Source organism: Mesorhizobium sp. M0772, assembly GCF_040320135.1.
Taxonomy (GTDB): Bacteria; Pseudomonadota; Alphaproteobacteria; order Rhizobiales; family Rhizobiaceae; genus Mesorhizobium.
The window spans coordinates 1-57,003 of the sequence record NZ_JAMYPB010000043.1 but is presented as its reverse complement, the minus strand read 5'-3'; the positions used below and the strand labels follow the sequence as shown (position 1 = coordinate 57,003).

Below are 57,003 nucleotides of genomic sequence, written 5' to 3'. Positions count from 1 at the left end.
AGCCCGCCCCGAGATGTGGCAAGAATGAGACTCTTAAAGGCAAAAAGATGGCTAAAGGATTAGGTTTCGTGCAGCATAGGTAAAACTTTATAAATGCCCGGATATGTTCGCGTGAGCAAAGCCGGAGAAAGTCTTAACGACAGCCTCCGCAGCCGATTTCCCTTCATAATCAATTAACTGGTTGGAGCCGGCTCAGAACGGCAATTTCATTCCGGGCGGGATCGGCAAGCCTGCCGTCAGCGCCTTGGTCTTCTCCTGCATAATCTGCTCGACCTTATTTTTGGCGTCATTGTGAGCGGCCAGCAGCAGGTCTTCGAGAATCTCGACCTCGTCCTCCTTGAACAGCGACGGATCGATCTTCAGCGACTTCATTTCGAACTTGCCGGTCAGCGTGACATTGACCAGCCCGCCGCCCGCCTGCCCGCTTGCTTCAATCGTGGCGATCTCGTCCTGCATGGCCTGGAACTTGGCCTGCATTTCCTTCGCCTTGCCCATCAGGCCGAGAAGATCTTTCATGGTCGGGTCCTTTGCGGATTCGTGGCTATGGTCAGGTTTCGTCGTCGTCGGATGGCGGCTCGACCGGCGCTTCGGCCTTGTCGGTGTCGACTTCCGGCGCGTCGGGAATGCGCACGTCGATAATCTTGGCGCCGGGAAAGCGCGCCAGGATGGCGGCCACAGCCGGATCGCTTTTCGCGTCGGAGAAAGCAGTCTCGCGCCTGGTCGATTCCATCTCGGCCAGCGTTTGGCCGCCCTCTTCCTTCGACAATGACACCAGCCAGTTGCGGCCGGTCCAGGCGCGCAGCTTCGTCGTCAAGTCGTTGAGCAGCATCTTGGGCGCATCGGCGGTCAGGCCGACGTCGATACGGCCGGGCTCGATGCGCACCAGGCGAATACAGCTCTTGACCAGCACCTTGAAGGCGATGTCACGCTGCGCGTCGGCAAGAGCGACAATATCGGCCAGCGATTTCAGCGGCGGCGATTGCGGCTCGACGACCGGCTGCGGAGGCGCGACAAAGGCGACCGGGGGCGCGTCGACCAATCGCATGGTTTGCGCACCGGCTGGCCCGGACGGCATCCGGGTCTGCGCTACCGCGCTGGCGCCATTGCCGGCATTTACCGGCGCACCATTCGGGCGTGACGCACCACCGGACGCCGGAGCGCCGCTCTCCAGAGATTTCAGCGCCTCGTCCAGCGTCGGCAGGTCGGCGGCATGCGCCAGCCGGATCAGCACCATCTCGCCGGCGCTGACCGGTCGGTTGGACGACTGCACCTCGGGAATGCCTTTCAAGAGCATCTGCCAGGTTCGCGACAGAACCTTGACCGACAGCGTGCTGGCGAAGTCGGCGCCGCGGCGGCGCTCATCCTCGGACAGGGAAGCGTCGTCGGCAGCCGTCGGCACGAAGCGCAGCCGGGTGACGAGGTGGTTGAATTCGGCCAGATCGGTCAGCACGGCAGCCGGATCGGCGCCGGTGTCGTACTGGTTGCGGAATTCGGCAAGGGCGGCCGCCACATCGCCTTTCATGACATGTTCGAACAGGTCGACGATGCGGGCGCGGTCGGCGAGACCCAGCATGGCGCGCACCGCTTCGGCGCTGACGGCGCCGCCGCCATGGGCGATTGCCTGGTCGAGGATGGAGAGCGAATCGCGGGCCGAGCCTTCGGCGGCGCGCGCGATCATCGCCAGCGCGTCGTCGTCGACCGATATGCCTTCCTTGCCGGCAATCGAGGCGAGATGCGCGACCAGCGCGCCGGCATCGATGCGTCTCAGGTCGAAACGCTGGCAGCGCGACAGCACGGTGATCGGCACCTTGCGGATTTCGGTGGTGGCAAAGATGAATTTGACGTGCGGCGGCGGCTCTTCCAGCGTCTTCAGCAGGCCGTTGAAGGCCTGGGTGGAGAGCATGTGCACTTCGTCGATGATGTAGACTTTGTAGCGCGCCGACACCGGGGCGTAGCGCACGCGCTCGATAATGTCCCTGATGTCGTCGATGCCGGTATGCGACGCGGCGTCCATCTCGATGACGTCGACATGGCGGCCTTCCATGATCGCCTGGCAGTGCTCGCCCAGGAGGGCGAGGTCGACCGAGGGATGGTCGACCGTCGGCGTCTTGTAGTTGAGCGCCCGCGCCAGGATGCGCGCCGTCGTGGTCTTACCGACGCCGCGCACGCCGGTCAGCATCCAGGCCTGGGCGATGCGGCCTGTGGAGAAAGCGTTGGTCAAAGTGCGGACCATCGGCTCCTGGCCGATCAGTTCGGAGAAATTCGACGGACGATATTTGCGCGCCAGCACGCGATAGGCGACGGCCTTTTGCTTCTCCAGGGTTTCGGGGTCCGAATTTCCGGCTTCGCTCATTCGCCCGTAAAGCTCCAAAAGGCCGCGTCTCAGCGTAGCCGATTCCTGCTAGATCGTTTCACCGTTTTCTGAAACGGCAAACCGCTCTACCCTTTGCTTTAACGCAATTCCGGACGGGAAACCGCTCACACTTTCCCTGGAATTGCTCCAATAGTCTCGCCCGCGCTGCAATGCGTCGTCAATGTCGCGAGAGGGGCCGATGAGGTGGGAGGCTGGAACAATGACCCGTTCCGGGCTCGTTAGGGCTGCTTCCTTCCGGACCTGACCCGGTTGGCGAGTGGATCGTCCACCACCAACCTCCCGCGTTCCATATCGGCAATTCAGCGATCAAATGCAAGGGTGCATTGAGAATCGGATGCCCGTGAACTCCGCCGCTCAATGAATCGCTTGCAGCCCCCGTGCAGCCGCTCTAGCGTCATGAGTTTGGGAATAATGCGAGAAGCGCAAGGGAAACGCCAATGCTACCGGGCCTCAAGGCCGGATTCACGCTCGACTCCAGGCTGGAGGCGGATAGCGAGCAGCTGATGTGGCTCGGCCTGTGCGAGCTCAGGGTGATGAACGATAGCCGCTGGCCATGGCTGGTCCTGGTGCCGCAGCGGCCGGGGGCCGAAGAAATCCACGACATGACGCCGCTCGACCAGGCGATGTTGACCTTCGAAACCAACATGGTGGCGCAGGCGCTGAAAAGAACCACGGGCTGCACCAAGATCAACACCGGCGCGCTCGGCAACATCGTTCGGCAATTGCATGTCCACGTCATCGCCCGCTCGGAAGGCGATCCGGGCTGGCCGGGGCCGGTGTGGGGGCACGGCATGCGCGAGCCCTATGAGCGTTCAGGCATCCGCCAATTTGCGCAACAGATCAAGGCGGCGCTATAAGCCGCCTGTGTCCATCCCTAGACGTTCGAGCTTCCATGACCTTTCGCCTTTTTGACGCGCCCTTGCGCGAACCGAGCCAGTTCGTCGGCTTCGCCGGAAACACGATTGATCGGCAATCCGAGAACCGCGCCGACGATTCCGTCGAAAGGGCGTTGGCCGATCCCTCGGCACGTCTTCTGCCGATGCATGGCGGACGGCTGTATCTGAAATTGCACGATGGCAGCTTCGACCCTTGGTTCGATCTGGCTGAGAGCCAGAAGCTGCAGCCATCACTCGCACAAGGCGTGCTGCTTGGCTTTGCCGAGAGCGGCCCGGTCCTTGCCGTGCCGGTCGGCCTCGATCCCGAACAGCTACCGGAGACCATGAAGGCGATCGATTATCGCTCGGTCTATATGCAGGGGCTGATCGACGAGGCGGCAGCGGGCGCGCTGGCGCAAGGCGCCGCCCTGCTTGCCTGGCATGCCACCCATCGCTTCTGCAGCAAATGCGGCCATGAATCGCAAATGCGGGCCGGCGGCTACAAGCGCCATTGCCCAAATTGCGGCACCGAGCACTTTCCACGCACCGATCCGGTGGCGATTATGCTGACGGCGACGCGGGAAAAATGCCTGCTCGGCCGCGGCCGGCATTTCGGGCCCGGCATGTACTCGGCGCTTGCCGGCTTCATCGAGCCGGGCGAGACGATCGAGGCGGCGGTGCGCCGCGAAACGCTGGAGGAAGCCGGCATCCGGCTCGGCCGCGTCGTCTACCATGCCAGCCAACCCTGGCCGTTCCCCTATTCGCTGATGATCGGCTGTTTCGGCGAACCGCTCAATGACGACATCCAGGCCGATCTCAACGAGTTGGAAGATTGCCGCTGGTTTTTTCGCGACGAGGTGCGTTCCATGCTGGAGAGGACGCACAAGGACAATCTGGTCACGCCGCCGAAAGGCGCGATCGCGCATCATCTGATCCGCGCCTGGGTCGACAGCGAATAAGACTTGTTATTTTACGCAATTCCGGACGGAAAACCGCTTCACACTTTTCCTGGAATTGCTTAACGGGAGCAAAAAATGATCCGTCACACCGTGGTTTTCACCCTGAAGCACCCGCAGTACTCGCTGGAGGAAAAGCGGTTCCTCTCCGATGCCAAGCGCATTCTCAGCGCAATCAAGGGCGTCACCCATTTCGAGCCGCTGCGGCAAGTCAGCCCGAAGAACGACTATCACTTCGGCTTCTCGATGGAGTTCGTCGATCAGGCCGCCTACACCAGATATAACGAGCATCCCGACCACGTTGCCTTCGTGCGCGACCGCTGGATCCCGGAAGTCGAAACCTTCATGGAAATCGACTATGTGCCGCTGACCCTGCTGGTTTAGGGGAACCTTAGTCCGCGACCTTCCACTGCTCGCGCGACTCGCTGGCGGGATAGACACCCAGAATGCGCACTTCGCGCGAGAAGAAGCGCAGTTCGTCCAGCGCCAGCTTGACCAGTGGGTCGTCGGGATGGCCCTCGATATCGGCGTAGAACAGCGTCGCGGTGAAGGCGCCCAACTGATAGCTCTCCAGCTTCGTCATGTTGACGCCGTTGGTGGCGAAACCGCCCATTGCCTTGTAGAGCGCAGCCGGCACGTTGCGGACACGGAACATGAAGGTCGTCATCATCTTGGTGTCGGCCGAGGGCCGTTCGGCCAATCGCTTGTCCTTGGTCAGCACGACAAAGCGGGTGACATTCGAATCCGTGTCCTCGACGTTCTTCTCGATGATGTCGAGGCCGTAGAGTTCTGCGGCTAGCGCCGGGGCGAGCGAGGCCATAGTGCGGTCCTTGAGCTCCGAGACCAGCTTCGCAGAGCCCGCCGTGTCGCCGGCGATCACCGGCTTCCAACCGTTCTTGCGGATGTATTTGCGGCACTGTCCCAGCGCATGGATATGGCTGTGCACGGTCTTGATCTCTTCGCGTTTGACGCCTGGCAGCACCATCAGCTGGAAGTGGATCGGCAGGAAATATTCGCCGACGATGTGGAGTTTCGATTCCGGCAAGAGATGATGGATGTCGGCGACGCGGCCGGCGATGGTGTTTTCAATCGGGATCATGGCGAGGTCGGCCTTGTTGGTCTCGACCGCGTTGAAGGCATCCTCGAAGGTGGGGCACGGCAACGGCTCCATCGAAGGGAACATGTTGCGGCTGGCGGTGTCGGAATTGGCGCCCGGTTCGCCCTGGAAGGCTATTCTGTTGGTCTTGTCAGGCATGCCGATATCTCAGGTTTGAAAGGATCTGCGGTGTCAGGAAAGGATTTGTCTTCTCAGCAAAGAATTTGTCTGGCGCGTTCGAGGTCTTCCGGCGTGTCGACGCCGAGCGGCAGCGATTGCACGATCTCGGCATCGATGCGCATACCGGCCTCCACCGCCCGCAACTGCTCCAGCCGCTCGCGCCGTTCGAGCGGCGACGGTTTTAGCGCGACGAAGCGTTCGAGGGCTGAGCGCCGATAGGCGTAGAGGCCGACATGGTGATAGAGCGGCCCCTCGCCCCAGGGCGCGGTGGCGCGGGTGAAATAGAGCGCCTTCAGCCGCGTCGCCGACAACGGCGAACCGACGATCTTGACGACGTTGGGGTTGGCCTTTTCCTCGTCGCGGACGATCTCGACGCCGAGCGTGGCGATGTCGACCGCAGCGTCCTCGAACGGTTTCAGCGCCGCACCGATGATCTTGGGATCGATGGTCGGCAGGTCGCCCTGCACATTGACGATGGTTTCGACCTTGCGATCGGGGTCGAGGGCGGTCAGCGCCTCGAAGATACGGTCGGAACCGGATTCGTGGTCGGTGCGCGTCATCACCGCCTCGAAACCGTGCGCGCGCACCGCTTCGGCCACGTTGCGCGTGTCGGTTGCCACCACCACCCGGCCAAGCCCAGCCTCAGCGGCGCGGCGGGCGACATGGACGATCATCGGCGCGCCGGCTATGTCGGCCAGCGGCTTGCCCGGCAGGCGCGTCGAGGCCATGCGGGCCGGGATCAGGATGAGCGTGGACATCGAGGTTGCAAGGCGTTCGAAAGAGGATGGGGAAAGTGGCAAAAGGTCTCACTGGAAGCGCCCTTATAGGTGTTGCAACGCCCAAGCAAAAGACCTAGTTTCCGCCCGATTTGACCGGCTCGACGGGGTGGGTCACGATACCGACGGACGGAGTGGACGGAGAGGTCCGCCGGAAAAGGGAGCCCTGGGGCGTATGGATTCCAACGAAGTCAACAAACTGCTCGCCGGGTTGCTTGGAACCTGTTTCGTCGTCTTCTCGGTCGGTTTGGTGTCCGACGCCCTGTTTGCCTCGCCGGCGCCGGAAAAACCCGGCTTTGCCATCGAGGCGACGGAGCCTGCCGAAGGCGGCGCCGCCGGACCCGCGGCAGAGGCCAAGCCGATTGCCGACCTTTTGGCCACCGCCAATGTCGAGCAAGGTGCGGCCGTCTTCAAGAAATGCCAGGCCTGCCATTCCGGCGAGAAAGGCGGCCCCAACAAGGTCGGCCCGGATCTCTGGGACATCGTCGACCGCCCCGTCGCCGAGCATGAGGGCTTTGCCTATTCGGCCGGCATGAAAGAGTTTTCCAAGGGCGGCGCGGAGAAGTGGACCTATGACAACCTCAACCACTTCATCACCTCGCCGAAGAAATTCGTGAAGGGCACTGCGATGGGCTTTGCCGGCCTGCCGAAGGACGAGGACCGCGCCAACGTCATCGCCTATCTGCGCACGCTGTCGGATAGTCCGAAGCCGCTGCCGACGCCAGGTGCCGCCGCTGATGCAACCGCGCCGGGCAAGCCGGCCGAGGGTGCTGCTCCGGCCAAGCCGGCTGAAGGTGCAGCTCCAGCCCCTGCGACGCCGGCACCGGCGCCCGCCAAATAACCGAATTGTCATCTCCATGATCTCAAAAAAGCCGGGTTCAGGCCGGCTTTTTGTTAGGAAAATCGCATATGCGGCGACAAAGCCGCCGCATGGCGGTTTTCACCGGCGTCAAATCATTTAGGATTGCCGGGCATGGCGAAGAGGAGAACGCATGACGGTTGGCCGAACGCTTCTGAGGTCCTTTCTGGTTGTGGGCGCCCTCGCAGGCGGCCTGCAGGCAGCCTTCCCCCAGGAATGGCACACCACCTCTTCGCTGATCGGCCCCTCCAAATATGGCGAGAATTTCCAGCGCTACGATTATGTGAATCCGGATGCACCGAAGGGCGGTACCTACAATTCGGTCGTTTCCGGCACGTTCGACAGCTTCAATCCCTACATCGTGCAGGGCTCGCCGGCGGCCGGCCTGCAGCCATTTGGCGGCGGCCTGCTCTACGACACGCTCATGGATCAAGCGACTGACGAAGGCAGCGTCAGCCACCCGCTCATCGCCGATGCCTACAAGTACCCTACCGACTATTCCTCGGCCACCTACCGGCTCGACCCACGGGCGAAATGGCATGACGGACAGCCTATCACCACTGACGACGTGATCTGGTCGTTCCAGGTGCTGAAGGCCAACAGCCCGATGTACAGCCGCTATTTCGAAAACGTCACCGACGCCGTCGCTGTCTCGGACCGTGAGGTCGAGTTCCACTTCGACCAGAAGGGCAATCGCGAACTGCCCAAGATCCTCGGCGACCTTGTCGTGCTGCCCAAGCATTGGTGGGAAGGCACCGACGCCAATGGCAAGAAGCGCGACATCACCAAGGGGACGCTGGAGCCGCCGCTGGGCTCGGCTGCATACAAGATCGCCAGCTTCAAGGCGGGGTCGGAAATCGTCTGGCAGCGTGTCCCCGACTATTGGGGCGCCAAGCTGGCTGTGAAGATCGGCCGGGAGAATTTCGACACGCAGCACTTCACCTACATTCTTGACGACAACGCCTCCTGGGAGGCGTTCAAGAAAGGTGGCCTCGACGATATCAAGCCGGAAAACAGCTCGAAGCGCTGGGCGACATTTTATGATTTCGCGGCGATCAAGGCCGGCGATGTGATCAAGCAGGAGTTCAAGACCACCTCGCCCGAGCCGATGCAGGCTTTCATGCTCAACCAGAGACACAAGCTGTTTGCCGATCGTCTGGTCAGGGCCGCGCTCACCTATCCCTTCGATTTCGAATCGATGAACCGCACGCTGTTCTTCGGTTTCAACACCCGCACCCACAGTTATTTCCAAGGCACGGAACTGGCCTCGAGCGGCCTGCCGCAAGGCAAGGAGCTGGAGATCCTGGAGAAGTACCGCGACAAGCTGCCGCCGGAGCTGTTCACGCAGGAATTCAAGCTGCCGGTCTACGATTCGCCGCAGGCCGAGCGCAAATATCTGAAGCAGGCGGTCGACCTGTTCGCCCAGGCCGGCTGGGTGATCAAGGGCGGCAAGATGGTCAACGCCAAGACCGGCGAGCCATTCAAGTTTGAAATCCTAGGCTCGCATGAAACCGACCAGGTCATTTCCAGCCCCTGGATCGCCAATCTGCGCAAGATCGGCGTCGATGCGACACTGCGCATCGTCGACCCGAGCCAGTACACCAACCGCGTCAGAAATTTCGATTACGACGTCATCACAGGACAGCTCCAACAGTCGGAATCGCCCGGCAACGAGCAGCGCGATTTCTGGAGCTCCAAGTCCGCCGGCACACCGGCATCGCGCAATTATTCCGGCATCAAGAACCCGGTCGTTGACGCCCTTGTCGACCGCATCATTTTTGCCACGGATCGCGATGACCTCGTCGCCACCACCCATGCGCTCGATCGCGTGCTGCTGTGGAATTACTATGTGGTGCCGCAATACTATCGCGCCGTTGTGTGGCTGGCTTACTGGAACAAGTTCGGCATTCCGGAAAAGCAGCCCGGCTACCGTGGCGCCGATATCGATTCCTGGTGGATCGATGCGGACAAGGAAAAGGCCCTGGCCGCCAAGTACAAGGGCAGCAATTGATGGCGGGGCTCCCTCGCCGCGATTTCCTGGCCCTCAGTGGCGCCGCGGCTGTTGCTGCGCTGCTGCCGGGCAAGGCTTTCGCCGCCAGCCCAACCCGCGTGAAACTGCATGGACTGTCGGCTTTCGGCGACCTCAAATACAAGCCGGACTTCACTCATTTCGACTATGTCAATGTCGATGCGCCGCAAGGTGGCGTCTTCAACTTCCTGCCGCGCAACTGGCTTGCCAACCAGACGCCGCTGACCTTCAACACGCTGAATTCGTTCGTCCCCAAAGGCGATTCGCCCCAGCGCACGGAGATGTGCTTCGATTCACTGATGGTGAGAGCGTACGACGAACCTGACGCCGTTTACGGGCTGATCGCTGACGGCGTGACGATTTCCGACGACCGCAACGACTTCACCTTCTCGCTGCGCCCGCAGGCCCGCTTCCATGACAGCACGCCATTGACCGCAGAGGATGCCGCCTTCACCTTCAAGCTGCTCAAGGACAAGGGGCACCCGTACTATTCCCTGCCGCTAACGCATCTGGATGACGGGATTGCCGTGGATGCCCACACGCTGCAGCTTAGGTTTTCCGGCAAGCAGACAAGCCGCACCATCCTCAACGTCGTCGAGTTCCCGGTCCTGTCGAAGGCGTTCTACACGACCAACCCGTTCGATTCCTCGCAGATGAACCCGCCGTTGGGGTCAGCCGCCTACAAGGTCGGTCGCTGGTCGGCAGGGGCCTGGATCGAATATGAGCGTGTGGCTGATTATTGGGGCAACGACCTGCCGGTCAATCGCGGCCAGAACAATTTTCAGCGGATTCGCGTTGAGTTCTATCAGGACCGTAGCGTTGCCTTCGAAGCGTTCAAGAAGGGAGAAATCCTCTACAGGGAGGAATTCACCTCGCGCGTCTGGGCGACCGGCTACGACTTCCCAGCCTTCACTGCCGGCAAGGTGGTGAAGCACGAATTCCCGGCCGAAACGGTGCCTTCGATGCAGGGCACCGCCGTCAACCAGCGGCGCGAGCAGTTTCGCGACTCGCGCGTGCGGCAGGCGATCGGGCTGTGCTTCGACTTCGAATGGACGCGGCGCAATTTCTTCTACGGTTCCTATGAGCGCTCGCAATCCTGCTTCGAGAAATCCGAATTTCGCGCCGAGGGCAGACCGTCGCCACAAGAATTGGCTCTTCTTGAGCCGCTGCGTGAGCAGATTCCCGCCGAGGCTTTTGGCGAAGCCGTGATCCAGGACGCGTCGAACGGCTCCGGCCGCGACCGGCAGTTGCTTGGCAAGGCGGCCAAGCTTCTGGCCGAGGCCGGCTGGAAACGGTCCGGCAATTTCGTCGTGAACGACAAGGGTGGTCGGTTGTCCGCAGAGTTTCTTGTCGACGACGAAGTCTTCGAACAGGTCTACTCGCCCTGGGTCGAAAACATGAAGGCGGTCGGCATCGATGCCTCGATCCGGCTGGTGGATGCCGCGCAATATCAGCTGCGGCAGAATTCGTTCGACTACGACCTCGTCTCGGTCGCGGCCTCGTTTCCGGCGACGCCAACCCGTGATGACCTCGAAACCATTTTCCATTCGCGAGCAGCTACCGTATCGGGCTCTCGCAATCTGCCGGGAACGTCGAGCCCGGCCATCGACGCCCTGGTTGACGCCGCAGGTGCCGCCGAGGGTCGCGAAAGCCTGACAATTGCCATGCGCGCGCTCGACCGGGTCTTGCGTGCACGGAGGGATTGGATTCCAAGTTGGTTCCTGGCGAATCATCGAAGCGCCTATTGGGACATGTTCGGTTTTCCCGAGCGGAAACCCGATTTCGACTTCCCGGTCGAAGCGCTGTGGTGGGTCGACAAGGGCAAGGCGGCAAAAATTGGCAAAGGGTAGGCTGTTGCGCGGCACTTTACCCTCCCCCTCGTGGGGAGGGTCGGTGAGCACTTCGTGCGCAGCGCGAATGGCGAACCGGGGTGGGGGTGTGACGGCGTACGCCGGATCGAGACTACCCCCACCCCGCTCCGCTTCGCGGATCGACCCTCCCCACAAGGGGGAGGGTGAAAGCTGATGGGCGCCTACATACTGCGCCGTATCCTGCTGATGATACCGACCCTGTTCGGCATCATGGCTGTTGCTTTCGTCGTCACTCAATTCGCACCGGGTGGACCGGTCGAGCAGGTCATCGCCAGCCTGACCAACCAGGGCGGCAGCGACCGCCTCGGCAGCGGCGGCGGCGATGCAGGAGGCGGCGGCAATTTCGATGTGGCCGGCGATGTCGGTTCGAAGTACCGCGGCGCGCAAGGGCTCGATCCTGAATTCATCAAGAAGCTGGAAAAGCAGTTCGGCTTCGACAAACCACCGCTCGAACGCTTCGGCATGATGCTGTGGAACTATGTCCGCTTCGATTTCGGCGACAGCTATTTCCGTGACATCTCGGTGCTCGATCTGATCCTGGAAAAGATGCCGGTGTCGATCTCGCTTGGGCTGTGGATCACGCTGTTGTCCTATCTGATCTCGATTCCCCTTGGCATCCGCAAGGCGGTCAAGGACGGCTCCGCCTTCGACGTCTGGACCAGCGGCGTGATCATCGTCGGCTATGCCATACCGGCCTTCCTGTTCGGCATATTGCTGATGGTGCTGTTCGCGGGCGGCTCCTTCTGGGACTGGTTCCCACTGCGCGGCATCGTCTCCGACAATTGGGACCAATTGTCGTGGCCTGACAAGATCGTCGATTATTTCTGGCACATGACCTTGCCGCTGACGGCGCTGGTGCTGTCGGCCTTCGCGACGACGACGCTGCTGACCAAGAACTCCTTCCTGGAAGAGATACGCAAACAGTATGTGGTGACGGCCCGTGCCAAGGGCCTGTCGGAGCGGCGGGTGCTTTACGGACATGTGTTCCGCAACGCAATGCTGATCGTCATTGCCGGCTTTCCAGCGGCCTTCATCTCGGCCTTTTTCACCGGCTCGCTTTTGATCGAGAACATCTTTTCCCTCGACGGTCTCGGGCTGCTCGGTTTCAGGTCCGTGTTGGCGCGCGACTATCCGGTCGTGTTCGCCAACCTCTATATATTTTCGCTACTTGGCCTGTTCGTGACGCTGTTGTCCGACCTGATCTACACATGGGTCGATCCGCGCATCGATTTCGAGCGGAGAGACGTCTGATGACGCAGGCTGCAGCCGAGATCACACCGACAAGGATCGCCCGCCCCTGGCTGTCGCCGCTCAACAAGCGGCGCTGGCAGAACTTCAAGGCCAACAGGCGCGGCTACTGGTCGTTGTGGATATTCCTCGCTCTGTTCGTGCTGTCGCTGTTTGCCGAACTGATCGCCAACGACAGACCGATCGTCGCCTACTACAAAGGCGAGATCCTGTTCCCGGTGGCGGTCGCCTACCCCGAGGAAAAATTCGGCGGCTTCTACGCCGTCACCGACTATCGCGACCCGGTCATCCGCGACGAGATCAACGCCAATGGCTGGATGATCTGGCCGCCAATCCGCTATTCCTACCGCACCGTCAACAATGCGATCCCCGACGCCGCTCCCGCAAAACCGTCATGGGAATACGGCGCGCAGAGGCGATGCAGCCAATATCCGCAAGGCGCTGCCGATCCTGACTGCATTGTCGGCAACTGGAACTGGCTGGGTACCGACGACCAGGCGCGCGACGTGCTGGCGCGCATCATCTACGGGTTCAGGATTTCCGTGCTGTTCGGGTTGATCCTGACCGCGGGTTCGTCGGTTATCGGCGTCGCCGCCGGCGCGCTGCAAGGGTATTTCGGCGGCTGGACCGACCTTCTCTTTCAACGCTTCATAGAAATCTGGTCGGCGATACCGCTGCTGTATCTGCTGCTGATCGTCGCTGCCATCCTGCCGCCGGGCTTCTTCATCCTGCTCGGGCTGATGCTGCTCTTCTCCTGGACGTCGCTTGTCAGCGTGGTGCGCGCCGAATTCCTGCGCGCGCGCAACTTCGAATATGTCAACGCGGCCCGCGCGCTTGGTGTGTCCAACCGCACCATCATGCTGCGCCATCTTCTGCCCAATGCCATGGTGGCGACGCTGACCTTCATGCCTTTTCTGGTCAGCGCCTCGATCTCGACACTGACCTCGCTCGACTATCTCGGCTTCGGCCTGCCTCCCGGCACCGCGTCGCTCGGCGAACTGCTAAAACAGGCGCAGAGTAACCTCAATGCCCCCTGGCTCGGTATATCGGGCTTCATCGTCATCTCGCTGATGCTGTCGCTGTTGGTGTTCATCGGTGAAGCAACGCGCGATGCTTTCGACCCGCGCAAGGCGTTCCGATGAGCAGCGAACTCCTGCTCTCCGTCCGCGATCTCAGCGTTGCCTTCACCCAAGGCGGCAACGAGTCGACCGCCGTCGACCACATCTCCTTCGATCTCGCCAAGGGCGAGACGGTGGCGCTTGTGGGCGAATCCGGTTCCGGCAAATCGGTCTCGGCGCTGTCGGTGCTGAAGCTTCTGCCCTACCCGACGGCCAGCCATCCCTCGGGCAAGATCCTGTTCCAGGGCGCCGACCTTTTGGCGATGAACGAAAAGCAGTTGCGCAGCGTGCGCGGCAACAAGATCACCATGATCTTCCAGGAGCCGATGACCTCGCTCAATCCGCTGCACACGATCGAGCAGCAGATCGTCGAGATCCTGGCGCTGCATCAGGGCATGGGCGACCGCCAGGCCAAGGCGCGCACGCTGGCGCTGCTCAACGAGGTCGGCATTCGCGAACCGGAAAAGCGGCTCGACGCCTATCCGCACCAGCTGTCCGGCGGCCAACGCCAGCGCGTCATGATCGCCATGGCGCTGGCCAACGAGCCTGAACTGCTGATCGCCGACGAGCCGACGACGGCGCTCGACGTCACTGTCCAGGCGCAGATCCTCGAATTGCTGGCGGGGCTGAAGAGCCGCAAGGGCATGTCAATGCTGTTCATCACCCATGATCTCGGCATTGTCAGAAAGATCGCCGACCGCGTCTGCGTGATGACCAAAGGCAAGATCGTCGAGACCGGGCCGACCAGGGACATCTTCGCCAACCCGCAGCACGCTTATACCAAGCACCTCCTGGCCGCCGAGCCGAAGGGCAAGCCGCCGGCCGCCAACGACGCCGCCAAACCGGTTATGACCGGCAAGGACATCAAGGTTTGGTTCCCGATCAAAAAGGGTTTCTTTCGCACCACCGTCGACAATGTGAAGGCTGTTGACGGAATCGACGTCACCGTACGCGCCGGCCAGACGCTAGGCGTCGTCGGCGAATCCGGCTCCGGCAAGACGACGCTCGGGCTGGCGCTGGCGCGGATGATCTCATCGACCGGCACCATCCAGTTCAATGGCAGCGACATCAACCAGCTTTCCTTCAACGCCATGCGGCCGCTGCGCCGCGAGTTGCAGATCGTTTTCCAGGACCCGTTCGGCTCGCTTAGCCCGCGCATGTCGGTCTCGGAGATCATCGAGGAAGGCTTGAAGATCCACGAGCCGAAGCTGTCGCCCGATCAACGCGACGACAAGGTCGTCGCCGTGCTGAAGGAGGTCGGGCTCGATCCGGCGACCAGGAACCGCTATCCGCATGAATTCTCCGGCGGCCAGCGCCAGCGCGTCGCCATTGCGCGCGCCATGGTGCTCAATCCACGCTTCGTCATGCTGGACGAACCGACCTCGGCGCTCGACATGAGCGTGCAGGCGCAAGTGGTCGACCTCTTACGCAATCTGCAGGCCAGGCACGACCTTGCCTATCTGTTCATCAGCCACGATCTGAAAGTCATTCGCGCCCTTGCCAATGACGTCATCGTCATGCGCAATGGCAAGATCGTCGAAGCCGGCCCTTCCGAACAGATTTTCGAGCGGCCGCAGACCGACTATACGAAGGCGCTGATCTCGGCCGCGTTCAAGATCGAGACGGCGCCGGTCGGTATCGTCAGCGAATAACAGGGAATACAATCCGCAAATGGAACAAGGCAAAATCCTGCTTGCCGTCACCGGCTTTCATCCGCAGCGCTGGCGCGAGCTGCTGTCGGCCGAGCGCGAAGTGGTGCTGGAGCCGGACGGCGCTTCGGATCCGTCGATCACCTATGCGGTGGTGTGGAAGCAGAAGCCGAACCTACTGAAATCGCTGCCCAATCTGCGCGCAATCTTCTCGATCGGCGCCGGCGTCGACCACATCTTCGCCGATCCCGGCCTGCCCGATGTGCCGATCGTCAAAGTGGTCGCCGAGAACCTGACGCAGTACATGACCGAATATGTCGTCTGGCGCGTGCTCGACCATCACCGCCAGGGCATGCTCTATCGTGCGCAGCAGCCGAAGAAGACCTGGCACGAACCGCCGCAGCGGCCGGCCGGTGACATCTCGGTCGGCATTATGGGGCTCGGCAATCTCGGCCGCGCGGCGGCATCGGTGCTGTTGTCGCTCGGCTTTGCCGTCAATGGCTGGTCGCGGAGCGACAAGGCCATGAAAGGCGTTGCGACCTATGCCGGAGAGGCCGGGCTGATCCCCTTCCTCAACGCCACCGACATACTGGTGGTGCTGTTGCCGCTGACGCCGGACACGCACGGCATCATCAATTACGGCGTGCTGAAGGAATTGCGCAAGCGAAACGGCCTCGGCGGCTCGGTGCTGATCAATGCCGGGCGCGGCCGGCTGCAGAAGGACGCCGACATCTTGCGAGCGCTGGACGACGGCACGCTGAAGGAGGCGAGCCTCGACGTGTTCGAGGTCGAGCCGCTGCCGAAGACCAGTCCGCTTTGGAGTCACCCGAAAGTGTTCGTGACGCCGCACGCGGCGGCGACCTCCGACCCTGTCCACCTGGCGCCGAGCATGTTGCGGCAGATGGATGCCTTCGAGCGCGGCGAAAAGCTTGATAACGTGGTCGACCGCAAGGCGGGGTACTGAGGAAGTTCAGGTTCAGCTCGGCAGGGTGAACTTCTTCTGTTTGTTGGGCTTGCCGCAGTCGCGGCGGACGATCGAGCGGTTCATGGCGTCGATCTTGCCACTTGCCAGATCAGTATCGCGCTTGCTTTTGGAGCGCATATCCGGCGTGAACGGGCCGAAGCCCATCGCCGGATTGGAGAAGCTCGGCTTGGCGTCCGTCGACAGATGGTATTGCTGCGCCAGTTCGTTGCGCTGCGCCAGCAACTGGTCGCAAGGCACGTTGTCATATTGCAGCGACGATTGTACGTCCTGGTCCTGCCGCTCCGACATCGAGCTGCTGCAGCCGGCCATCGCCAGGCAGGACGCCAAGACCATCATGTTCCAGCGCATGTGTTCCTCCTCAATGCCTGCCGAGGGCTTTTCTCGGCTTGTATCCTACCTGATGCCGCGCGAGCCGCAAAAATCCTATTCACGTTTTCGAACAAGACGAGACATCAACCCTTGGACGAGGGCACCGCCAGCGCGGCAAGCCCGCCGACCGGCTGGCGGCGATCCCAGCGGATGACGGTCGGCTGCATCGACAGCACCGACAGGCCGTTTGCGGCAAGCACCCGCTCGACATAGGCTTGAGAATGGGCGTAGCGACGAGACGGCTGCAGCGCAAAACCGGCGTCGCCGCCCGCCCCGCCCTTGGCTGGCGTTTCGACGGAAAAGGCAAACAGGCCATTGGTGGCCAGAATGCCGGCGACGGTCTTCACCACGCGATCGAGCGCGCCGACATAGATGAACACGTCGGCCGCCACCACCAGATCGGCTTTCGGCCCGGCATAGGCAAAATGCTGCAGATCGGCCTTGGCGAGCAGGTCGTAGACGCCCTTGGAGCGGGCCTTTTTCAGCATGGCGGCGGAGATATCGTAGCCCTCCAGCCGTTCGGCGACCGGCCGCAGTTTCTCGCCCATCAGACCGGTGCCGCAACCGAGATCGAGCGCCAGCGAAAAGCGGCCCGGTCTTGCCGCGCGAATGGCGCGATCGAGAAACTCCGGCAGCCGGTAGCCGAGCTTGTCGACCAGCGAGTCCTCGAAAGTCTCGGCATAGTGGTCGAACAGCGTCTCGACGAAGGCGCTGGGTGGCGCTGCGGCAGCCGGCGCCTTGCCGATGAGTTGCAGCTTCAGCGCAGCACCCAGGCGATCCGCCGGGTCCAGTTTCAGCGCCGTCGCCCAGGCTTGAGCCGCCACGTCGAGCCGCTCGGCTGTCTCCTGCATCTCGCCAAGACGGAACCAGCCCGCCGCCCATTGCGGCGCCAGTTCCAGCGCGCCGAGCAGCAGCTCCGCCGCTGCCGCGTGCTCGCCCGAGCCGAAAAGCATCTCGGCATAGTCGGCGCGACGGTCGGCGGTCAGGTCGCCGGACGAGATTTTCAGCGGTTGCATGGCGATGGCCCCGCCGGCTGATGCGGCCGGTGGCTGGCTGTAGGCCGAGTCAGCAGTCTCTTGCAACAGGCTTCCCGCGCTGGAATTAGCCACTATCTTGACTGGATGCGCGCCAGCGACCTGCTCCATCCCCGGCCTGAAGGCCTTTATTGCCCATCCGGCGATTTCTTCATCGACCCGGTGCGGCCAGTCGACCGGGCGTTGATCACGCATGGCCATTCCGACCATGCCCGATCCGGCCATCGTTCGGTGCTGGCGACGCAGCAGACGCTCGACATCATGGGGTTGCGTTATGGCGAGGATTTTGCCGGGACAACGCAAGCGGCCGTGCTTGGCGAAGCGATGGCGCTGAACAATGTCAGCGTCACCTTCCATCCGGCCGGCCATGTGCTGGGCTCGGCGCAGATCGCGGTCGAGCACAAGGGCAGGCGCATCGTCGCCTCCGGCGACTACAAGCGCCAGAAGGAAGCGACCTGCGCACCGTTCGAACCGGTCCAATGCGACGTCTTCATCACCGAGGCGACCTTCGGCCTGCCGGTGTTTCACCATCCGCCCGACACGGAGGAGATCGCCCGGCTGCTCAAATCGGCGGCGCAGTTTCCCGAGCGATCGCATCTGGTCGGCGCCTATGCGCTGGGCAAGGCACAGCGGGTGATGCGGCTGCTGCGCGATGCCGGTTATGACAGGCCGATCTATATCCACGGCGCGCTGGCCAAGCTCAGCGAATATTACCAGAGCCAGGGCATCGACCTCGGCACGCTGGAGCCGGCAACCGTCGACAGCGGCGGCAAGCAGGATTTCACTGGGGTCATCGTTGTCGGCCCTCCATCGGCCTTCGCCGACCGCTGGGCGCGGCGCTTTCCCGACCCGATCTCGTGCTTCGCCTCGGGCTGGATGCGCATCCGCCAGCGCGCCAAGCAAGGCGGCGTCGAACTGCCGCTGATCATTTCCGACCACGCCGACTGGGACGAACTGACCGCCACCGTCAAGGAGACGGGCGCCGGCGAAATCTGGGTGACGCATGGCCGCGAGGAAGCGCTGGTGCGCTGGTGCGAGCTGGAAGGCATCGCCGCCAGGCCACTGCACCTTGTGGGCTATGAGGACGAGGGCGATTGATGGTGATCACCAGCGCCGCGACCCGTTGCGCCCCCCTCTGTCCTGCCGGACATCTCCCCGTCAAGGGGGCATATTGGCAGCTCCAATGCCGGCTCATCTCCGCCAATATCGGAGATTGGCCAAGGCCGGCGCGACATCCGATCTTCCTCCTTGAGGGGGAGATGGCCGGCAGGCCAGAGGGGGGTGCCTCGCGCCGGTTTTCACCATTGGCGTGGGGCGACGCATGAACCGTTTCGCCGAACTCCTCGACCGCTTGGTGCTGACGCCGTCGCGCAATGGCAAGCTGACGCTGCTCGTCGACTATTTCCGCAGCGTCGAGGACCCCGACCGCGGGCTGGCGCTGGCGGCGATCACCGGCGACCTCAACATTGCGGCGGTCAAGCCGGCGATGCTGCGCACGCTGGTCACCGAGCGCATGGATCCGGTGCTGTTCGGCTATTCCTACGACTATGTCGGCGACCTCGCTGAAACCGTGTCGCTGGTCTGGCCGCAAACGCCGGGACATATCCCCAACCGGGAGCCGACGCTTGGCGACGTCGTGGCGACGCTGCAGGCGGCGAGCCGCTCCGACGGACCCAAGGTGCTGGCCGGGCTGCTCGACAGCGCCGGCATTTCGGCGCGCTTTGCCATCATCAAGCTGGTCACCGGCGGCTTGCGCATCGGCGTTTCGGCGCGGCTGGCCAAACAGGCGCTGGCCGATTTCGGCAAGGTCGATGTCGCCGAGATCGAGGAGCTGTGGCACGGGCTGACGCCGCCCTATATCTCGCTGTTCGCGTGGCTGGAAGGCAAGGCCGAGAAGCCGAAGCGGACCGCACTTGCCCTGTTCAGTCCGGTGATGCTGTCGAACCCGGTCGGCGACGGCGACCTCGAAAAGCTCGATCCGGCCGACTATGCCGCGGAATGGAAATGGGACGGCATCCGCGTTCAGGCGGTGTGCGAGGGCGGCGTGCGCCGGCTCTATTCGCGCACCGGCGACGATGTGTCCGGCGCATTTCCCGATCTCGCCCAGGCAATGGATTTTTCCGCCGCGCTCGATGGTGAATTGCTGGTCGGCGAGCCGGTGGCGACCGGCACCTTTTCGGACCTGCAACAGCGGCTCAATCGCAAGAGCGTGGCCCCGAAGATACAGCAGCAATACCCGGCGTTCATGCGCTGCTACGATGCGCTGCAGATCAACGGCGAAGATTTGCGCGCGCTACCTTTCCGCGAGCGGCGGGCCCGTCTTGAGGCCTTCATCACAACGCTGGACCCGCACCGTTTCGATCTGTCGCCGTTCGTCGAATTCCCGGATTGGCAAACGCTGGAGGAACTGCGCCGCGCGCCGCCGCACCCGATTATCGAAGGCGTGATGCTGAAGCGCTGGGATTCGCCCTATCTCGCGGGACGGCCGAAAGGCCCGTGGTTCAAGTGGAAGCGCGATCCGCACACGGTCGATGCTGTGCTGATGTATGCGCAGCGCGGCCATGGCAAACGGTCGAGCTTTTATTCCGACTATACGTTCGGCGTCTGGTCGGGGCCGGAAGGCGCGGAGGAACTGGTGCCGGTCGGCAAGGCCTATTTCGGCTTCACCGACGAGGAGCTGAAGCAGATCGACAAATTTGTCCGCGACAACACCGTCGAGCGTTTCGGCCCGGTGCGCTCGGTGCGCGCCGACCGCAGCCAAGGCCTGGTGTTGGAGGTGGCGTTCGAAGGTCTCAACCGTTCGACCCGCCACAAATCCGGCGTTGCGATGCGATTTCCCCGCATCTCACGGCTGCGCTGGGACAAGCCGACCGCCGAAGCCGACCGCATCGAGACGCTGCAGGCGCTGCTGGATCGCTAGGCGGCGCTCACGGTTCGATCGAGACGCGGATCTCGTAGATGTCGACCGCCTTGCCCTGCTTGTCGAAGTCGGAGTTGATGGCGATGCTGCCGGCGGCGCCCGGGGGCTTGTCGGGGAATTTCACGTCGAACAGATATTCGTTACGCTGCTGGCCGACCGCATAGCGCTTGCGACCGCAGTCGCCGAGATCACCGAAATTGCAGTCGACGGAGATCTGCGTGTCCTTGCCGTCCTCGGCGCGGGCGACGATGTCGAACACGGCATGTTTGCCGGCAAGCTTCTCCAGCACGCCCTGCCCGACATCGAAGCTGACGGCCGAGCCGGAAGCGCCGGAGCGGATGCGCAGGAAGGAGCCGGTGTCGTCCTGCACGACATCGGCCTTGGCGTCGGACGGGGTGGCGACATGCGTTGGATCGGTGGGTGTAAACACGTTGATCCAGTCGCGCGTCTGTTCGGCGACACCAGACTGCTGCGGCGCGCCAGGCTGCTGCGGCTCAGTTGTATCGGCGGGCGGCGTGAAGTCGTCATCGTCGACTGTCGGCGGCGCTTCGGGCGGCGCGGTGTCGAGCTGCGCCGGGGTCTTGAACACCCCGGTCTGGACGGCGAAATAGAGGCCGATGCCGGCGGCGGCGAGCAACGTCACGCCGAAGAAGATCGCCGTCAGCGGCAGGCGGCGGCCCCTTATCCGCCTTTCATCGCGATCAGGCGCCACTTCCGCTGCGGCCTCGGCCGGCGCGGAATCGGCCATATCGATCGCCGGGGCGCCGGGCAGCGTGGCGTCAGGCATGATGTCGGGGACGACCGGCAGCACGCGCGAACGCGGCGCGTCGGATGCCTCGGGCTGAACAGGCCCATCAACGACGATCGCCGGCGACGGTCCGGCCGCGACGCCTCTCGGGGCATCGACTGCGGGCGCTTCGGCGGCGCCCTGTATGGCGTCTTGCGCCTGCGCAGCGCGTTGCGTCAGCCCGGTATCTTGTGTCTGCGCAGCGCTCTGCGTCTGCGCGGCGACATCGGGGACCGCGGGCAGGAATTCGGATTCGATCTCGGCGATCTTTTCCTGCACCGCCTTGCGGCGCTTGATGGCGGCTTCCACCGTCACGCCGGGATTGGCCTGGAGCACGCGGTCGAGCGCCGCGAAAGCCGACCGATAGACCCTCTCGCGAAATGCCCGGTCCTCGGCGTTGCCTTTCTCGAAGGCGTTGCGGATCGCTTTTTCGATCGCGTCCAAGCGAATTCCCCTGTCCGTTCGCTTACATTGCCATGATCGTTAGCCGCAGGCGACCAATCAATCAACGGGCGAGCGCCCGCATTCTGCCTTACAGGCCTGTTCAAGGCCCATTTCGATGCGTTTTGGCAATAAAATCAGTCCGTTTGCCGCCTTGCCGGGCGATTTGCGCGCAGTCCGGCGCGACGTCTCCGCGTAATCGAAAAAGCAAACGAGGCGATGGCTTATTCCGCGCCAATGGAAAATGACGGGACGAATTGCCGGATCCAGCCTTGAAATCACGGTTGCCCATCTTGAATTAGCGGCCGGTTGAGTCTATCACCCAGCCGATCCTGGAGGCTTCGCGCTTCCTGGGCCGCTTTAGCTCAGTTGGTAGAGCACATCATTCGTAATGATGGGGTCAGGTGTTCGAGTCACCTAAGCGGCACCAGTTCTCCATCCGACGCAAGCGTGACGGCAGGTGCAAGGCTAATGCACGTCACTCCCTACGCCAACACCGGCACTTCCTGTCTGCCTCGTCGACATGCGCCATATGGCCGCCGCCACAGGATTGCGTCGTCAGACGCTTGACCATCGACTATGCTGCATCGCGCAAGATGGAGAGCCTAGAGAACCCGACAATACAAGCATAATTTATAAGATACAAAACCACTATCTTAGAATGATCTTCGTCAATTTTGACCTATATCAGACACTCCGGATTATAGTTGTGTAATTAAACCGTGCCTTTCTGACATGGTACTACTGCTCATGCAGCATTGCGGACGTGAAAAACCCTCAGCGACGCAACGCACTCGCAAATCATACCCATTTTTAGCACTAACTCACACAAATATTACAGCTCGATAGATATTTTGTGTTGCACTGCACCATTGCCCGGTTGCACCATTTCTTGGGGGATTTGGTACTGGGAAGTGCGCCGTGGAGGATTCCGCCAAGTTGATCAGCTTGAATTTTTCGCTGGCCAGCACCGATTTCGAGGCTGCCCCGCGCACAAGGCGCGGGTTTGATGTTGTCGGCGCACTCTCGACGCTGGCAGGCCTCGACCTGAGGCCCGGAATGCAGGGCCGCTGGCTTCATCGGAGATTTCAGACCGGCGGAAATGGCTGATGGCGGTCGCGCGTGACAATCAGTTGGACGCTCTGCGCGCCATCGCTGTCACGATGGTTCTCTATTCCCATTTCCTTGCACCCAACGGGTCCTCCTTTTGGGGCCACATCGGGGTGCGGCTTTTTTTTGTGCTGAGCGGCTTCCTGATCACACGACTGCTGCTCGAAGCGCGCGCCGCGGCCGAATTCAAAGCCGGCCCTGCATTGAGTTCCTTCTACATCAGGCGCGCGCTGCGCATATTCCCGCCCTATTTCGCCGTGCTTGGGTTCGTCTGGCTGACCGATCTGGAGCAGTCCAGTGGATCGCTCGTCTGGCATGCGCTTTACCTGTCGAATTTTTGGTACGCGCTGCGCAACGAATGGACGCCCTGGCTACTCTGCCATTTCTGGAGCCTGAGCATCGAGGAGCAGTTCTATATCGCCTGGCCGCTGGTCGTGCTTCTCGCACCCCGACGGCGGGTGGAAGCGATCACTATCGGCGTCATCCTGTTGTCGCTGGCCTATCGCTTCTACTGGCCGATCACCGCCACCCCGGCGCTAGCGCGCGACCTGCTGCCGCCAGCATCGATGGACGCGCTGGCGTTTGGTGCTTTGCTTGCCTGCCGGCGGACCAGAGGCGCCGGCCTGCCGCAATGGATGCGGCTAGGCTGGCCAGCCCTTGCGGCTGTCTTCCTGGCGATTGAGTGGCTTATCCCTGCGCCGGCCGATCCTATGCTGGAATGGGCCCGCTGGGCGTTGCTGCAGATCCTGCCCCTGGTGCCGCTGGTGGCCGTTGTCGCCGCCTGTTCAGCCGGCCTTGGCGGCGTCCTCGGCAGGGTTTTCGAACTGCCACCGCTGCTGTCACTGGGCCGCATCAGCTACGGCGTCTATCTTTACCATCCGATCCTTCTGTCGCTCGCCGTCAAGTCACAGCCCTGGATCCCGCTCAATGTCTCGGAGCAGGGGCCAGGGCGTTTCCTGGTCGCGAGCGCCGCCACGATCGCCGTCGCTTCGATCTCGTGGACGGCTTTCGAGAAGCCGCTCAACGGCCTCAAGCGCCGCTTCCCCTATGTAGCGCGCCGCCGCTCCCAGGCACGCTCTGGCGATGCCGGCTGGCTCGGCAGGGCGGCGGACGCCTATCCCGGCGGATCCCCCGATGGCCGCGCCGCACTCGAACTCCGGCGAACGGATGCGCAGAGATGACCACCGCGCCGCTCGTCTCCGTCCTGCTGCCGGTCTACAATGCCGGGCCTTATCTCACCGCTGCGCTGGAGAGCATTCTGCGGCAAGACTACGATCGCCTGGAGGTCATCGCTATCGATGACGGATCGACTGACAACTCGCTCGAGATTCTCGAACGATACCGCCGGGCAGACAATCGCGTTTCTGTCATCTCGCGTGAGAACCGCGGCCTCGTCGCCACCCTCAATGAAGGGCTACGGCTGGCCCAGGGCGAGCTTGTTGCGCGAATGGATGCGGACGATGTCGCCTATCCCCGGCGCCTCTCGCGCCAGGTCGCACTGTTCGAGCGGCGGCCCGATCTCGGCTTCTGCGGCGCCTGCGTCGATACCTTGCTTCACGGCCGTATCGCCAAAGGCAGGCTAGACCCGGCGTTCCGGCTCGGCCGGCTCGACATATTGTCGATGTTCTTTACGATATTCTTACATCCGACGGTGATCTACAACAGGAACGTCATTGGGAACAACGATCTCTATTACGATCCTAAATATAGACATGCCGAGGATTTTGATCTCTTCAGACGGCTTGCCGGCCGTTTCCCGGCGACCATATTGCCCGATAGCCTGCTCGTCTATCGCATCCATGCGGGAAGCGTGACCATGCGGCATGCCAAGGAAATGCGCAGGACGCATTTGCGGATCGTGGCCGAAAATCTCGAGCGTGAGGGGCTTGCGGAAACCACAGCGGATCTGCGCGACATCGGCGAGGCCGTCTCTTTCGACACGGTTGCGCGCGCAGCCGATTTCATCCGTGCGCTCGAAGAGCGGATTTCCGAGCTGCCGACCGACACACGGCCAAGCTTCGAGGCAGGCGCGCTGAACCTGTTCTATTTCCTCTACCAACTCGTCGGCGACGAAGGAGAACCGCCGCTGACGCACGAATTGCTCACGCGGACGGCGAGATGGAATTTCATCCGGCGCCGCGAACAATATGCGCTGCGTCCCGGCGTCTGGGCGCCTTGGCTCAGCCTGCTCTCGATAAGGGCCGGAAAGCGGGCGGACGCGGTGGCCTACTTCTTCAAAACCACGCCGGCCGAAGCGGTGCTTGCGCGTTATCAGCGGGGACTGGTATGACCGACAGGCCCCACCCGCTCCTGCGCGATCACCAGTTTGCGAGTGCGCCGGTCCCGACATCTCCCCGATCGGAGCGGCCGTCGCTCGAGGTCAGTTTCATCGTCTGCACGCGCGACCGCGCCGCTGTGCTGGAGGCTTGCATAGCCTCGATCCAGGCCGCATGCCGGGTGCACGCCACCTTCGCGGCAGAGTTGGTGGTGGTCGATAATGGTTCACGGGACGGCACGTCAAAGCGGCTGGCCGCTATCGCCGAAACTTCCGACATCCCAGTCACAGCCGTCTCGGAGACTCGCCCCGGACTAGCCGCTGCCCGCAATGCCGGATTGGCGCGAGCGCGAGGCCGCGTGCTGGTCTTCGTCGACGACGACTGCAAGCTCGACCGCGACTATCTCCGCGACCTGGAGCGGCACTACCGGAGTGGCGAGAAGTGGCTGATCCGGGGCGGCCGGGTCGAGCTCGGTGATGCCCGGGACCTGCCCTTCACCATAAAGCTCCGCGAGGCAAGCGAGCGGCTGACCCCGGCGGTCCACCCCGGCGGCTTCGTGCTCGGCTGCAACATGACCATGCACCGCGACGTCGCGGCCCGCATCGGGTCGTTCGACGAACGCTTCGGCGCTGGCGGCCCGCTACGCTCGGCTGAAGATACTGATTATCTCGTGCGGGCGATGCTGCTCGGCATGCCGGTCGAGTATGTGCCCGACATGACGGTCTTGCATCATCACGGCCGGCGAGACCGCAAATCGATCGACAGGCTGCACCGCGACTATAGCCTCGGTAATGGTGCGCTGTGCCTGAAACATGTCCGCCACGCCCCTTGGCTGCTTCGCCATGTCTATTGGTCCGCGCGGGCCGCGTTCAGGGAACTGGCGGGCCGTCCTCGCTTTGACCGCGACCTCGATCTGTCGCACTGGCCTATTGTCGTTATGAATCTGGCAGGTGCCGCCAGATTTGCGCTGCTCGTCATGATGGGATGGCCAAAACGGCTGCCGCTGCGCCACGACCGAGAAGCCAGCGAAGCCAATGCGGAGGCCAGAGCGCGATAATGTCACTGATTCCGTCAGCCCTGCCAATGCTGCGCCGCGCGCTTGGTGGCAGGCTGTTGCGGCTCGTTCCCGTCGTGGTGGGGCTCGGGCTTGCGGGCGCCGCGCTGGAAGGCCTCGGCATCGGTCTCATCATTCCGCTGCTCGGCATCATTATGGGACGTGGCGAAACATCAGGCATGGCCGGTTTCTCCGCCCTCCTCCAGCAGGTTGGAGCGGACCTCGGCGAGCGCCAGCGGCTGATCGCCATTTCGGCCGCGATCCTCGGTTCGATCGTACTGAAAAATGTCTTTGCCTTCGCCAACACTCTGCTGACCAGCTACATCTACGGAAAGGCAGGTTATTCGATCCGTAGCGCACTGTCGGAGCAGTTGCTCAGGGTCGGCTACCCCTTTTTCCTGCAGCAAAGCCCCGGGCGGCTGCTCAACATCATCTCCAACGAATCCTGGCGAGCATCCGACGCTATCCAGGCCCTGCTCGGCGCGATCGTCAGTGCCTCGGCCGCCGTCATCCTGCTCGCCTTCCTCCTGCTCCTCTCTTGGCAGATGACGCTGCTGGTGACGCTAGGGCTGGCGCTCGTCCAGCTGGCGCACGGGGTTTTGTCGTCCAATCTGAAGGCGCCGAGCCGCAGCGTCGTCTCGCGCAACAGCGCACTGGCGTCGCAGATGCTGCATCTGGTGCATGCCGGGCGCCTGATTCGCATCTTCGGGCAGGAGAACCGCGAAAAGGCGGTCTTCGCCAAAGCGTCCGACGGGGTGCGGCGGGCGGCTTTCGTGCTTTCAATCCGCCAGGGCGTCTTGCCGCCACTGACCGAGGTGTTGCACGCGATGCTGTTCCTGGCGGTGGTGATCGGAGCCTGGCTGGCGAATGTAAGCTTCCCGCTGACCGTCGCCTTCCTCATCCTGCTCTACCGACTGCAGCCGCATATGCGCGCCTTGCAGATGTCCTGGAGTCAGTTGCAAGGCATGAGCGGCTCGCTGGAGGAGGTACAATGGCTGCTCGATCCTTCCGACAAGCCCGAGGCGCCGCAGGGCAGCCTGCCGTTCGACGGCTTGCGCCAAGGGATCAGCTTCGATGATGTGAGCTTCGCCTATTCCGGTCCCCTGTCAGGCCCCGACGCGCGCGAGGCGGTGCTGCATAAGGCGGTGTTCGACATCCGCAGCGGCCGCTCGACGGCGCTGATCGGCCGCTCGGGCGCCGGCAAGACGACGATCGTCAATCTCCTGTGCCGCTTCGTCAAACCCGACAGCGGCAGGATCCTCGTCGATGGGGCACCGCTCGATGAAGTGGACCCAAGCCAATGGCGGCGGAACATTGCCTTGGCCAGTCAGGAGCTGGAACTGGTCGATGGCACCATTTTTGAAAACATTATCTACGGCTACGACACGGCGTCGGCCAGCGACGCCATGCGCGCCGCAAGGCTGGCCGAGGCACATCAATTCATCGAGCACCTGCCGCAGGGCTACGCGACACTGGTCGGATACCGGGGCATCAACCTGTCAGCCGGACAAAGGCAAAGGATCGCCCTGGCGCGGGCGCTGGTGCGCGATCCCGATATTCTCATCCTCGACGAAGCCACCAGTGCGGTGGATGGGTTGTCAGAAGCCGCTATTGTCGAGACGCTGAAATCGCGGGCCGGCCGCCGCACCACCATTGTCATCAGTCATCATTACAGCACCATATCGTTCTGCGACGACGTGGTGATCTTGAGCCGCGGTCGGGTGAAAAAACAGGCCCCCTTCGCAACCCTGGCAATGCTCAGCATGGACGAGCTTTACCAGCACGGAGCGGGTGAGTGATGGGGCGCACCCCAACCTGCGACGCGGCTTGCGCCCGGCAGCTCGCAGATCGCGATCAATCCTGCCGGCAAACCACCGCCGCGACGCATTTCCGATTGTTCAAAAACAATTCTCGGTGAGAGGTCAGGCGGCCTTCTTCTTCGCCAGCCGCGCCTTGATCGAGGCGACGTCGGCGCGCGGCGTCGCGGCGAACAGCGTCCTGGTGTAGTTGTGCTTGGGGTCGGCGAAGACCTCCTCGCGCGAGCCGTATTCGACGGCTTCGCCGAAATACATCACCATCACATCGTCGGCGATGTAGCGCACGACCGACAGATCGTGGCTGATGAAGACATAGGTCAGCTGGAATTCGTCCTGCAGGTCGGCGAGCAGGTTGAGCACCTGCGCCTGCACCGAAAGATCGAGCGCGGAGACCGGTTCGTCAAGCACCAGCAGGCTCGGGTTCAGCATCAGCGCGCGGGCAATGGCGATGCGCTGGCGCTGGCCGCCCGAGAACATGTGAGGATAGCGATTGTAGTGCTCGGTTCCGAGGCCGACTTTCTTCAGCATCCTCATGGCGAGGTCGCGCCGCTCTTCGGCCGGCTTGTCGGTGTTGATGAGCAGCGGCTCGCCCAGCACATCGCCGATCTTTTGGCGCGGATTGAGCGATCCGTAAGGGTTCTGGAAGACGATCTGCACCTTGCGGCGCATCTCCCTGGTCAGGCCGTTCCTTGCGATGTCGACCTTGTTGCCGTCGATGAACAGTTCGCCCGACGTTGCCGGATCGATCAGCGTGATGATGCGCGCCAGCGTTGACTTGCCGCAGCCCGATTCACCGACGATGGCCAGCGTCTTGCCCTTGTCGACGCTGAACGAGACGCCCTTGACCGCATGCAAGGTGCGCGCGCCGCGAAACAGGCCGCCGCCGACGTGATAGTCGCGCACGATGTCCTTGCCTTCGACGACCTTGATGCTCATCAGACGCCCCCGGCAGCTGGTTCGAACAGCATGTCCGAGACGGTCGGCAGCCGGTCGCCGACGGCATTATCCGGCAGCGCCGACAACAGCGCGCGGGTGTAATTGCTCTTCGGCGATTCAAACAGCGACAGCACGTCGGCCTCTTCCATCTTGCGGCCCTTGTACTGGACGATGACGCGGTCGGCCGTCTCGGCGACCACGCCCATATTGTGGGTGATCATGATCAGGCCCATGCCGTATTTAACCTGCAGCGACACGAGCAGGTCGAGGATCTGCTTCTGGATGGTGACGTCGAGCGCGGTGGTCGGCTCGTCGGCGATCAGAAGCTTCGGATTGCAGGCGATGGCGATGGCGATCATCACGCGCTGGCACTGGCCGCCCGACATCTGGTGCGGAAACGAGTTCAGCCGTTCGGCCGGCTCGGCAATGCCGACCTGCGTCAGCAATTCGATGGCGCGCTCGCGACGCTGGGCCTTGTCCATGCCCATATGGAAGCGCAGCACCTCCTCGATCTGAAAGCCGACGGTGAAGCACGGATTGAGACTGGCCATCGGCTCCTGGAAGATCATCGACATGTCCTTGCCGACGATCTTGCGCCGGTCGGCCGGGCTCATCTTCAGGAGATCGCGGCCGTTGAAGCTCATCTCGTCGGCAGTGACCGTCGCCGTCCACGGCAACAGCCCCATCACAGCCAACATCGACACCGACTTGCCGGAGCCGGATTCGCCGACGATGGCCAGCACTTCACGTTCGTTCACATGGAGCGAGACGCCATCGACCGCGCGGAACGGGCCGGATGCGGTCTGGAACTCGACGACGAGATTGCGGATGTCGAGCAGCGCCATTACGACCTCCTCAGCTTCGGATCGAGCGCATCGCGCAGACCGTCGCCGATCAGGTTGATGGCAAGCACGGTGATGAGGATGGCCAGACCGGGGAAGGTCACCACCCACCAGGCGCGCAGGATGAATTCACGCGCCGAGGCGAGCATGGTTCCCCATTCCGGTGTCGGCGGCTGGGCGCCAAGGCCGAGAAAGCCGAGAGCGGCCGCCTCCAGGATGGCGTTGGAGAAGGACAGCGTGCCCTGGACGATCAGCGGCGCCAAGCAGTTGGGCAGGATGGTGCGCAGCATAAGCCTTATATGGCCGGCGCCGGCGACCTTGGCGGCGACCACATATTCGCGGCTCTTTTCGGCCATGACGGCAGCGCGCACCAGACGGGCAAAGTGGGGTTGCAGGACAAGCGCGATGGCCAGCATGGCGTTGAACAGGCCGGGGCCGAGGATGGTGACCAGAACCAGCGCCAAGAGCAGCGACGGGAAGGACAGGATCAGATCCATGACCCGCATGATCGCCACGTCGACCCAGCCCCGGAAATAGCCGGCCAAAAGGCCCAGCGTGATGCCGCCGACAAGCGCCAGCGTGACCACGACGGCGCCGATGAGCAGCGAGAAACGCGCGCCATAGAGCAGGCGCGAGAGCATGTCGCGGCCGACGGCGTCGGTGCCAAGCAGATATTCCATGCTGCCGCCTGCCTGCCAGGCCGGCGGACGCAGGAAAGCTGTCTTGTCCTGGATGTCGGGCGCATAGGGTGCCAGCAGCGGTGCAAAGAGCGCGGCCAGCACCAAAAGGATGAAGACGAACAGGCCGATGACGGCGCCGCGGTTTACCGAGAAATAGTGCCAGAAGGTCCTGAAGCCGGTCAGACGGTCAGGGTTGCCGGCGGCCATCGGGGCGATTTCGGTCGACTGGCTCATCACGCCGCCCTGATGCGCGGGTTGATGACGGCATAAAGCACGTCGACAATCAGGTTCACCGCCATGACGATAAGGGCGATCAACAGCAAGCCTGACTGCACGACGACATAGTCGCGCTTGGATATGGATTCGACCATCCACTTGCCGATGCCCGGCCAGGCGAAGATGGTTTCTGTGAGAATGGCGCCGGCGAGCAGGGTACTGACCTGCAGGCCGATGGTGGTGACCACCGGGATCAGCGCATTGCGCAGCGCATGCACGCCGATGACGCGGGACGACGACAGGCCCTTGGCGCGGGCGGTCCGCACATAGTCTTCGCCCAGCACTTCGAGCATGGCCGAGCGCGTCTGGCGCGCGATCACCGCCAGCGGGATGGTGCCGAGCACAATTGTCGGCAGCACCAGGTGACTCAATGCCGAGCGGAAAGCATCCCACTTGCCGTAGAGCAGGCTGTCGAGGGTCAAGAAGCCGGTGATCGGCTTGATAAAGAACTGAAGGCCGATGCGGCCTGAAACCGGGGTCCAGCCGAGATAGCCGGAGAAAAAGATGATCAGCAGCAGGCCCCACCAGAAGATCGGCATGGAATAGCCGACGAGGGCGGTGCCCATAAGCCCCTGGTCGAACCAGGAGCCGCGTTTGACCGCAGCAATGATGCCGGCCGGGATGGCCAGCACCATGGCGAAGATCATGGCGAAGACTGAGAGCTCGATGGTTGCCGGGAAGAGCGTCATGAAATCTTCGATGACCGGCCGCTTGGACGAAATCGACACGCCGAAATTACCGGTCGCGGCATCGCGAACATAATGCGCGTATTGCTGCCAGATCGGCAAATTGTAGCCGAACTGTTCCTTCAGTTCCGCGTAACGCTCGGGCGACACGCCATGCTCGCCGGCCATGGCAAGAATGGGATCGCCGGGCAGCAGCCTGACGAAAGCGAAGGCGCAGATGGTGATGCCGATCAGCGTCGGCAGCACCAAGACGATTTTGTTTAGGAGATATCGGAGCATCTTGAAAAGCGGGCGGCGCCTGATTGCGCGCCGCCCGCCTAACAGTTCTATTCGGCCTTGTCGACGCCGTCGAAGCGATGAATGCCGAGCGGGTCCATCATGAAGCCGCTGACATTCTTGCGCACGACTGCGTAGACTTGGCTGTGTGCCATGAGGAAGGCCGGAGCCTGCTTCTGGAAGACAACCTGCGCCTCTTCATAGAGCTTGGTGCGTTCGGCCTGGTCGCTGGTCTTCTTGGCCTTCTGGATCAGATCCTCGAAGTCCTTGTCGCACCAGCTGGAGTAGTTCGACACGCCGATGGCCGAGCAGGCGAACAGCGTGGCGAAGAAATTGTCCGGATCGCCATTGTCACCGGTCCAGCCGATCTGGAAGGCGCCCGGGCGCTCCTTCTTCTTGCCTTCTTCGCGGTACTTCGTCCACTCGTAGCTGACGATCTCCGCCTTGACGCCGACCTTGGCCCAGTCAGCCTGGATCAGTTCCGCGGCGCGCTGGAAGTTCGGGTTGTAGGGACGGACGCGGTCGGAGGCCCAAAGCTGGATCTCCTTCAATCCGGCATCGGCCAGCACCTTCTTGGCTGCTTCCGGATCATAGGCGTCGGACTTCACGTCCTTGTTCCACGACCACATGGTCGGCGGGATCAGGTTTACGGCCGGCGTGGCGCCGGCGTCCTGGAACAGCGACTTGATGAGCGATTCCCGATCGATCGCCTGGTTGAGCGCATGGCGCACTTCAGGCTTGTCGAGCGGCGGGATGGTGGTGTTGTAGCTCATATAGCCGATGTTGAGGCCAGCCTGATCCATCAGGGTCACGTCGGCGTTGGCCTTGATCGTGCCGATGTCGGCAGGATTCGGATAGGGCGCGATATCGCATTCGCCGGCGAGCACCTTCTGGATGCGGGCGGTGGCATCAGGCGTGATCGCGAAGACGAGATCGTCGATCTTTTCCTTGCCCTTGAAGTAGTCCGGGTTGGCCGCATAGCGGATGACCGAATCCAGCTGGTAGTCGACGAACTGGAACGGACCTGTACCGACCGGCTTGGTCGAGAAGTCGGCCATCTTGCCGTCTTTTTCCAGCTGGTCGGCATATTCCTTCGACACGATCGAGGCGAAGTCCATGCCGAGATTGGCCAGCATCGGCGCGTTCGGCTCGGTCAGCGTCAGCTTCACGGTCAGGTCATCGACCTTTTCCCACTTGGCGACGTATTTCGGCATGTCCATGCCGGTGTAGTAGTCCCAGGTCAGGTTCGGCAGGTACTTCTCGCCGTTCCAGGGGTTTTCCTTGTTGAACTGGCGATCGAACGAAAAGACGACGTCGTCGGCATTGAAATCACGCGTCGGCTTGAAGAAATCTGTCGTCTGGAACTTCACGCCCGGATGCAGGTGGAAAGTATAGACCAGGCCGTCGTCCGAAATCTCCCATTTGTCGGCGAGACCGGGCACAACTTCGGTGCCGCCATGCTTGAACTCGACCAGGCGCGAATAGACGGTGCGCGACGAGGCGTCGAAGTCGTTGCCGCCCGTCGTGGTACCCGGGTCGAAGTTGGCCGGCGAGGCCTCCGAGCAATAGACCAGCGTCTTGGCATTGGCCACACCGCCGAGGACGCTTGCAGCCAGCAACGCGGCTGCAAAAGTCAGTTTCTTTTTCATTGAGCACTCCCTGATGTTCTTCCAAGCCCCTCTATAGGCTCGCGAAGCGCGCATATAAGCACCGTTTTTCCGGCTTTGGAACACCCTGTTTGCCTACCCCACCGTAAGCAGAAAATATTTCTCGGTCTTTGGCGAACTGCAGAAACAAATAGCAAAATCTGCTAATCACGGGATTGTTAACGACCGCATTTTTTCATTGATCGCAGCAATCGTAAGCCAAAAATCCACAAGCCTGGGTTTCGCCACCGAGATGACCGGACGGCATTGCCTGAGCTGGCATCGCGGGAAGGATTTCGACGGCAAATCTTTGCCGTCCTGCCGCTGGGGCAAGACTTGCACGGCCGCCGATAGTCGCAATAGATAGATGACACGCTGGATTTTCCGGGAATCCGCGACATCGCTGCAGCGGAGGACGCCTCACCACATCGAGGCGGCGCAGCAGGAGCAGGCAACAGAACGACCGAGGGAGGCTAGAGGTGGCGAAAGCAACAAAGACAACGGCCCCGGCGAAAGCAAAAGCGGCGAAAGCTTCAAAACCGGCCGCCGCTGCCGCCAAGTCGAAAGCGCCACCGGCCAAAGCCACTCCCGCCGTCAAGCCAACGGCAACCTCGACGCCGGCGAAGGCAAGCGCCAACGCGGCAGCGAAACCTGCGGTCAAGCGCGCGGCGAAGACAACACCCGCTGCAAAGCCCGCCCAGCCGCCAGCCGCGAAGACAGCCGCGGCGAAGCCCGCCTCGAAGCCGTCGCCGGGCGCGGCCAAAAAACTGCCGAATACGCTGACGGCGCTTGCCGCGGGCTTGCCGGAAAAGCCATGGCTAAAAAGCTATTCGAAAGTCGTGCCGGCGGAGATCGGCGCCCTGCCCTACAGTTCGATCGGCGACTTCCTCGTCGGCGCCTGCAAGCAGTTTTCCGGCCAGCCGGCATACGTCTGCATGGGCAAGTCGATCTCCTATGCCGAACTCGAGCGGCAATCGGCCGCCTTCGGCGCTTATCTGCAATCGAAGGGCCTGCAGAAAGGCGCACGCGTGGCGCTGATGATGCCGAATGTGCTGCAATATCCGGTGGCGATGATGGCCGTGCTTCGCGCCGGCTATGTCGTGGTGAACATCAATCCGCTCTACACGCCGCGCGAGCTCGAACATCAGCTCAAGGATTCCGGCGCGCAGGCGATCGTCATTCTGGAGAATTTCGCCAGCACCCTGGACGCGGTGATTGCCAGGACGGCGGTCAAGCATGTGGTGGTCGCGGCGATGGGCGACATGCTCGGCGGCCTCAAGGGCACGATCGTCAACCTGGTCGTGCGCCGGGTGAAAAAGATGGTGCCGGCCTGGTCGCTGCCCGGCCATGTCAAGTTCAATGCGGCGGTGAAGGCCGGCGCCGGCATCGCCTTCAAGCCGGCCAAGATGGAAGCCAGCGACGTCGCCTTCCTGCAATATACAGGCGGCACCACGGGGATTTCCAAAGGTGCTGTGCTGCTGCACTCCAATGTGCTGTCCAATGTCGCGCAGAACACGCTGTGGCTGCAGGACGCCTATGCGATCAAGCCGAAACCGGCGCATCTCAATTTCATTTGCGCACTGCCGCTCTACCATATCTTCGCGCTGACGGTGAACGCGCTGATGGGCATGCAGCAGGGCGCCCAGAACGTGCTCGTTCCCAACCCGCGCGACATTCCCGGCTTCGTCAAGGAGCTGCAGAAATACCCGATGCACATTTTCCCCGGCCTCAACACGCTGTTCAACGCGCTGCTCAACAACGAGGATTTCCGCAAGCTCGACTTCAAGCCGCTGATCATGACGCTGGGTGGTGGCATGGCGGTGCAGAAGGGGGTTGCCGAGCGCTGGAAGGCGCTGACCGGCAATTCGATCACCGAGGGCTACGGGCTGTCGGAGACCTCGCCGGTGGCGACCGCCAACAAGTTCAGCGACAGCAATTTCACCGGCACGATCGGCCTGCCGCTGCCGTCGACCGAGATCGTCATCCGCGACGATGACGGCAACAACCTGCCGCTCGGCGAGGTCGGCGAGATCTGCATTCGCGGGCCGCAGGTCATGGCCGGTTACTGGAACCGGCCGGACGAGACCGCCAAGGTGATGACCAAGGACGGGTTTTTCAAATCCGGCGACATGGGCTTCATGGACGAGCGCGGCTACACCAAGATCGTCGACCGCAAGAAGGACATGATCCTGGTCTCCGGCTTCAACGTCTACCCCAACGAACTCGAGGAAGTCGTCGCCCAGCATCCGGGCGTGCTCGAAGTGGCGGCGGTCGGCGTGCCGGACGAGCATTCGGGCGAAGTGCCGAAGCTGTTCATCGTCAAGAAGGATCCGGCGCTGACCGTTGAGGCAATCACTGCGTATTGTCGCGAGAACCTGACCGGCTACAAGCGGCCGAAATACATCGAGTTCAGGACCGAGCTGCCGAAGACGCCGGTGGGCAAGATTTTGCGCCGGGCGCTGCGGGAATAATTTGAACGGCGAGCCTGGCGACGGCGGGATGGCGGACGATAGTCGGCGTCCCGATGCAGTAGTGTTCATCAAGGCGAACCTGCGGCTTGCGCCCGTTCCCGCGCTCCCTGAAATCCAGCTCTATACGGCTCATTCCGGCAGCGGCCTGAGGCGGCTTGTCGAGTGGCGAGCTCATGGACCGGAAGACGGCAGCCAGACCGAGGAGCACGAAGCTGAGCCGCAGCCGCCCTACTGGGCCTATGCCTGGGCCGGCGGCGCCGTGCTGGCGCGCTATATACTCGACCATCCGCAAATCGTGGCCGGTCACCGCGTGCTCGACCTCGGCGCCGGCTCGGGCCTCGTCGGCATCGCCGCCGCCAAGGCCGGCGCCAGCGCGGTGATCGCCGCCGAGAGCGATCGCAACGGCGTCGCCGCGATCGGCCTCAACGCGTTGGCCAACGGCGTCGAGATCACCATTGTCGACCAGGATATCACCACGGGCCCGCCGCCAGCGGTCGATCTCGTGCTTGCCGGCGACGTGTTCTACGGCCGCGAGGTTGCTCTGCGGGTGATCCCGTTCCTCGACCGCTGCCTGGCAGCCGGCATCGAGGTGCTGGTCGGCGATCCCCGCCGCGCCGATCTGCCGCTGTCGCGGCTACGATTGCTCGCCGAATATCAGGTGCCGGATTTCGGCGACGCAAAGGGTGATTTGACCAAGCCGAGCGGTGTGTTTTGGTTCGAGCCGGAAGATTGCTAGCGCGACGCGGCAAAGCCCAGTCGCTCTGAATGGCCGGATTCTACTCATTGTGGACAAACCTCAAGGGGCAGAAAATAGATTGGATTAGCCGTTGATAGGAGAAGTCGAATGGCGTGGATTAAAGTTGTTCAACGTATCGGCTTCATAGTTTGCCCAAAGTGCGAAAATCGCGGCTTCGAGCTTCAGCCTGGCGAAGACATCGATAACGCAAGCGCCAAGATCAGGTGCGGCAGATGCGGGTACGTTTGCTCTGCTGATGAGTAGCCCACTATGTCCGAAAACAAACCAGAAGCTCCATAGTTTCATGGCTGCTTCCCCCAACTCGGCCATTGGCGGGGAAATCCCGAGCCGAATTGAGTTTGCCCCAGGCCCCCGTCAGACCGTCTCCTTGACCCGCGCCGACAGAAAGTCCGGCAAGTCGGCAACCGAATCCAGAACGACATCGGCGATCGACGCCAGCGATTCCCGCGTGCCGGTGCCGGAGAGCACGCCGACCGCCAGGCCGCAGCCGCCGGCACGCGCCATCTCCAGGTCGTGGCGGTTGTCGCCGACCATGGCGATCTCGGACGCCTTCAACCCGGTCAGGTCGCAAAAGGCGACGATCGTGTCCGGCGCCGGTTTCGGATTGGCGACCGCGTCATAGCCATAGGCGGCGGTGAACAGCTGCGCGACGCCGAGCGTGACCATGGTCTTTTCGGCACCGGCAGTCGAATCATTGGTGGCGACGCCGAGCCGGTAGGATCGCTTGTGCAGAGCCGTCAGCGCCGCGACGATGCCGGGCAAGGCCACCGCCATCGATGAGCCTTGCACCGAGGTGATCTCGTTGAAACGGGCGACGGCCAGCATCTGGTCCTCGTCGGACAGGCGCGGGAACCATAGTTCGACGACATCCATGTTGGTGCCCGAGGCGAAGATGGAATCCGGCTTGAAACGCTTGGCGACAAAATCGAAGCCCGCCGCTGAAAGCAGCCTGTCGGCTTTCCAGCGATCGCCCTCGGCAGCATCCATGGCCATGAAATCGGCGATGCCGAGCCAGGTCGCGTTGAAATCGACAAGCGTGCCGTCCTTGTCGAACAATATGCCCTTGATGTCGGCCGGATTTTTCATTGCGCCCCCCGCAGTTGCTGGATGCGCGCCACCAGCCCGGCCGTCGATGCGTCGCGCTTGGCGGCGCTCTCCTTGCCTTCCACGACTGGCAACAGGCCGGTCGCCAGCTCCTTGCCGAGCTCGACGCCCCATTGGTCGAAGGAATTGATGTTGAACAGAGTGCCTTCGACGAAGACGCGGTGCTCGTAAAGCGCGATCAGCCGGCCGAAGGTGCGCGGGTCGAGCTTGCGGTAGAGGATCGTCACCGAGGGGCGGTTGCCGGAGAAGACGCGGTGCGGGGCTATTCTGTCGACATCGGCCGGCTTCATGCCCTTGGCCAGCATCTGCGCGCGAGCCTCGTCCAGCGTGCGGCCCTTCATCAACGCTTCCGATTGGGCCAGGCAATTGGCAAGCAGTAGATCGTGCTGGTGCTTCAGATCCGGCTCATGGCCGACGGCAGCGGCAAGGAACTCGACCGGGATGGAATCGGTGCCCTGGTGCAGCAGCTGGAAGAAGGCGTGCTGGCCATTGGTGCCGGGCTCGCCCCAGACCAGCGGTCCGGTCGGCGTCGTCACCGGCGTGCCGTCGAGGGTGACGCCCTTGCCGTTCGATTCCATGTCGAGCTGCTGCAGATAGGCCGGCAGCCTGGAAAGGCGCTGGTCATAAGGGATGACCGCACGCGCCGGATAACCGCAGATCACGCGATGCCACCAGCCGACCAGCCCCAGCAGCGCCGGCAGGTTCTTCTGCAGGGGTGCGGTGCGGAAGTGCTCGTCCATCTCATGCGCGCCATCGAGGAAGGCGCGGAAGTTGCGCGGGCCGATGGCGATCATCACCGGCAGGCCGATGGCGCCCCACAGCGAATAGCGGCCGCCGACCCAGTCCCAGAAGCCGAACACGCGATCCGCTTCGATGCCGAACTTGGAAACCAGGTCGAGCGCGGTCGAGACGGCGGCGAAATGCTTGCCGACAGCTTCCTTGCCGAGCGCCTTCTGCACCCATTCGCGCGCCGTCTCGGCATTGGTCATCGTCTCGACCGTGGTGAAGGTCTTCGAGGCGATGATGAACAGGGTGGTTTCGGCCGACAGGCCCTTCAGCGTGTCGTGGATATGGGCGCCGTCGATGTTGGAGACGTAGTGCGCGCGCGGGCCGTCGTGATAGGGCGCCAGCGCCAGCGTCGCCATGGCCGGGCCGAGATCGGAGCCGCCAATGCCGATGTTGACAATGTCGGTGATTTTCTTGCCGGTGGCGCCGGCGGCCTTGCCGGAGCGAATGGCGTCGGCGAAAGCGCCCATGGCGTCGAGCACGGACAGCACATCCGCCTTGACCTCCTGGCCATCGACGGTGACGCCCTTGCCCGAGAGGTTGCGCAGCGCCGTGTGCAGCACGGCGCGGTCTTCGGTGATGTTGATCTTCTTGCCGGAAAACATTGCGGCGCGGCGACCTTCGAGATCGGCGGCGGCGGCGAGCTTCTCGAGCAGTTCCATCGTGCCCTGGTCGACCGCGCATTTCGACCAGTCGAGCAAAAGGTCGCCGTCGCTGGCCGAGAACGTCTCGAAGCGCTTGGGGTCGGCGGCAAAAGCCTCGCGCATCGTACCCGATGCCGCCGCGCGCGCAGCACGCAAGGCGACAAGCTGTTTGTCGAAGGAGGAATGATCCACTTTCGGCTCCTGATCGTTTTTCACGACATCTTATCAGACCGGATGTTTCCGGCGCGTGTCGTCGCGCTGATCTTATTGAGCCGAATTCCGCATGTTTCAATGCGTGGGGATGACGCAGTGCAGCATAGTGCGATGTGATGGAGCTATGACGCTGCGCGCCGCGCTGGATGATTTGATGGGAGTAGCGACGACGCTGCGCGTCGCGCTGGGGATAATGAGGCGCGACGACGCTTCGCATCGCGCGGGCGTCCGCGCTGCGGGATGACGCAAGCGTCACCCGGGGATGCGACGACGCTGCGCGTCGCGCATAGATCACTGGCATAAATCCCAGCGATCAGAAAAATTGATTGGCGCAACCCCTTGTGCCACGGTTACCTTCCGCTGGTCCAGCCAAGCAAAAAAGACTGGCCATCGAGGAACACCTTCCATGCCACAGCGTAACGACACGGCCATATGGTCCGGCCTGTTCCGGATTTCGGCGGAATCGGGCCAGACCCTGCAGGCGCAGATCCGTCAGGCGATCGTCGCCGCCATTCTCGACCGGCAGATCGCCGCTTCGATGCCGCTTCCGTCCTGCCGCATCCTGGCTGAAAAACTCGGCGTCGCGCGCGGCACTGTGGTGCTGGCGTTCCAGCAATTGGTCGATCAGGGTTTCCTGGTGGCGCGTGAACGGCGCGGCCATTTCGTCAATCCGGATGTGCTGGCCACCCCCGCCAAGCCGCACCAGAAGGCGCCCGACCAGCAGAACGAGATCGACTGGAAGGCACGCCGGCAGATCGCCGCCAGCGACATGCCGCCACCGGCCAAGCACGACAACTGGATCAAGTCGTCCTACCCCTTCGTCTACGGCCAGTTCGACCCGGCGCTGTTCCCGACAGCCGAATGGCGTGAGTGCAACCGCATGGCGCTGGCCGTGCTCGAAATCCGCAACTGGGCCTCCGACATGGTCGACCGCGACGATCCGCTCTTGATCGAGCAGATCCAGGCGCGGCTGTTGCCGCGGCGCGGCATCTTCGCCAATCCGGACGAGATCATCGTCACGCTCGGCGCCCAGAACGCGCTCTATATGCTGGCGACACTGCTGATGACAAAGGGCTCCAAGGTCGCGATGGAAGACCCGGGGTACCCCGACGCGCGCTCGATCTTCCGCCTGGCCGGCGCCGAGATCCAGCCGGTCCCGGTCGACCAGTCCGGCATCGTCACCTCGTCCATCCCCAACGATTCCGGCTTTGTCTTCGTCACCCCCAGCCACCACTGCCCGACCATGGTGCCGCTGTCGGCGGAACGCCGGCAGGACCTTCTGGCGCGCGCCAACCGGCACAACCAGATCATCATCGAGGACGGCTATGACAGCCAGCTTCTCGACGAGGCGCCGCAGCAGGCGCTGAAGAGCCTCGATCGCTCGGGTCGCGTCGTCTATGTCGGCTCGATGTCGAAGACGCTGGCTCCGGGCCTGCGGCTTGGCTACATCGTCGCTTCGGCTGGACTGATCTCCGAGCTCAGGGCGCTGCGCCGCTTCATGCTCAGGCACCCGCCGGCCAACAACCAGCGCGCGGTCGCGCTGTTCCTGTCGCTCGGCCATCACGAAGCCCTGGTGCGGCGGCTGTCGTCGGCCTTCGACGAGCGGCGCAAGCGTCTGGTCCATGCGATTTCCGCATTCCTGCCGGAATGGCGCTCGACCGATTCGGCCGGCGGCACATCGCTCTGGCTGGAAGGCCCGCGCGGCACCGATTCACGTGGACTGGCCGAGGCCGCGGCCTCGCGCAGCGTCATCATCGAGCCGGGCGACCGCTTCTTCGATCGCACCGAAAAGCCGTCGCGTTTCATGCGCTTGGGCATTTCCTCGATCGCATTGCAGCACATCGAGCCGGGTATTCGCGAGCTCGCGACCGCAGCCGGACGCAGGCCCGCTGCAGCCTGATTTGCCTGTGCCGGGGCTTTGAACAGTCCCGGCGCTTGGCATGATCACCAACATTCTGCATTAGCTCTCTGGCATACTCGGCTGCGTTGACTGGCCCATAGGCTGGGCCAATGGCAGCGGCATAGTCGGCTGACAGAGGGACGAAGCAGGCCGACGGTGCACCAATCATCGCGTCGTGTTTCGCAAGCTAAAGGTGGAGTGCCCCCCATGTCAGTGGCTGTTGAGCAGCAGGATGCGGCTCCTAAAGATGCATCAGCCGACCAGCGTTCGCGCCGATCCGGCGGGCGCGAAGCGCGCCGCGCCATGCGGGCCGCACCGCTTGCCGACGATATCCGGCCGGTGCGCGCCGGCCTCGAAGGCGGCAGCTACGGGCCGCTCAACCAGAACGACCAGGAGCGCATCCATGAAGCGGTGCTGACGCTGCTGGAGACCGTCGGCTTCGCCAATGCCATTCCCTCCTGCATCGAGGCGCTGACCGGGGTCGGCGCCGTCTATGGCGATGACGGCCGCGTCCGTTTCCCACGTGGGCTTGTGATGGACACGATCAGACGAGCCGCGCGGAATTTTACGCTGCACGGCCAGGACCCGAGGCATGACATGCTTATCCAGGGCAAGCGCGTGCATTACGGCACGGCGGGTGCGGCGGTGCATCTGGTCGATGTCGAAAAGCGCGAATACCGCGAGTCGCTGGTGCAGGACATTTATGATGCCGCTCGCCTCGTCGAAGGGCTCGACAACATCCATTTCTTCCAGCGGCCGATGGTGCCGCGCGACATTCCCGATCCGCTCGAAATGGACTTCAACACGCTCTACGCCTGCGTGATGGGCACGTCTAAGCATGTCGGCACCTCGTTCACGGTGCGCGAGAACGTGCAGCCGGCGCTGGACATGCTTTATGCGATCGCCGGCGGCGAGGAGAACTTTCGCGCCCGGCCGTTCGTATCCAATTCCAACTGCTTCGTCGTGCCGCCGATGAAATTCGCTGAGGACGCCTGCGGCGTGCTCGAAGCCTGCGTCGAAGGCGGCATTCCGATCCTGCTTTTATCGGCCGGCCAGGCCGGCGCCACCGCTCCGGCGGCAATTGCCGGCGCTGTGGTGCAAGCGGTGGCCGAAGTGCTGGTCGGCCTCATCTACGTCAACGCCATCAAGCCGGGGCATCCGGCGATCTTCGGCACCTGGCCGTTCGTCTCCGACCTCAGGACCGGCGCCATGTCGGGCGGCTCGGCCGAGCAGGCAGTGTTGACTTCGGCCTGTGCGCAGATGGCGCAGTTCTACGATCTGCCGGGCGGTTCGGCCGCCGGCATGACGGATTCGAAACTGCCCGACATCCAGTCCGGCTATGAAAAGGGCATCACCGATGTGATGGCCGGTCTTGCCGGCCTCAATCTGGTCTATGAATCGGCGGGTATGCATGCCTCGCTGCTCGGCTTTTGCCTGGAGAGCCTGATCATCGACAATGACATGCTGGGCCACTGCCTGCGCTGCGTGCGCGGCATCGAAGTGACCGACGAAGCGCTGTCGATCGACACCATCACCGAAGTCTGCATGAATGGCCCAGGCCACTATCTCGGCAACGAGCAGACGCTGCGGCTGATGCAGACCGAGTATTTTTATCCGGCCGTGGGCGACCGCTTTTCGCCCAAGGAATGGAACGAGAAGGGCCGGCCCGACATCTTGCAGCGGGCGATCATCGAAAAGAAGCGCGTGCTTGCCGAGCGCTTCCCGCGCCATGTGCCGAAGCTGCTCGACGACAAATTGCGCGCCCGCTTCGGCGAGATGATCAAGCTGCCACGCAGCGGCATGGGCGGGTAAGCTTCACCTTACGTAGGTCAGTCCGCACTTAACCCAAAGCGCTCGACCACTTCGGCGCTGATCAGCTTGCCATGCAGCGCCATCAACACGATCTGGGCATCCAGGCTGTCGCCGGTTTCAAGCGCAGCCTCGATGCGGCGCTCAGCGTCCAGCCGCCGCTCCGGCCCATTGGCCTGCTCGAAGGTTTGTGGGCCCGCGATGCAACAGCCAAACAGCTGCGCCACGGACCGGTAGGCGTCCGGCGGCGGCTCGTCCGGCCAATGATCCTTCATCAAATTGACGATGGTGAGCTTTACCCCCTCAGGGACAAGCGCCGGATGCAGATCGGCGCCGCGCAGCGCGGTGTCGAGTTCCCGCAAATCGCCGGAGCGGCCGAACATGCCGAGGAAACCGATTGAAGAGCGCCGTTTAGTCACGTTGATACTTTCCGTCCGATAGCCGACCACTCATATGGGAATGTAGGATCGTTTTTCATCGCCTTTGCGGAGTCTCAGGCAAGCCAGGCGTCGAGCCCGAATTCCCGCTGCAACAGGTCTTCCGCACTTTCCAGCGCGCCCTCGATCCAGCCGTGATTGTTGGACCACGCTTCGCCACAGACATGAATGCCAGGAGCGAGCGTATGGCTCGCCAGTTTTATACCGGAGATATCTATGCCACGGTCCCATACATGCGACGCGCCGCCATAGGCCGGCGCACCCCAATCCTGCGCAAACCCGCCGATGGGTTTCGAGATGGCGCCGTGTTTGCCATGGACTTCGACCATCTGGCCGTGAAAGGCCTCCAGCGCGGAATGTCCCTCGGCCAAAACCGCAAAACCGTGGCGCCGAGCGAGCTCAGGCAGCAGTGAGCGCCAGAATACCATGTGCCTGCCATCGCAATAGGCCATGGCGACGCTCCGCCGAATCGTCGCGTCGCGCGCGTCCGCTTTTGTGAACTGCCATATCTGGCGAGCCGGCAGATCGGTCACGCTGTGGCCGGCCGCGATGCCGTTTCGAGCCCACCATGGGCTGGCATAGCAGGCGGCCAGCGTGAGCATCGGCCAGGGTTCCGGTGCCGGCAGATCGCTGGGCTGCTCGATGCCGGACTTTTCCAGCAGGGTCCGCAGGGGGCGGACCGGTAACGCCAGCACGACCTTGCGCGCCTCGACCGTCCCGCCCTGCCCCTCGACAGACAAGACCATCCCTTGCGCCGAGCGGGCGATGGCGGTCACGGTGTGATCGAGATGGACGGCGCCGCCGCTGACAGCGATCCGCCCGGCCATTCGCTCCGCAACCGGCTGGAACCCACCATCGGGGGAACAATAGGAGCGGCCGCCGCTCAGCTCGCCGAGCGCAAGCCTGAACGTCTCGGCGGCGTTGGGTCCGCGCAGGAGCAACGAATAGCCCACCGCGTCCTCGGCAAAAGCCATTTCCTCCGGGGTCAAGACCGTCGCCAGCACATCCCAAGTCGCCCAATCCGCCAGCTTGCGGCCGCGATAAACGAAGCCTGCGGCGCCGTTCCATTCGGCGCTGCCGAAGGCCTCCGAACCCGGCAGGATCAGTGCTGCCGCCTTTCGCAGCAGGCGGGACGGGCCTTTTTCCTGCAGCCGACGCGTCACGTCATAGGCAAACAGGCGGCGCGGCGCAAAGCGCGATATAGCGGCGTAGGGCAGGCTCCTACCGCGCAGATGGAGCCGGTTGGCGCCGGTGACGACGTCCATACCCGACAGCTTTACATCCAGCGTCGCCATGAGTTTTTTGAGCAGCCGATGTTGCGGCATCAGCATCATCGCGCCGAGATCGATGCCGAAGTTCGGCTCTCCGGGAAATGAGACCGTGGAGGCCCGACCGCCGACGCGACCGGCGGATTCGAAAACAGCGATCCTTGCGGGCTTTTCACTTTGGGACAAGCGCCACGCCAGGAAGAGACCGGCCATGCCCGCGCCGACAATAGCAATGTCGACCGGGGCAATGTCGATTGGGCTAGGCGGCAAGGATACGCCCGTGGCGGAAAACCATCATCATGGACGACGCTCTGGACCCCTCTTGATTTCGTGTCAAAAAACCCGAAACTGACGAGGACTGCAATGTCATACTGACAGGTGGGATCAGTTGGCGTGCGAGCAGTGATCTAAAACGGGCAACGGGTCCTATGAAGAAACAGTATCACACACCAGTCATCCGCAAGGCAGGACGACTCTCCGGCATCACAGCCATCGCCGCTTCGTCCGGCCCGCCTCCACCCTGAGGCCGCCATCCAAACAAGCTTACGCCAAGGCTTTCATGCCGGCCCGATCAGGCCGGCATTTTCATATCAAGCGGGTGCTCAGTGGTTGTCCCTCGGCACGCCGCTGGTGTGCGCGACGTCCTGGTATTTCACCGCCGGCTTCAGCACCATGCCCTCCGAGAGCTGGTCGACCATGGAGCGCTGGATCTCCTGCCATGGCGTCTGATGCTTGGGATAATGATAGCCGCCATCGACCTGCAGTTCGGCACGGCGGCGCGTGATTTCCTCGTCGGTGACGAGGATGTTGGCAGTGCCTTTCCGTAAATCGATGCGCACACGGTCGCCGGTCTTGAGCAGCGCCAGGCCGCCGCCAATGGCGGCTTCGGGCGAAGCGTTGAGGATAGAGGGCGAGCCCGACGTGCCCGACTGGCGGCCATCGCCGATGCAGGCCAACGCGTGAATTCCCTTCTTGATGAGATAGGCTGGCGGTTGCATGTTGACGACCTCGGCGCCGCCGGGATAGCCGATCGGGCCGGCGCCGCGCATGAACAGGATGGTGTGCTCGTCGATGCCTTGCGCCGGATCGTCGATGCGGGCGTGGTAGTCCTCGGGACCATCGAAGACCATGGCATTGCCCTCGAAGGCTTCCGGGTCGTTCGGGTTGGAGAGATAGCGTTCGCGAAATTCCGGCGAGATGCCGCTCATCTTCATGATTGCGGAATCGAACAGATTGCCCGTGAAGTTGATGAAGCCGGCATTGGCCTTCAGCGGCTCGGCGACGGTGCGGATGACGTCGGTGTTCTCGTTGGCGACATCCTTGCAATTGTCTCCGATCGTCTTGCCGTTGACCGTCATGGCTTCGGGATAAGGCAGCAGCTTGGCCTTCATCAGTTCGGCCACCACAGCCGGCACGCCGCCGGCATGGTGATAGTCTTCGCCGAGATATTCGCCCGATGGCTGCAGATTGACGATGAGCGGCACATGGAGGCCGACCGTCTGCCAGTCGTCATTGGTGAGTGGCACGCCGAGATGGCGGGCAATCGCGTTGAGGTGGATCGGCGCGTTGGTCGAGCCGCCTATCGCCGAATTGACGACAATGGCGTTCTCGAAGGCCTTGCGCGTCATGATGTCGGACGGCTTCAGATCCTCATGCACCATCTCGACGATGCGCTTGCCCGTCTCATAGGAGATCTGGCCGCGCTCGCGATAGGGCGCCGGGATGGCAGCCGAGCCCGGCAATTGCATGCCGAGCGCCTCGGCCAGCGAGTTCATCGTGGTGGCGGTGCCCATGGTGTTGCAATAGCCGGTCGACGGCGCCGATGAGGCGACGATGTCCATGAACTCGTCATAGTCGATCTCGCCGGCCGAGAGGCGCTGGCGCGATTCCCAGACGATGGTGCCCGATCCCGTGCGCTTGCCCTTGTGCCAGCCATTGAGCATCGGTCCGACCGAAAGTGCTATGGCCGGAATATTGACGGTGGCCGCCGCCATCAGCAGCGCCGGCGTGGTTTTGTCGCAGCCGATGGTCAGCACGACGCCGTCGAGCGGATAGCCGTAGAGCACTTCGACCAGGCCGAGATAGGCAAGGTTGCGGTCGAGTGCCGCGGTCGGGCGCTTGCCGGTCTCCTGGATCGGATGGCACGGGAATTCGAAGGGGATGCCGCCCATCGAGACGATGCCTTCGCGCACGCGCTTGGCGAGCTCGATATGGTGGCGGTTGCATGGCGACAGATCCGAGCCGGTCTGGGCGATGCCGATCAGCGGCTTGCCCGACATCAGCTCGGCCCGCGTCAGGCCATAGTTCAGGTAGCGCTCGAGGTAGAGCGCGGTCATGCCTGGATTGTCGGGATTGTCGAACCACTCCTGCGAGCGAAATTTCTTCTTTCCGGTGGGGGCGCCTGCCATCATGGTCTCCGTATTTGTAAGACAAATCGATATGGCAACGCGCGGAAGCAGGCAAGAGGGCGCACCGTCGCAACCGGACTTTGGTGCGATAGACACAGACCAGACCGTGCGTTAGGCCTTCGAAGTTTGTCCGGGAGGTGTCGATGGCTTTGGTGATCGAAGGCGAGGAACGCATTGCCGCCCCCCTGCAGAAAGTGTGGGACGCGCTGAACGATCCGAAGGTTTTGCAGGCGACCATTCCCGGCTGCCAGCACCTGGAGATGAAATCGCCGACCGAAATGGCGGCGACGGTGGTGTTGAAGATCGGACCGATCAAGGCGACATTCAACGGCGAGGTGACGTTGAAGAACCTGAAGCCGCCGCACTCCTACACCATCCAGGGCGAGGGCAAGGGCGGTATTGCCGGCTTCGCCAAGGGTGGCGCCGACGTGACGCTGACGGCGGACGGGCCGGATGCGACGGTCCTCAAATACGCGGCCAAAGCCGAAGTCGGCGGCAAGATCGCCCAACTCGGCAGCCGGCTCATCGAATCGACTTCGAAGAAGCTGGCCTTGCAGTTCTTTTCAAGCTTTGGCGAGAAGGTGGGTTCCCCTCCCCCTTGAGGGGAGGGATATCCGAGCTACTCGAACACGATGTTCGGCACCGCCGCTTCGGCCGCGCCGCGTTCTTCGTTGACCCGGTCCCAGACCTTCGAAGCAATGCCGCGATAGATCTTCGCCTCGGCGCTGTCTGGCTTCGACGCCACCACCGGAGCACCTTCATCAGAACTTTCGCGAATGCCCATTTCCAGCGGCACTTCGCCGAGGAAGGTCACGCCGAGGCGCTCGGCCTCGCGCAGCGCCCCGCCATGGCCAAAGATGTCGTAGCGCTTGCCGGTATCGGGGGCGATGAAATAGCTCATGTTCTCCACGATGCCGAGCAGCGGCACGTCGACCTTCTTGAACATATTCAATCCTTTGCGGGCGTCGATCAGCGCCAGGTCCTGCGGCGTCGAGACGATGACCGCGCCGGCCAGCGGCACCTGCTGGGCCATGGTCAGCTGGGCGTCGCCGGTGCCGGGCGGCATGTCGACGACGAGCACGTCGAGGCGGCCCCATTCGACCTCGCGCAGCATCTGCGTCAGCGCCGACATCACCATCGGACCGCGCCAGATCATCGGCGTCTCCTCGTCGACGAGGAAGCCCATCGACATCACCTTAAGGCCGTAATTCTCCATCGGTTTCAGGATCTTGCCGTCGACGGTCTCCGGCCGGCCATGGATGTTGAGCAGCCTGGGCATGGACGGGCCATAAATATCGGCATCGAGCACGCCGACACGCAAACCGTTGGCGGCGAGGCCAAGCGCGATGTTGACAGCGGTGGTCGACTTGCCGACGCCGCCCTTGCCGGACGCCACCGCGATGATCGCCTCGATTCCGGGCACGCCGCGCTTGCCCGAGCTTTGCGAGGCCGAGGCGTGCGGGGCTGGAGTGTGTGGAGCTGGGCGCGGCCCGCCTGGCGCAGCCGGCGGTGCGGGCCTGGGCGCGGGACGCGACGCAACCGGAGCCTCCATGCCGCCGCCCTTCTTCTCCGCCGTCAGCGCGACGACGGCGCCGGCGACACCAGGGATCGCCTTGACGACACGCTCGGCTGCGGCGCGCAGCGGCTCCATCTCCTGTGCGCGGGCGGCGGGAACGGTGATCGAGAAAAACACTTTCGAATCGGCGATGAAAATCTCCGAAACCATGCCGAGGTCGACGATGTTGCCGGTGAAGTCCGGCCCGTTGACCGTCTTCAGACGCTCGGTGACGATTTCCTTGGTGACGGACATGCATTGTTCCCTAGGCGTTTGGCTGCGGCTCAGATAGTGCAGATTGGCAGCGACTCCAAGCACCACCGGTGTCCGCCTCACCCTGCCAGGCCAACCGCTAGGTAGGTGAGCGCCGAAATTGCAGCCGTGGCCGGCAAGGTGACGATCCAGGCGATGACGATGTTGCCGGCAATGCCCCAGCGCACGGCCGAGACGCGACGGGCAGCGCCGACACCGATGATGGCCCCGGTGATCGTATGGGTGGTCGACACGGGGACGCCAAGCCAGGTGGCGGCAAACAGGGTGATGGCGCCGCCGGTCTCGGCGCAGAAGCCCTGCATCGGGTTCAACCGGGTGATCTTCGAGCCCATCGTGTGGACGATGCGCCAGCCGCCGAACAAAGTGCCGAGCGCCAGTGCTGTCTGACAGGTGAGGACGACCCACAGCGGCACGTAGAACGTCCCGCCGAGCATACCTTGCGAATAGAGCAGCACGGCGATGATGCCCATGGTTTTCTGGGCGTCGTTGCCGCCGTGCCCTAGCGAATAAAGCGAGGCCGAAAAGAACTGCATGACGCGGAAAGTGCTGTCGACGGCGAACGGTGTCTGGCGCACGAACAGCCAGGAAACGGCCAGGATGAGGACCAGCGCCAGAACAAACCCTGTCGCCGGCGACACGACGATTGCGGCGACCGTCTTGCCAAGCCCGGTCCAGACGATGGCGCCGGGCCCAGCCTTTGCAACGCCGGCGCCGACAAGCCCGCCGATCAGGGCATGCGAACTGCTGGACGGGATGCCGGCAATCCAGGTGACGATGTTCCAGACGATGGCGCCGACGAGCGCCGAGAAGATCACCGCCGGCGTGACGATGCTGACGTCGACGATACCTTTTCCCACGGTTTCAGCCACGTGAAGGCCGAAGAACATGAAGGCGATGAAATTGAAGAAAGCCGCCCACAGGACCGCATACTGCGGTCTCAGCACGCGGGTGGAGACGATGGTGGCGATGGAGTTCGCTGCATCGTGCAGGCCGTTGAGAAAATCGAAAAACAGCGCGACGGCGACAAGGCCGATCAGCACGGGAAAGGCGATGGTGGCTTCCATTGCCTAAACGTTCTCGATGACGATGCCGCTGATCTCGTTGGCGACGTCCTCAAAGCGGTCGACCACCTTCTCCAGCTGGCCGTAGATCTCCGAGCCGATCAGGTAGGCCATCGGATCGCTGCGGCCATGCCGCTTGAACAGGTCCTTCAATCCCTGCTCATGCAGATCGTCGGCGCGGCTTTCGACGCGCATCACCTCTTCGGCGATGGCGTTGAGGCGTACCGTGTGCGTGCCGACCTTGCTGAGCAGCGGGATCGCTTCGGCAACCAGCCTGGAGGCGGCAACGATGACGCCGCCCATCTCCTGCATCAGCGGGTCGAATTCCTTCTTTTCGAACAGCTTCACCGTCTTGACGGTCTTGTGCATCATGTCGATGGCGTCATCCATCGACTGGATCAGGTCCTTGATGTCGCCGCGATCGAAAGGCGTGATAAAGGAACGCCGCACCGCCAGCAGGACTTCGGCCGTGATACGATCGGCCTCGTCCTCGAGATCGATGATCTTCTGGCACCAGCGATCGATGTCCTTGCCCTGCAGAAGCTGCTCCAGCGCCTCGGCGCCGCCGACCACGGTGCGGGAATGCCGTTCAAAGAGGTCGAAGAAGCGATCTTCGCGCGGCAAAAGCTTGCGGAACCAGCCCAGCATGTCCGATCTCCTCGTATTCCATCCAACCACATAGCGCCGTGTTCGGCCGGGGGAAACAGCCAGCCGGCCCAAAGATGTGGATGCATGGCCAATTGCGGGTAGAGCTTGCGGCGAAAGGCAATTTCCCCGACCTTGCGCGCAACGAACGGACGGATGGTATGATCGACAAGCTCGAATTCTTCATCGCGCTGGCCAAGGAGGAGCATTTCGGCCGGGCGGCGGAAGCGTGCGGCGTCACGCAGCCGACCTTGTCGGCCGGGATCAAGCAGCTGGAGGGCCAGCTCGGCGTCATGCTGGTCAATCGCGGTTCGCGCTTTCAGGGGCTGACGCCGGAAGGCAAGCAGGTGCTGGTGTGGGCGCGTCGCATCGTCGGCGATTCCAGGACCATGCGCGAAGAGATGCGGGCGGCGCGACATGGCCTGTCCGGGCGTATCCGTATTGCCGCCATCCCAACCGCCCTCGCCATGGTGGCGCGGCTTACGACGCCATTTCGCGAGAAGCATCCGGGCGTCACCTTCTCTATCCTGTCGCGCACCTCGATCGAGGTGTTGTCGCTGCTCGGCAATTTCGACGTCGATGCCGGCATCACCTATCTCGACAACGAGCCTCTCGGACGGGTGACCAGCGTGCCGCTCTATGACGAGCGCTACCAGCTGATCACGGCGGTCGGAAATCCCTATTCGGATCGCGACAAAGTGACATGGGCCGAAATCAGCCAGCTGCCGCTCTGCTTGTTGACGCCGGACATGCAGAACCGCCGCATCATCGACCAGCATCTGGCCGAGGCCGGCGTGCAGGTGCGGCCGACACTGGAATCCAACTCGATGATCGTGCTGTTCTCCCACATACGGACAGGCAAATGGTCGTCGATCATGCCGCTCAACCTGGCGGAAACATTCGGTTTTTCCGAGCCGATCCGGGCCATTCCGATCGTCGAACCGGATGCCAGCCACACGGTCGGGCTGGTCGCCGCGCCGCGCGAACCGCACACGCCGCTGGTGCAGGCGCTGCTGGACGAGGCGATGGCGCTGGCAGACGATTTCCGCGCCAATCGCTGAGCTAGTCATAACTGGTCAATCGGCGCGATAGAAATTTTCTATCGTGCAACGAAACCGCTTTATTGATTTCAGAGGTTTTCTCTGATTTCTTAAGCACTTAGCGATTAAGCGGCGTAGGCATGTCGTTGTTCCAAAACCGCTTCATGCCTTTGGACGATTATATGCATCGATCGCTACGATAGGGAGGGCGCTGCGTGACGATGCAGCCTGCAAGTACCGAGATACAGTCGCGCACGGCGGCGATCATCCAGGAGTTGAAGGGCCTCGAAGGCCCCCTGCTGCCGATCCTGCACGAGATCCAGGAAGAATTTGGCCACGTGCCGCAGGACGCCGTGCCCGTCATCGCCGATGGGCTGAACCTGTCGAGGGCCGAAGTGCATGGCGTCGTGACCTTCTATCATGATTTCCGTGCCCGGCCGGCTGGCCGGCATGTGCTCAAGCTCTGCCAGGCGGAAGCCTGCCAGTCGATGGGTTCGGATGCGATCGCCGCAAAGGTCAAGCAGTTGTTGGGCATCGATTTCCATGAGACCACCCGCGACGGATCGGTTACGCTTGAGCCTGTCTATTGCCTCGGGCTGTGCGCCTGTTCACCGTCGGCGATGCTGGATGGTGAGGCGATCGGGCGGCTCGATGACGAGAAGATCGAAGAGATCGTCGGGGAGGTACGCTCATGATCCCGCGCATCTACATTCCAGGTGACTCCGGCGCGCTGGCGCTCGGCGCCGAAAAGGTCGCCAAGGCTGTTCGTGCGGAACTGGCTGAACGGGGCGTCGAGGCCAAGATCGTCCGCAACGGCTCGCGCGGCGCCTATTTCCTCGAACCGATGGTCGAGGTCGCGACCGAAAAGGGCCGCGTCGCTTACGGGCCGGTCAAGCCATCGGACGTCAAGAGCCTGTTCGACAGCGGCTTTCTCACCGGCGGGCATCACAAGCGCTGGCTGGGCGCGCCCGACAAAATCCCGTTCCTGGCCAAGCAGACGCGCCTGACCTTTGCGCGTTGCGGCATCAACGACCCGCTATCGCTCGATGCCTACAAGTCACTGGGCGGGCTCAAGGGCCTGCAGAACGCGGTGGCCATGGCGCCGCTCGACATCGTCAAACAGGTCACGGAATCGGGCTTGCGCGGCCGAGGCGGCGCCGGCTTCCCGACCGGCATCAAGTGGAAGACGGTGCTCGATACGACATCTGACCGCAAATACATCGTCTGCAATGCCGACGAGGGCGACAGCGCCACCTTTGCCGACCGCATGATCATGGAGGGCGACCCCTTCGTGCTCATCGAAGGCATGACGATTGCCGGCATCGCCACCGGCGCGACCAAGGGGTTCGTCTATATCCGCTCGGAATATCCGCATGCGGTGGCTGTCATGAACAAGGCTGTCGAGGTCGCCCGCAAGGCAGGCGTGCTCGGCGTCAGCGTGCTGGGTTCGCCCAACGCCTTCGACATGGAAATCCGCGTCGGCGCCGGCGCCTATGTCTGCGGCGAGGAAACTTCGCTGCTGAACAGCCTTGAAGGCAAGCGCGGCGTGGTGCGAGCCAAGCCACCGCTGCCGGCAATCCAGGGTCTGTTCGGCAAGCCGACGGTGATCAACAACGTCATCAGCCTAGCCTCCGTGCCCATCATCATGGACAAGGGTGCTGCCTTCTACAAGGATTTCGGCATGGGCCGCTCGCGCGGCACGATCCCGATACAGATCGCCGGCAACGTCAAGTTCGGCGGCCTGTTCGAGGCGGCGTTCGGCATGACGCTGGGCGAGATCGTCGACGATATCGGCGGCGGTACGGCCACAGGTCGCCCGGTGAAGGCGGTGCAGGTCGGCGGCCCGCTCGGCGCCTATTTCCCGCGCGGCCTGTTCGACACGCCGTTCGAATACGAAGAGTTCGCGAAGCGCGACGGGCTGATCGGCCATGCCGGCATCACCGTGTTCGACGACACGGCCGACATGCTGAAGCAGGCGCGCTTTGCCATGGAGTTCTGCGCCATCGAAAGCTGCGGCAAGTGCACGCCCTGCCGCATCGGCTCGATACGCGGGGTGGAGACCATCGACCGGCTTGCCGCCGGCATCGAGCCGGAGAAGAACCTGGCACTGGTCACCGATCTCTGCAACACGATGAAGTTCGGATCGCTCTGCGCGCTAGGCGGCTTCACGCCCTATCCGGTGATGAGCTCGATCACCCATTTCCCCGAAGATTTCAAGCCCGCGCCGGCGCGCGTGGCTGCTGAATAGGAGCTGGCAGATGAATATCAAGGCCGACTTCCCGACACTCATCGAAGAACTCGATTACGGAACCCCGGAATCGAAGGCGCAAAAGCAGGTTACGCTGATCGTCGACGGCCGCAGCATCAGCGTGCCGGAGGGTACGTCGATCATGCGCGCGGCGATGGAAGGCGGGGTCGAGATCCCAAAACTCTGCGCCACGGACATGCTGGACTCGTTCGGCTCCTGCCGCGTCTGCCTGGTCGAGATCGACGGGCGCGGCGGCACGCCGGCATCCTGCACGACGCCCGTCGGCGAAGGCATGGTGGTGCGCACGCAATCCGAGCGGCTCGACGCCATCCGCCGAGGTGTCATGGAGCTTTACGTCTCCGACCACCCGACCGGCTGGAACGAGAAGGCCGGTACCGGGGCCAGCGAGTTCGACGTTGTGGCGAAGTCTGTCGGCCTGACCGAGAACCGCTTCGGCATCGAGGGCCGCAACCACGTCAAGCAGGAAAACGGCGTCGCGCCCGGCCATGGCTCGCTGGCGGTCGACTACATCGCCCGCGACGAGTCCAACCCCTATTTCACCTATGATCCGGCGCAATGCATCGTCTGCTCGCGCTGCGTGCGGGCCTGCGAGGAGGTGCAAGGCACCTTCGCGCTGACGATCGAGGGCCGCGGTTTCGAATCGCGCATGGTCGCAGGCATGCACGAGGACTTCATCGCCTCCGAATGCGTATCCTGCGGCGCCTGCGTGCAGGCCTGTCCGACCGATGCGCTGCGTGAAAAGACCGTGCTTGAGAAAGGCATGCCCGAGCGTTCCGCTGTCACCACCTGCGCCTATTGCGGCGTCGGCTGCTCGTTCAAGGCAGAAGTGAAGGACGACGAAGTCATTCGCATGATGCCCTACAAGGACGGCAAGGCGAACCACGGCCACTCCTGCGTGAAGGGCCGTTTCGCCTATGGATATGCCACCCACAAGGACCGCATCCTGTCGCCTATGATCCGGGAAAAGGTCAGCGATCCCTGGCGCGAGGTGAGCTGGGAAGAGGCCATCGCCCATACGGCCAAGGAATTCCGCCGTATCCAGTATCAATACGGCCGCACCTCGATCGGCGGTATCACGTCCTCGCGCTGCACGAATGAAGAGACCTATCTCGTCCAGAAGCTGGTGCGCCAAGGCTTCCGCAACAACAATGTCGACACTTGCGCGCGCGTCTGCCACTCGCCGACCGGCTACGGCCTCGGCCAGACCTATGGCACCTCGGCCGGCACGCAGGATTTCGATTCCGTCGATTTCACCGATGTCGCCGTCATCATCGGCGCCAATCCGGCTTCCGCGCACCCGGTGTTCGCCTCGCGGCTGAAAAAGCGGCTGCGCCAGGGCGCCAAGCTGATCGTGCTCGATCCGCGCCGCACCGAAATGGTCAAGTCGGCGCATATCGAGGCCGACTATCACCTGCCGCTGAAGCCCGGCACCAACGTAGCGGTGCTGACGGCGCTGGCGCATGTCATCGTTACCGAAGGGCTTTTCGACGAAGCCTTCATCCGCGATCGCTGCGACTGGGCGGAGTTCCAGGATTGGGCTTCTTTCGTCGCCTTGCCGGAAAACAGCCCCGAAATCGTGGGCAAGCTGTCCGGCGTCGATCCCGAACTGATCCGAGGTGCTGCACGGCTCTATGCCAAGGGCGGCAATGGCGCGATTTATTACGGCCTCGGCGTGACCGAACACAGCCAGGGTTCGACCACGGTTATGGCTATCGCCAACCTTGCCATGGCGACCGGCAATATCGGCCGCCCGGGCGTCGGGGTGAATCCGCTGCGCGGCCAGAACAACGTGCAGGGTTCCTGCGACATGGGCTCGTTCCCGCATGAACTGCCGGGCTACCGCCACATCTCCGGCGAGGCGGTGCGCGACATCTATGAGACGTTGTGGGGGGTGAAGCTCGACGACGAACCGGGCCTGCGCATCCCCAACATGCTGGATGCCGCCGTCGACGGATCCTTCAAGGGCATCTACATCCAGGGCGAGGACATCCTGCAATCCGACCCTGATACCAAGCATGTCGCGGCCGGCCTGGCGGCGATGGAATGCGTCGTCGTGCACGACCTGTTCCTCAACGAGACAGCGAACTACGCGCATGTCTTCCTGCCGGGCTCGACCTTCCTGGAAAAGGACGGCACCTTCACCAATGCCGAGCGCCGCATCAACATGGTGCGCAAGGTGCTGGAGCCGAAGGCGCGCTATGCCGACTGGGAAGCGACACAGGAGCTTGCCCGCGCGATCGGGCTGGATTGGAACTACCAGCATCCCTCCGAAATCATGGACGAGATCGCCAAAACGACGCCAAGCTTCGCCGGCGTCTCTTTCGATCTGCTCGACCGTGTCGGATCGGTGCAATGGCCCTGCAACGAGAAGGCGCCGCTCGGCACGCCGATCATGCATATCGACGGCTTCGTGCGCGGCAAGGGCAAGTTCATCCGCACAGAATATGTGGCGACCGACGAGCGGACCGGGCCGCGTTTCCCGTTGCTGCTGACCACCGGTCGCATCCTCAGCCAGTACAATGTCGGTGCACAGACAAGGCGCACCGAAAACGTCATGTGGCACTCGGAGGACCGGCTGGAGATCCATCCGCACGATGCCGAGAACCGCGGCCTGCGCGATGGCGACTGGGTGCGGCTGACCAGCCGTTCGGGTGAGACGACGCTGCGTGCGCTGATCACCGACCGGGTGTCGCCAGGTGTGGTCTACACAACGTTCCACCATCCCGACACGCAGGCCAACGTCATCACCACCGACTTCTCCGACTGGGCGACCAACTGCCCGGAGTACAAGGTGACCGCGGTGCAGGTCGGCGCCTCCAACGGGCCTTCGGACTGGCAGCGCGATTATAACGAGCAGGCCGAGCAGAGCCGCCGCATCGCTCCGCTACAGGCGGCGGAGTAGTCTTGCCACGGCGTTCGACAATGAGAGCTTCAATCTTGACGGTTGGTCGACCCCCACTCCGTCAGGAAGGAGAGCTTAAGCCGCCTGGCGCCTTTCCTCTCCCTCCGGAGGGGGGAGAGGTGGCGCCGCCAAGCGGCGACCGAGTGGGGGCCGCCGGCCCCGCACCACGCAGCCGTCTAAAGTCCCGCACACCCCAAAGCCCAGGCACACCGGCATATCTGGCGAGCAGCCGACCCCCACCCCGTCAAGCTTCGCTTCACACCTCTCCCCCGATCGACGGGGGAGAGGTGTCAAG

General features: G+C 62.9%; 47 protein-coding genes, 1 tRNA gene and 1 other RNA gene. 27 read left to right on the top strand and 22 right to left on the bottom strand.

Annotated features, from left to right (window positions below; all coding sequences use genetic code 11):
* Positions 1 to 192 precede the first annotated feature (192 nt).
* From NKI06_RS23855 to ffs, 3 genes are all read right to left on the bottom strand, one after another.
* Complete coding sequence (locus NKI06_RS23855; protein ID WP_023669519.1) at positions 193 to 516, bottom strand: YbaB/EbfC family nucleoid-associated protein; 324 nt, start codon at positions 514 to 516, stop codon at positions 193 to 195.
* A 31-nt stretch (positions 517 to 547) separates the two neighbouring features.
* Positions 548 to 2,353, bottom strand: a complete 1,806-nt coding sequence (locus NKI06_RS23850; protein WP_352987411.1) for a DNA polymerase III subunit gamma/tau — start codon at positions 2,351 to 2,353, stop codon at positions 548 to 550.
* A gap of 204 nt (positions 2,354 to 2,557) precedes the next feature.
* An RNA gene (gene ffs, locus NKI06_RS23845) (signal recognition particle sRNA small type) lies at positions 2,558 to 2,654 on the bottom strand.
* Positions 2,655 to 2,811: 157 nt separating this feature from the next.
* On the opposite strand from ffs, the gene NKI06_RS23840 reads away from it, so the two are divergent.
* The 3 genes from NKI06_RS23840 (at position 2,812) to NKI06_RS23830 (ending at position 4,589) form a co-directional block, all read left to right on the top strand.
* Complete coding sequence (locus NKI06_RS23840) at positions 2,812 to 3,231, top strand: HIT domain-containing protein (RefSeq protein WP_023682032.1); 420 nt, start codon at positions 2,812 to 2,814, stop codon at positions 3,229 to 3,231.
* Positions 3,232 to 3,266: 35 nt separating this feature from the next.
* The gene (nudC, locus tag NKI06_RS23835; RefSeq protein ID WP_023738168.1) at positions 3,267 to 4,208 is read left to right on the top strand and encodes an NAD(+) diphosphatase; all 942 of its coding nucleotides are present in this window, start codon (positions 3,267 to 3,269) and stop codon (positions 4,206 to 4,208) included.
* 75 nt (positions 4,209 to 4,283) lie between these two features.
* Positions 4,284 to 4,589, top strand: coding sequence for a Dabb family protein (locus tag NKI06_RS23830; RefSeq protein WP_023669515.1), 306 nt, complete (start codon positions 4,284 to 4,286; stop codon positions 4,587 to 4,589).
* Between the two features lie 7 nt (positions 4,590 to 4,596).
* Here the strand turns inward: NKI06_RS23830 and NKI06_RS23825 are convergent, their stop codons facing one another.
* Together NKI06_RS23825 and NKI06_RS23820 are read right to left on the bottom strand one after the other, a co-directional pair.
* The gene (locus NKI06_RS23825; RefSeq protein WP_023682034.1) at positions 4,597 to 5,460 is read right to left on the bottom strand and encodes a prephenate dehydratase; all 864 of its coding nucleotides are present in this window, start codon (positions 5,458 to 5,460) and stop codon (positions 4,597 to 4,599) included.
* 53 nt (positions 5,461 to 5,513) lie between these two features.
* Positions 5,514 to 6,239, bottom strand: a complete 726-nt coding sequence (locus tag NKI06_RS23820) for a 3-deoxy-manno-octulosonate cytidylyltransferase (RefSeq protein ID WP_023712584.1) — start codon at positions 6,237 to 6,239, stop codon at positions 5,514 to 5,516.
* A 193-nt stretch (positions 6,240 to 6,432) separates the two neighbouring features.
* Here NKI06_RS23820 and NKI06_RS23815 point away from each other — a divergent pair, with 193 nt between their 5' ends.
* From NKI06_RS23815 to NKI06_RS23785, 7 genes are all read left to right on the top strand, one after another.
* On the top strand, positions 6,433 to 7,098 hold the full coding sequence (locus NKI06_RS23815; RefSeq protein WP_023688767.1) for a c-type cytochrome: 666 nt from the start codon (positions 6,433 to 6,435) through the stop codon (positions 7,096 to 7,098).
* Positions 7,099 to 7,249: 151 nt separating this feature from the next.
* Complete coding sequence (locus NKI06_RS23810; RefSeq protein WP_352987410.1) at positions 7,250 to 9,127, top strand: extracellular solute-binding protein; 1,878 nt, start codon at positions 7,250 to 7,252, stop codon at positions 9,125 to 9,127.
* The gene (locus tag NKI06_RS23805) at positions 9,127 to 10,995 is read left to right on the top strand and encodes an extracellular solute-binding protein (protein ID WP_023712586.1); all 1,869 of its coding nucleotides are present in this window, start codon (positions 9,127 to 9,129) and stop codon (positions 10,993 to 10,995) included. Before NKI06_RS23810 ends, NKI06_RS23805 begins: the two co-directional genes overlap by 1 nt.
* A 174-nt stretch (positions 10,996 to 11,169) precedes the next feature.
* Positions 11,170 to 12,267, top strand: a complete 1,098-nt coding sequence (locus tag NKI06_RS23800; protein WP_023712587.1) for a microcin C ABC transporter permease YejB — start codon at positions 11,170 to 11,172, stop codon at positions 12,265 to 12,267.
* Positions 12,267 to 13,406, top strand: coding sequence for an ABC transporter permease (locus NKI06_RS23795; protein WP_352987409.1), 1,140 nt, complete (start codon positions 12,267 to 12,269; stop codon positions 13,404 to 13,406). The genes NKI06_RS23800 and NKI06_RS23795 overlap by 1 nt, the downstream gene beginning before the upstream one ends.
* The gene (locus NKI06_RS23790; protein WP_023688772.1) at positions 13,403 to 15,034 is read left to right on the top strand and encodes an ABC transporter ATP-binding protein; all 1,632 of its coding nucleotides are present in this window, start codon (positions 13,403 to 13,405) and stop codon (positions 15,032 to 15,034) included. Before NKI06_RS23795 ends, NKI06_RS23790 begins: the two co-directional genes overlap by 4 nt.
* Before the next feature lie 19 nt (positions 15,035 to 15,053).
* A complete protein-coding gene (locus tag NKI06_RS23785) occupies positions 15,054 to 15,995 on the top strand; it encodes a 2-hydroxyacid dehydrogenase (protein ID WP_352987408.1) in 942 nt (313 codons plus the stop codon).
* A 12-nt stretch (positions 15,996 to 16,007) separates the two neighbouring features.
* On the opposite strand, the gene NKI06_RS23780 is transcribed toward NKI06_RS23785, so the two are convergent.
* Together NKI06_RS23780 and NKI06_RS23775 are read right to left on the bottom strand one after the other, a co-directional pair.
* The gene (locus NKI06_RS23780; RefSeq protein ID WP_023725789.1) at positions 16,008 to 16,364 is read right to left on the bottom strand and encodes a hypothetical protein; all 357 of its coding nucleotides are present in this window, start codon (positions 16,362 to 16,364) and stop codon (positions 16,008 to 16,010) included.
* Between the two features lie 104 nt (positions 16,365 to 16,468).
* A complete protein-coding gene (locus tag NKI06_RS23775) occupies positions 16,469 to 17,401 on the bottom strand; it encodes a class I SAM-dependent DNA methyltransferase (protein ID WP_023725790.1) in 933 nt (310 codons plus the stop codon).
* Positions 17,402 to 17,506: 105 nt separating this feature from the next.
* Between NKI06_RS23775 and NKI06_RS23770 the strand changes: the two genes are divergently transcribed.
* A complete protein-coding gene (locus NKI06_RS23770) occupies positions 17,507 to 18,517 on the top strand; it encodes a ligase-associated DNA damage response exonuclease (protein WP_352987414.1) in 1,011 nt (336 codons plus the stop codon).
* A gap of 223 nt (positions 18,518 to 18,740) precedes the next feature.
* Positions 18,741 to 20,339, top strand: a complete 1,599-nt coding sequence (locus NKI06_RS23765; RefSeq protein ID WP_023688777.1) for a cisplatin damage response ATP-dependent DNA ligase — start codon at positions 18,741 to 18,743, stop codon at positions 20,337 to 20,339.
* 7 nt (positions 20,340 to 20,346) lie between these two features.
* Here NKI06_RS23765 and NKI06_RS23760 read toward each other — a convergent pair whose 3' ends face one another.
* Positions 20,347 to 21,570: a hypothetical protein gene (locus NKI06_RS23760; protein WP_352987407.1), complete on the bottom strand. Its 1,224-nt coding sequence runs from the start codon at positions 21,568 to 21,570 to the stop codon at positions 20,347 to 20,349.
* Between the two features lie 351 nt (positions 21,571 to 21,921).
* On the opposite strand from NKI06_RS23760, the gene NKI06_RS23755 reads away from it, so the two are divergent.
* The 6 genes from NKI06_RS23755 to NKI06_RS23730 all read left to right on the top strand — a co-directional run bounded on the left by NKI06_RS23755 (position 21,922) and on the right by NKI06_RS23730 (position 27,806).
* Positions 21,922 to 21,997 (top strand) — tRNA-Thr (locus NKI06_RS23755).
* A 491-nt stretch (positions 21,998 to 22,488) separates the two neighbouring features.
* Positions 22,489 to 22,677, top strand: coding sequence for a hypothetical protein (locus tag NKI06_RS23750; RefSeq protein ID WP_023682045.1), 189 nt, complete (start codon positions 22,489 to 22,491; stop codon positions 22,675 to 22,677).
* Positions 22,677 to 23,858, top strand: a complete 1,182-nt coding sequence (locus NKI06_RS23745; protein WP_023669499.1) for an acyltransferase family protein — start codon at positions 22,677 to 22,679, stop codon at positions 23,856 to 23,858. The genes NKI06_RS23750 and NKI06_RS23745 overlap by 1 nt, the downstream gene beginning before the upstream one ends.
* Positions 23,855 to 24,967, top strand: coding sequence for a glycosyltransferase family 2 protein (locus NKI06_RS23740; protein WP_352987406.1), 1,113 nt, complete (start codon positions 23,855 to 23,857; stop codon positions 24,965 to 24,967). The genes NKI06_RS23745 and NKI06_RS23740 overlap by 4 nt, the downstream gene beginning before the upstream one ends.
* On the top strand, positions 24,964 to 26,010 hold the full coding sequence (locus NKI06_RS23735) for a glycosyltransferase family 2 protein (protein ID WP_023725804.1): 1,047 nt from the start codon (positions 24,964 to 24,966) through the stop codon (positions 26,008 to 26,010). The genes NKI06_RS23740 and NKI06_RS23735 overlap by 4 nt, the downstream gene beginning before the upstream one ends.
* Positions 26,010 to 27,806 carry an ABC transporter ATP-binding protein gene (locus NKI06_RS23730; RefSeq protein WP_027049321.1) on the top strand — a complete coding sequence of 599 codons (1,797 nt, stop codon included), beginning with the start codon at positions 26,010 to 26,012 and terminating at the stop codon, positions 27,804 to 27,806. Before NKI06_RS23735 ends, NKI06_RS23730 begins: the two co-directional genes overlap by 1 nt.
* Positions 27,807 to 27,929: 123 nt before the next feature.
* Here NKI06_RS23730 and NKI06_RS23725 read toward each other — a convergent pair whose 3' ends face one another.
* Genes NKI06_RS23725 through NKI06_RS23705 form a run of 5 tightly spaced genes read right to left on the bottom strand, consistent with a single transcriptional unit; the run spans position 27,930 to position 33,169 of the window.
* A complete protein-coding gene (locus NKI06_RS23725; RefSeq protein ID WP_023669495.1) occupies positions 27,930 to 28,760 on the bottom strand; it encodes a dipeptide ABC transporter ATP-binding protein in 831 nt (276 codons plus the stop codon).
* Entirely contained in the window at positions 28,760 to 29,605 is an 846-nt protein-coding gene (locus NKI06_RS23720) for an ABC transporter ATP-binding protein (protein WP_023696764.1), read from the bottom strand. Before NKI06_RS23720 ends, NKI06_RS23725 begins: the two co-directional genes overlap by 1 nt.
* Positions 29,605 to 30,489, bottom strand: coding sequence for an ABC transporter permease subunit (locus NKI06_RS23715; protein WP_050485757.1), 885 nt, complete (start codon positions 30,487 to 30,489; stop codon positions 29,605 to 29,607). Before NKI06_RS23715 ends, NKI06_RS23720 begins: the two co-directional genes overlap by 1 nt.
* Before the next feature lie 26 nt (positions 30,490 to 30,515).
* A complete protein-coding gene (locus tag NKI06_RS23710; RefSeq protein WP_023669492.1) occupies positions 30,516 to 31,523 on the bottom strand; it encodes an ABC transporter permease subunit in 1,008 nt (335 codons plus the stop codon).
* A gap of 47 nt (positions 31,524 to 31,570) precedes the next feature.
* Positions 31,571 to 33,169 carry an ABC transporter substrate-binding protein gene (locus NKI06_RS23705; protein WP_023669491.1) on the bottom strand — a complete coding sequence of 533 codons (1,599 nt, stop codon included), beginning with the start codon at positions 33,167 to 33,169 and terminating at the stop codon, positions 31,571 to 31,573.
* A 476-nt stretch (positions 33,170 to 33,645) separates the two neighbouring features.
* On the opposite strand from NKI06_RS23705, the gene NKI06_RS23700 reads away from it, so the two are divergent.
* Positions 33,646 to 35,637 carry a long-chain fatty acid--CoA ligase gene (locus NKI06_RS23700; RefSeq protein WP_027049320.1) on the top strand — a complete coding sequence of 664 codons (1,992 nt, stop codon included), beginning with the start codon at positions 33,646 to 33,648 and terminating at the stop codon, positions 35,635 to 35,637.
* A gap of 28 nt (positions 35,638 to 35,665) precedes the next feature.
* Complete coding sequence (locus NKI06_RS23695; protein ID WP_027049319.1) at positions 35,666 to 36,373, top strand: class I SAM-dependent methyltransferase; 708 nt, start codon at positions 35,666 to 35,668, stop codon at positions 36,371 to 36,373.
* Positions 36,374 to 36,457: 84 nt separating this feature from the next.
* Here the strand turns inward: NKI06_RS23695 and NKI06_RS23690 are convergent, their stop codons facing one another.
* From NKI06_RS23690 to pgi, 3 genes are all read right to left on the bottom strand, one after another.
* The gene (locus NKI06_RS23690; protein WP_155922478.1) at positions 36,458 to 36,679 is read right to left on the bottom strand and encodes a hypothetical protein; all 222 of its coding nucleotides are present in this window, start codon (positions 36,677 to 36,679) and stop codon (positions 36,458 to 36,460) included.
* A gap of 69 nt (positions 36,680 to 36,748) precedes the next feature.
* Positions 36,749 to 37,480 (bottom strand): HAD family hydrolase, encoded by a 732-nt coding sequence (locus NKI06_RS23685; RefSeq protein ID WP_023688783.1) that lies wholly within the window; start codon positions 37,478 to 37,480, stop codon positions 36,749 to 36,751.
* Positions 37,477 to 39,120, bottom strand: a complete 1,644-nt coding sequence (gene pgi / locus NKI06_RS23680; RefSeq protein WP_502900610.1) for a glucose-6-phosphate isomerase — start codon at positions 39,118 to 39,120, stop codon at positions 37,477 to 37,479. The genes NKI06_RS23685 and pgi overlap by 4 nt, the downstream gene beginning before the upstream one ends.
* A gap of 427 nt (positions 39,121 to 39,547) precedes the next feature.
* On the opposite strand from pgi, the gene pdxR reads away from it, so the two are divergent.
* Together pdxR and NKI06_RS23670 are read left to right on the top strand one after the other, a co-directional pair.
* The gene (gene pdxR, locus NKI06_RS23675) at positions 39,548 to 41,041 is read left to right on the top strand and encodes a MocR-like pyridoxine biosynthesis transcription factor PdxR (RefSeq protein WP_023669484.1); all 1,494 of its coding nucleotides are present in this window, start codon (positions 39,548 to 39,550) and stop codon (positions 41,039 to 41,041) included.
* 207 nt (positions 41,042 to 41,248) lie between these two features.
* Entirely contained in the window at positions 41,249 to 42,853 is a 1,605-nt protein-coding gene (locus NKI06_RS23670; RefSeq protein ID WP_352987405.1) for a trimethylamine methyltransferase family protein, read from the top strand.
* A 17-nt stretch (positions 42,854 to 42,870) separates the two neighbouring features.
* Here the strand turns inward: NKI06_RS23670 and NKI06_RS23665 are convergent, their stop codons facing one another.
* The 3 genes from NKI06_RS23665 to NKI06_RS23655 form a co-directional block, all read right to left on the bottom strand.
* Entirely contained in the window at positions 42,871 to 43,269 is a 399-nt protein-coding gene (locus tag NKI06_RS23665; RefSeq protein WP_352987412.1) for a hypothetical protein, read from the bottom strand.
* 74 nt (positions 43,270 to 43,343) lie between these two features.
* Positions 43,344 to 44,825 (bottom strand): flavin monoamine oxidase family protein, encoded by a 1,482-nt coding sequence (locus tag NKI06_RS23660; protein WP_023682062.1) that lies wholly within the window; start codon positions 44,823 to 44,825, stop codon positions 43,344 to 43,346.
* Between the two features lie 332 nt (positions 44,826 to 45,157).
* Positions 45,158 to 46,963, bottom strand: a complete 1,806-nt coding sequence (locus NKI06_RS23655) for an IlvD/Edd family dehydratase (protein WP_352987404.1) — start codon at positions 46,961 to 46,963, stop codon at positions 45,158 to 45,160.
* A 143-nt stretch (positions 46,964 to 47,106) separates the two neighbouring features.
* Here NKI06_RS23655 and NKI06_RS23650 point away from each other — a divergent pair, with 143 nt between their 5' ends.
* The gene (locus tag NKI06_RS23650) at positions 47,107 to 47,565 is read left to right on the top strand and encodes an SRPBCC family protein (RefSeq protein ID WP_023688787.1); all 459 of its coding nucleotides are present in this window, start codon (positions 47,107 to 47,109) and stop codon (positions 47,563 to 47,565) included.
* A 17-nt stretch (positions 47,566 to 47,582) separates the two neighbouring features.
* Here NKI06_RS23650 and NKI06_RS23645 read toward each other — a convergent pair whose 3' ends face one another.
* From NKI06_RS23645 to NKI06_RS23635, 3 genes are all read right to left on the bottom strand, one after another.
* Positions 47,583 to 48,773 (bottom strand): Mrp/NBP35 family ATP-binding protein, encoded by a 1,191-nt coding sequence (locus NKI06_RS23645; RefSeq protein WP_352987403.1) that lies wholly within the window; start codon positions 48,771 to 48,773, stop codon positions 47,583 to 47,585.
* 77 nt (positions 48,774 to 48,850) lie between these two features.
* Positions 48,851 to 49,855: an inorganic phosphate transporter gene (locus NKI06_RS23640; RefSeq protein WP_023703518.1), complete on the bottom strand. Its 1,005-nt coding sequence runs from the start codon at positions 49,853 to 49,855 to the stop codon at positions 48,851 to 48,853.
* A gap of 3 nt (positions 49,856 to 49,858) precedes the next feature.
* A complete protein-coding gene (locus NKI06_RS23635; RefSeq protein ID WP_352987402.1) occupies positions 49,859 to 50,500 on the bottom strand; it encodes a DUF47 family protein in 642 nt (213 codons plus the stop codon).
* 158 nt (positions 50,501 to 50,658) lie between these two features.
* Here NKI06_RS23635 and NKI06_RS23630 point away from each other — a divergent pair, with 158 nt between their 5' ends.
* The 4 genes from NKI06_RS23630 to fdhF all read left to right on the top strand — a co-directional run bounded on the left by NKI06_RS23630 (position 50,659) and on the right by fdhF (position 56,708).
* Positions 50,659 to 51,558, top strand: coding sequence for a LysR family transcriptional regulator (locus NKI06_RS23630; RefSeq protein ID WP_023688790.1), 900 nt, complete (start codon positions 50,659 to 50,661; stop codon positions 51,556 to 51,558).
* A gap of 194 nt (positions 51,559 to 51,752) precedes the next feature.
* Entirely contained in the window at positions 51,753 to 52,232 is a 480-nt protein-coding gene (locus NKI06_RS23625; protein ID WP_352987401.1) for a formate dehydrogenase subunit gamma, read from the top strand.
* Entirely contained in the window at positions 52,229 to 53,785 is a 1,557-nt protein-coding gene (locus NKI06_RS23620) for a formate dehydrogenase beta subunit (RefSeq protein WP_352987400.1), read from the top strand. Before NKI06_RS23625 ends, NKI06_RS23620 begins: the two co-directional genes overlap by 4 nt.
* Positions 53,786 to 53,795: 10 nt before the next feature.
* Positions 53,796 to 56,708 (top strand): formate dehydrogenase subunit alpha, encoded by a 2,913-nt coding sequence (fdhF, locus tag NKI06_RS23615; protein WP_352764025.1) that lies wholly within the window; start codon positions 53,796 to 53,798, stop codon positions 56,706 to 56,708.
* The last annotated feature ends 295 nt before the right edge of the window (positions 56,709 to 57,003 follow it).

Excerpts from the sequence above, each read along its gene's own strand:
- NKI06_RS23705 (WP_023669491.1), bottom strand. The coding sequence starts at position 33,169 with ATGAAAAAGAAACTGACTTTTGCAGCCGCGTTGCTGGCTGCAAGCGTC.
- NKI06_RS23820 (WP_023712584.1), bottom strand. The coding sequence starts at position 6,239 with ATGTCCACGCTCATCCTGATCCCGGCCCGCATGGCCTCGACGCGCCTG.
- NKI06_RS23730 (WP_027049321.1), top strand. The coding sequence starts at position 26,010 with ATGTCACTGATTCCGTCAGCCCTGCCAATGCTGCGCCGCGCGCTTGGT.
- NKI06_RS23770 (WP_352987414.1), top strand. The coding sequence starts at position 17,507 with ATGCGCGCCAGCGACCTGCTCCATCCCCGGCCTGAAGGCCTTTATTGC.
- NKI06_RS23805 (WP_023712586.1), top strand. The coding sequence starts at position 9,127 with ATGGCGGGGCTCCCTCGCCGCGATTTCCTGGCCCTCAGTGGCGCCGCG.
- NKI06_RS23745 (WP_023669499.1), top strand. The coding sequence starts at position 22,677 with ATGGCGGTCGCGCGTGACAATCAGTTGGACGCTCTGCGCGCCATCGCT.
- NKI06_RS23695 (WP_027049319.1), top strand. The coding sequence starts at position 35,666 with ATGGCGGACGATAGTCGGCGTCCCGATGCAGTAGTGTTCATCAAGGCG.
- NKI06_RS23630 (WP_023688790.1), top strand. The coding sequence starts at position 50,659 with ATGATCGACAAGCTCGAATTCTTCATCGCGCTGGCCAAGGAGGAGCAT.
- nudC (WP_023738168.1), top strand. The coding sequence starts at position 3,267 with ATGACCTTTCGCCTTTTTGACGCGCCCTTGCGCGAACCGAGCCAGTTC.
- NKI06_RS23710 (WP_023669492.1), bottom strand. The coding sequence starts at position 31,523 with ATGCTCCGATATCTCCTAAACAAAATCGTCTTGGTGCTGCCGACGCTG.
- NKI06_RS23645 (WP_352987403.1), bottom strand. The coding sequence starts at position 48,773 with ATGTCCGTCACCAAGGAAATCGTCACCGAGCGTCTGAAGACGGTCAAC.
- NKI06_RS23725 (WP_023669495.1), bottom strand. The coding sequence starts at position 28,760 with ATGAGCATCAAGGTCGTCGAAGGCAAGGACATCGTGCGCGACTATCAC.
- NKI06_RS23685 (WP_023688783.1), bottom strand. The coding sequence starts at position 37,480 with ATGAAAAATCCGGCCGACATCAAGGGCATATTGTTCGACAAGGACGGC.
- NKI06_RS23780 (WP_023725789.1), bottom strand. The coding sequence starts at position 16,364 with ATGCGCTGGAACATGATGGTCTTGGCGTCCTGCCTGGCGATGGCCGGC.
- NKI06_RS23655 (WP_352987404.1), bottom strand. The coding sequence starts at position 46,963 with ATGGCAGGCGCCCCCACCGGAAAGAAGAAATTTCGCTCGCAGGAGTGG.
- pdxR (WP_023669484.1), top strand. The coding sequence starts at position 39,548 with ATGCCACAGCGTAACGACACGGCCATATGGTCCGGCCTGTTCCGGATT.
- NKI06_RS23795 (WP_352987409.1), top strand. The coding sequence starts at position 12,267 with ATGACGCAGGCTGCAGCCGAGATCACACCGACAAGGATCGCCCGCCCC.
- NKI06_RS23830 (WP_023669515.1), top strand. The coding sequence starts at position 4,284 with ATGATCCGTCACACCGTGGTTTTCACCCTGAAGCACCCGCAGTACTCG.
- NKI06_RS23690 (WP_155922478.1), bottom strand. The coding sequence starts at position 36,679 with ATGAAACTATGGAGCTTCTGGTTTGTTTTCGGACATAGTGGGCTACTC.
- NKI06_RS23850 (WP_352987411.1), bottom strand. The coding sequence starts at position 2,353 with ATGAGCGAAGCCGGAAATTCGGACCCCGAAACCCTGGAGAAGCAAAAG.
- NKI06_RS23840 (WP_023682032.1), top strand. The coding sequence starts at position 2,812 with ATGCTACCGGGCCTCAAGGCCGGATTCACGCTCGACTCCAGGCTGGAG.
- NKI06_RS23810 (WP_352987410.1), top strand. The coding sequence starts at position 7,250 with ATGACGGTTGGCCGAACGCTTCTGAGGTCCTTTCTGGTTGTGGGCGCC.
- NKI06_RS23765 (WP_023688777.1), top strand. The coding sequence starts at position 18,741 with ATGAACCGTTTCGCCGAACTCCTCGACCGCTTGGTGCTGACGCCGTCG.
- NKI06_RS23640 (WP_023703518.1), bottom strand. The coding sequence starts at position 49,855 with ATGGAAGCCACCATCGCCTTTCCCGTGCTGATCGGCCTTGTCGCCGTC.
- NKI06_RS23635 (WP_352987402.1), bottom strand. The coding sequence starts at position 50,500 with ATGCTGGGCTGGTTCCGCAAGCTTTTGCCGCGCGAAGATCGCTTCTTC.
- NKI06_RS23620 (WP_352987400.1), top strand. The coding sequence starts at position 52,229 with ATGATCCCGCGCATCTACATTCCAGGTGACTCCGGCGCGCTGGCGCTC.
- NKI06_RS23720 (WP_023696764.1), bottom strand. The coding sequence starts at position 29,605 with ATGGCGCTGCTCGACATCCGCAATCTCGTCGTCGAGTTCCAGACCGCA.
- NKI06_RS23825 (WP_023682034.1), bottom strand. The coding sequence starts at position 5,460 with ATGCCTGACAAGACCAACAGAATAGCCTTCCAGGGCGAACCGGGCGCC.
- NKI06_RS23785 (WP_352987408.1), top strand. The coding sequence starts at position 15,054 with ATGGAACAAGGCAAAATCCTGCTTGCCGTCACCGGCTTTCATCCGCAG.
- NKI06_RS23715 (WP_050485757.1), bottom strand. The coding sequence starts at position 30,489 with ATGGCCGCCGGCAACCCTGACCGTCTGACCGGCTTCAGGACCTTCTGG.
- NKI06_RS23740 (WP_352987406.1), top strand. The coding sequence starts at position 23,855 with ATGACCACCGCGCCGCTCGTCTCCGTCCTGCTGCCGGTCTACAATGCC.
- NKI06_RS23790 (WP_023688772.1), top strand. The coding sequence starts at position 13,403 with ATGAGCAGCGAACTCCTGCTCTCCGTCCGCGATCTCAGCGTTGCCTTC.
- NKI06_RS23855 (WP_023669519.1), bottom strand. The coding sequence starts at position 516 with ATGAAAGATCTTCTCGGCCTGATGGGCAAGGCGAAGGAAATGCAGGCC.
- NKI06_RS23670 (WP_352987405.1), top strand. The coding sequence starts at position 41,249 with ATGTCAGTGGCTGTTGAGCAGCAGGATGCGGCTCCTAAAGATGCATCA.
- NKI06_RS23775 (WP_023725790.1), bottom strand. The coding sequence starts at position 17,401 with ATGCAACCGCTGAAAATCTCGTCCGGCGACCTGACCGCCGACCGTCGC.
- NKI06_RS23800 (WP_023712587.1), top strand. The coding sequence starts at position 11,170 with ATGGGCGCCTACATACTGCGCCGTATCCTGCTGATGATACCGACCCTG.
- NKI06_RS23815 (WP_023688767.1), top strand. The coding sequence starts at position 6,433 with ATGGATTCCAACGAAGTCAACAAACTGCTCGCCGGGTTGCTTGGAACC.
- fdhF (WP_352764025.1), top strand. The coding sequence starts at position 53,796 with ATGAATATCAAGGCCGACTTCCCGACACTCATCGAAGAACTCGATTAC.
- NKI06_RS23735 (WP_023725804.1), top strand. The coding sequence starts at position 24,964 with ATGACCGACAGGCCCCACCCGCTCCTGCGCGATCACCAGTTTGCGAGT.
- NKI06_RS23650 (WP_023688787.1), top strand. The coding sequence starts at position 47,107 with ATGGCTTTGGTGATCGAAGGCGAGGAACGCATTGCCGCCCCCCTGCAG.